The sequence below is a fragment of the Agrobacterium genomosp. 2 str. CFBP 5494 genome (assembly GCF_900013495.1).
GTDB classification, from domain to species: domain Bacteria; phylum Pseudomonadota; class Alphaproteobacteria; order Rhizobiales; family Rhizobiaceae; genus Agrobacterium; species Agrobacterium pusense.
This window is the reverse complement of the sequence record NZ_LT009718.1, coordinates 1808968-1864647: the sequence shown is the minus strand read 5'-3', so window position 1 is coordinate 1864647 and position 55680 is coordinate 1808968. Positions and strand designations below refer to the sequence as shown.

At 59.0% G+C, this 55680-nt stretch carries 56 protein-coding genes, 1 tRNA gene, 1 pseudogene and 1 riboswitch (2 of these 59 cut by a window edge); of the genes and pseudogenes, 26 read left to right on the top strand and 32 right to left on the bottom strand.

The features are described 5' to 3' along the window. A protein-coding gene (gene gcvT, locus AGR2A_RS09175) for a glycine cleavage system aminomethyltransferase GcvT (RefSeq protein WP_072494379.1) crosses the window boundary here: on the bottom strand, positions 1-391 show its 5' end (the start). The gene continues 749 nt to the left of window position 1, outside the view; 391 of the gene's 1140 nt are visible here — the first part of the coding sequence; it begins with the start codon at positions 389-391; its stop codon lies beyond the left edge, outside the window. Between the two features lie 150 nt (positions 392-541). Then, a riboswitch (glycine riboswitch) is annotated at positions 542-629 on the bottom strand. 167 nt (positions 630-796) lie between these two features. Further along, positions 797-982 (bottom strand): DUF3008 family protein, encoded by a 186-nt coding sequence (locus AGR2A_RS09170; protein WP_006697443.1) that lies wholly within the window; start codon positions 980-982, stop codon positions 797-799. A 171-nt stretch (positions 983-1153) separates the two neighbouring features. On the opposite strand from AGR2A_RS09170, the gene AGR2A_RS09165 reads away from it, so the two are divergent. Beyond that, positions 1154-1534 carry a hypothetical protein gene (locus AGR2A_RS09165; RefSeq protein ID WP_080823058.1) on the top strand — a complete coding sequence of 127 codons (381 nt, stop codon included), beginning with the start codon at positions 1154-1156 and terminating at the stop codon, positions 1532-1534. 89 nt (positions 1535-1623) lie between these two features. Next, positions 1624-2598 carry a copper chaperone PCu(A)C gene (locus tag AGR2A_RS09160; protein ID WP_072494378.1) on the top strand — a complete coding sequence of 325 codons (975 nt, stop codon included), beginning with the start codon at positions 1624-1626 and terminating at the stop codon, positions 2596-2598. A gap of 212 nt (positions 2599-2810) precedes the next feature. On the opposite strand, the gene AGR2A_RS09155 is transcribed toward AGR2A_RS09160, so the two are convergent. Continuing rightward, positions 2811-3140, bottom strand: coding sequence for a hypothetical protein (locus AGR2A_RS09155; protein ID WP_045534982.1), 330 nt, complete (start codon positions 3138-3140; stop codon positions 2811-2813). A gap of 200 nt (positions 3141-3340) precedes the next feature. Here AGR2A_RS09155 and crcB point away from each other — a divergent pair, with 200 nt between their 5' ends. The 6 genes from crcB (at position 3341) to AGR2A_RS09125 (ending at position 7429) form a co-directional block, all read left to right on the top strand. After that, positions 3341-3718 (top strand): fluoride efflux transporter CrcB, encoded by a 378-nt coding sequence (gene crcB, locus AGR2A_RS09150; RefSeq protein ID WP_006697447.1) that lies wholly within the window; start codon positions 3341-3343, stop codon positions 3716-3718. Positions 3719-3784: 66 nt separating this feature from the next. Next, positions 3785-4774, top strand: coding sequence for an RluA family pseudouridine synthase (locus AGR2A_RS09145; RefSeq protein ID WP_072494377.1), 990 nt, complete (start codon positions 3785-3787; stop codon positions 4772-4774). 6 nt (positions 4775-4780) lie between these two features. Next, entirely contained in the window at positions 4781-5446 is a 666-nt protein-coding gene (locus AGR2A_RS09140) for an HAD family hydrolase (protein WP_072494376.1), read from the top strand. 32 nt (positions 5447-5478) lie between these two features. Next, positions 5479-6273, top strand: coding sequence for an ATP12 family chaperone protein (locus AGR2A_RS09135; protein ID WP_022556166.1), 795 nt, complete (start codon positions 5479-5481; stop codon positions 6271-6273). 60 nt (positions 6274-6333) lie between these two features. Next, on the top strand, positions 6334-6822 hold the full coding sequence (locus AGR2A_RS09130) for a hypothetical protein (RefSeq protein ID WP_035208812.1): 489 nt from the start codon (positions 6334-6336) through the stop codon (positions 6820-6822). A gap of 217 nt (positions 6823-7039) precedes the next feature. Continuing rightward, complete coding sequence (locus AGR2A_RS09125; protein WP_004441786.1) at positions 7040-7429, top strand: RidA family protein; 390 nt, start codon at positions 7040-7042, stop codon at positions 7427-7429. Positions 7430-7487: 58 nt separating this feature from the next. Here the strand turns inward: AGR2A_RS09125 and fghA are convergent, their stop codons facing one another. The 3 genes from fghA to AGR2A_RS09110 are packed head-to-tail and all read right to left on the bottom strand — an operon-like array spanning position 7488 to position 9491. After that, a complete protein-coding gene (gene fghA / locus AGR2A_RS09120; RefSeq protein ID WP_037092782.1) occupies positions 7488-8321 on the bottom strand; it encodes an S-formylglutathione hydrolase in 834 nt (277 codons plus the stop codon). A 29-nt stretch (positions 8322-8350) separates the two neighbouring features. Then, positions 8351-9010, bottom strand: a complete 660-nt coding sequence (locus AGR2A_RS09115) for a DUF1345 domain-containing protein (protein ID WP_004441782.1) — start codon at positions 9008-9010, stop codon at positions 8351-8353. 25 nt (positions 9011-9035) lie between these two features. Further along, positions 9036-9491: a YaiI/YqxD family protein gene (locus AGR2A_RS09110; protein WP_037092779.1), complete on the bottom strand. Its 456-nt coding sequence runs from the start codon at positions 9489-9491 to the stop codon at positions 9036-9038. A gap of 162 nt (positions 9492-9653) precedes the next feature. Between AGR2A_RS09110 and AGR2A_RS09105 the strand changes: the two genes are divergently transcribed. Continuing rightward, on the top strand, positions 9654-10106 hold the full coding sequence (locus AGR2A_RS09105) for a DUF5680 domain-containing protein (protein ID WP_037092778.1): 453 nt from the start codon (positions 9654-9656) through the stop codon (positions 10104-10106). Positions 10107-10156: 50 nt separating this feature from the next. Here AGR2A_RS09105 and AGR2A_RS09100 read toward each other — a convergent pair whose 3' ends face one another. Beyond that, positions 10157-10813: a peroxiredoxin gene (locus tag AGR2A_RS09100; protein ID WP_037092776.1), complete on the bottom strand. Its 657-nt coding sequence runs from the start codon at positions 10811-10813 to the stop codon at positions 10157-10159. 218 nt (positions 10814-11031) lie between these two features. Here AGR2A_RS09100 and AGR2A_RS09095 point away from each other — a divergent pair, with 218 nt between their 5' ends. Continuing rightward, positions 11032-11679: a glutathione S-transferase family protein gene (locus AGR2A_RS09095; protein ID WP_072494375.1), complete on the top strand. Its 648-nt coding sequence runs from the start codon at positions 11032-11034 to the stop codon at positions 11677-11679. Positions 11680-11724: 45 nt separating this feature from the next. Here the strand turns inward: AGR2A_RS09095 and AGR2A_RS09090 are convergent, their stop codons facing one another. Then, the gene (locus AGR2A_RS09090) at positions 11725-12354 is read right to left on the bottom strand and encodes a DUF1062 domain-containing protein (RefSeq protein WP_072494374.1); all 630 of its coding nucleotides are present in this window, start codon (positions 12352-12354) and stop codon (positions 11725-11727) included. Between the two features lie 472 nt (positions 12355-12826). Here AGR2A_RS09090 and AGR2A_RS09085 point away from each other — a divergent pair, with 472 nt between their 5' ends. Continuing rightward, a complete protein-coding gene (locus AGR2A_RS09085; protein WP_045534945.1) occupies positions 12827-14002 on the top strand; it encodes a peptidase S41 in 1176 nt (391 codons plus the stop codon). Between the two features lie 286 nt (positions 14003-14288). Here the strand turns inward: AGR2A_RS09085 and AGR2A_RS09080 are convergent, their stop codons facing one another. The 8 genes from AGR2A_RS09080 to AGR2A_RS09045 form a co-directional block, all read right to left on the bottom strand. Beyond that, positions 14289-16070 (bottom strand): chloride channel protein, encoded by a 1782-nt coding sequence (locus AGR2A_RS09080; protein ID WP_004441767.1) that lies wholly within the window; start codon positions 16068-16070, stop codon positions 14289-14291. A gap of 21 nt (positions 16071-16091) precedes the next feature. After that, on the bottom strand, positions 16092-16922 hold the full coding sequence (locus AGR2A_RS09075; protein ID WP_072494373.1) for an MBL fold metallo-hydrolase: 831 nt from the start codon (positions 16920-16922) through the stop codon (positions 16092-16094). A gap of 2 nt (positions 16923-16924) precedes the next feature. Continuing rightward, positions 16925-17707, bottom strand: coding sequence for a TatD family hydrolase (locus AGR2A_RS09070; RefSeq protein ID WP_072494918.1), 783 nt, complete (start codon positions 17705-17707; stop codon positions 16925-16927). A gap of 11 nt (positions 17708-17718) precedes the next feature. Next, positions 17719-19269 (bottom strand): methionine--tRNA ligase, encoded by a 1551-nt coding sequence (gene metG, locus AGR2A_RS09065; RefSeq protein WP_072494372.1) that lies wholly within the window; start codon positions 19267-19269, stop codon positions 17719-17721. A gap of 250 nt (positions 19270-19519) precedes the next feature. Beyond that, on the bottom strand, positions 19520-20545 hold the full coding sequence (locus AGR2A_RS09060; protein WP_072494371.1) for a DNA polymerase III subunit delta': 1026 nt from the start codon (positions 20543-20545) through the stop codon (positions 19520-19522). Continuing rightward, complete coding sequence (gene tmk, locus AGR2A_RS09055) at positions 20538-21212, bottom strand: dTMP kinase (RefSeq protein WP_004441759.1); 675 nt, start codon at positions 21210-21212, stop codon at positions 20538-20540. The genes AGR2A_RS09060 and tmk overlap by 8 nt, the downstream gene beginning before the upstream one ends. A gap of 137 nt (positions 21213-21349) precedes the next feature. Continuing rightward, a complete protein-coding gene (locus AGR2A_RS09050) occupies positions 21350-22522 on the bottom strand; it encodes a D-alanyl-D-alanine carboxypeptidase family protein (protein WP_072494917.1) in 1173 nt (390 codons plus the stop codon). Between the two features lie 71 nt (positions 22523-22593). Further along, positions 22594-23682, bottom strand: a complete 1089-nt coding sequence (locus AGR2A_RS09045) for a septal ring lytic transglycosylase RlpA family protein (protein ID WP_006697463.1) — start codon at positions 23680-23682, stop codon at positions 22594-22596. Between the two features lie 315 nt (positions 23683-23997). On the opposite strand from AGR2A_RS09045, the gene AGR2A_RS09040 reads away from it, so the two are divergent. Continuing rightward, positions 23998-24336 (top strand): hypothetical protein, encoded by a 339-nt coding sequence (locus AGR2A_RS09040; RefSeq protein WP_004441749.1) that lies wholly within the window; start codon positions 23998-24000, stop codon positions 24334-24336. 123 nt (positions 24337-24459) lie between these two features. Here AGR2A_RS09040 and AGR2A_RS09035 read toward each other — a convergent pair. Further along, a tRNA-Ser gene (locus AGR2A_RS09035) sits at positions 24460-24549 on the bottom strand. Between AGR2A_RS09035 and AGR2A_RS29530 the strand changes: the two genes are divergently transcribed. After that, positions 24550-24852 carry a hypothetical protein gene (locus AGR2A_RS29530; RefSeq protein ID WP_162702017.1) on the top strand — a complete coding sequence of 101 codons (303 nt, stop codon included), beginning with the start codon at positions 24550-24552 and terminating at the stop codon, positions 24850-24852. It begins immediately after the preceding tRNA gene. 277 nt (positions 24853-25129) lie between these two features. On the opposite strand, the gene AGR2A_RS09025 is transcribed toward AGR2A_RS29530, so the two are convergent. Continuing rightward, a complete protein-coding gene (locus AGR2A_RS09025) occupies positions 25130-25357 on the bottom strand; it encodes a hypothetical protein (protein WP_022556128.1) in 228 nt (75 codons plus the stop codon). Positions 25358-25372: 15 nt separating this feature from the next. Next, the gene (locus AGR2A_RS30045; RefSeq protein WP_004441746.1) at positions 25373-25636 is read right to left on the bottom strand and encodes a hypothetical protein; all 264 of its coding nucleotides are present in this window, start codon (positions 25634-25636) and stop codon (positions 25373-25375) included. Between the two features lie 131 nt (positions 25637-25767). On the opposite strand from AGR2A_RS30045, the gene AGR2A_RS09015 reads away from it, so the two are divergent. The 3 genes from AGR2A_RS09015 to AGR2A_RS09005 all read left to right on the top strand — a co-directional run bounded on the left by AGR2A_RS09015 (position 25768) and on the right by AGR2A_RS09005 (position 28463). Continuing rightward, positions 25768-26487: a hypothetical protein gene (locus AGR2A_RS09015; protein WP_072494369.1), complete on the top strand. Its 720-nt coding sequence runs from the start codon at positions 25768-25770 to the stop codon at positions 26485-26487. Between the two features lie 139 nt (positions 26488-26626). Further along, a complete protein-coding gene (locus AGR2A_RS09010; protein WP_080822672.1) occupies positions 26627-28120 on the top strand; it encodes a D-alanyl-D-alanine carboxypeptidase in 1494 nt (497 codons plus the stop codon). An 82-nt stretch (positions 28121-28202) separates the two neighbouring features. Beyond that, positions 28203-28463 carry a hypothetical protein gene (locus tag AGR2A_RS09005; protein ID WP_004441743.1) on the top strand — a complete coding sequence of 87 codons (261 nt, stop codon included), beginning with the start codon at positions 28203-28205 and terminating at the stop codon, positions 28461-28463. A gap of 92 nt (positions 28464-28555) precedes the next feature. On the opposite strand, the gene gyrA is transcribed toward AGR2A_RS09005, so the two are convergent. Next, positions 28556-31348, bottom strand: a complete 2793-nt coding sequence (gene gyrA / locus AGR2A_RS09000; protein WP_004441736.1) for a DNA gyrase subunit A — start codon at positions 31346-31348, stop codon at positions 28556-28558. Between the two features lie 216 nt (positions 31349-31564). Between gyrA and AGR2A_RS08995 the strand changes: the two genes are divergently transcribed. Together AGR2A_RS08995 and AGR2A_RS08990 are read left to right on the top strand one after the other, a co-directional pair. Next, the gene (locus tag AGR2A_RS08995; protein ID WP_035208833.1) at positions 31565-32194 is read left to right on the top strand and encodes a MarC family protein; all 630 of its coding nucleotides are present in this window, start codon (positions 31565-31567) and stop codon (positions 32192-32194) included. A 127-nt stretch (positions 32195-32321) separates the two neighbouring features. Then, complete coding sequence (locus AGR2A_RS08990; RefSeq protein WP_072494368.1) at positions 32322-33470, top strand: CBS domain-containing protein; 1149 nt, start codon at positions 32322-32324, stop codon at positions 33468-33470. Positions 33471-33523: 53 nt separating this feature from the next. Here the strand turns inward: AGR2A_RS08990 and AGR2A_RS08985 are convergent, their stop codons facing one another. Together AGR2A_RS08985 and AGR2A_RS08980 are read right to left on the bottom strand one after the other, a co-directional pair. After that, complete coding sequence (locus AGR2A_RS08985; protein ID WP_234704074.1) at positions 33524-33787, bottom strand: hypothetical protein; 264 nt, start codon at positions 33785-33787, stop codon at positions 33524-33526. Between the two features lie 33 nt (positions 33788-33820). Continuing rightward, a complete protein-coding gene (locus AGR2A_RS08980; RefSeq protein WP_048902810.1) occupies positions 33821-34399 on the bottom strand; it encodes a single-stranded DNA-binding protein in 579 nt (192 codons plus the stop codon). Positions 34400-34663: 264 nt separating this feature from the next. Between AGR2A_RS08980 and uvrA the strand changes: the two are divergent. Both uvrA and AGR2A_RS08970 read left to right on the top strand, forming a co-directional pair. Continuing rightward, positions 34664-37584, top strand: a pseudogene (gene uvrA, locus AGR2A_RS08975) (excinuclease ABC subunit UvrA). Between the two features lie 56 nt (positions 37585-37640). Beyond that, positions 37641-38441 (top strand): DUF72 domain-containing protein, encoded by an 801-nt coding sequence (locus AGR2A_RS08970; RefSeq protein WP_072494367.1) that lies wholly within the window; start codon positions 37641-37643, stop codon positions 38439-38441. Between the two features lie 6 nt (positions 38442-38447). Here the strand turns inward: AGR2A_RS08970 and dusA are convergent, their stop codons facing one another. Continuing rightward, positions 38448-39458: a tRNA dihydrouridine(20/20a) synthase DusA gene (dusA, locus tag AGR2A_RS08965; protein WP_037089192.1), complete on the bottom strand. Its 1011-nt coding sequence runs from the start codon at positions 39456-39458 to the stop codon at positions 38448-38450. A gap of 137 nt (positions 39459-39595) precedes the next feature. Between dusA and AGR2A_RS08960 the strand changes: the two genes are divergently transcribed. Then, positions 39596-40285 (top strand): fumarylacetoacetate hydrolase family protein, encoded by a 690-nt coding sequence (locus AGR2A_RS08960; protein ID WP_072494366.1) that lies wholly within the window; start codon positions 39596-39598, stop codon positions 40283-40285. Between the two features lie 27 nt (positions 40286-40312). Then, entirely contained in the window at positions 40313-40846 is a 534-nt protein-coding gene (locus AGR2A_RS08955; RefSeq protein WP_072494365.1) for a gamma carbonic anhydrase family protein, read from the top strand. A gap of 39 nt (positions 40847-40885) precedes the next feature. On the opposite strand, the gene zur is transcribed toward AGR2A_RS08955, so the two are convergent. From zur to znuC, 3 genes are read right to left on the bottom strand one after another with little or no spacing between them, the layout of a single operon-like run. Next, a complete protein-coding gene (gene zur, locus AGR2A_RS08950; RefSeq protein ID WP_004441705.1) occupies positions 40886-41299 on the bottom strand; it encodes a zinc uptake transcriptional repressor Zur in 414 nt (137 codons plus the stop codon). Further along, complete coding sequence (gene znuB / locus AGR2A_RS08945) at positions 41296-42114, bottom strand: zinc ABC transporter permease subunit ZnuB (protein WP_004441703.1); 819 nt, start codon at positions 42112-42114, stop codon at positions 41296-41298. The genes zur and znuB overlap by 4 nt, the downstream gene beginning before the upstream one ends. Further along, entirely contained in the window at positions 42107-43054 is a 948-nt protein-coding gene (gene znuC / locus AGR2A_RS08940; protein ID WP_072494364.1) for a zinc ABC transporter ATP-binding protein ZnuC, read from the bottom strand. The genes znuB and znuC overlap by 8 nt, the downstream gene beginning before the upstream one ends. A gap of 105 nt (positions 43055-43159) precedes the next feature. Here znuC and znuA point away from each other — a divergent pair, with 105 nt between their 5' ends. Continuing rightward, on the top strand, positions 43160-44179 hold the full coding sequence (gene znuA / locus AGR2A_RS08935) for a zinc ABC transporter substrate-binding protein ZnuA (protein WP_004441699.1): 1020 nt from the start codon (positions 43160-43162) through the stop codon (positions 44177-44179). 60 nt (positions 44180-44239) lie between these two features. Here znuA and AGR2A_RS08930 read toward each other — a convergent pair whose 3' ends face one another. Beyond that, a complete protein-coding gene (locus AGR2A_RS08930; protein WP_034495714.1) occupies positions 44240-45292 on the bottom strand; it encodes a LacI family transcriptional regulator in 1053 nt (350 codons plus the stop codon). A 502-nt stretch (positions 45293-45794) separates the two neighbouring features. On the opposite strand from AGR2A_RS08930, the gene AGR2A_RS08925 reads away from it, so the two are divergent. From AGR2A_RS08925 to AGR2A_RS08915, 3 genes are all read left to right on the top strand, one after another. After that, positions 45795-48245 carry a beta-mannosidase gene (locus tag AGR2A_RS08925; RefSeq protein WP_376750294.1) on the top strand — a complete coding sequence of 817 codons (2451 nt, stop codon included), beginning with the start codon at positions 45795-45797 and terminating at the stop codon, positions 48243-48245. Positions 48246-48367: 122 nt separating this feature from the next. Then, positions 48368-49399: an L-glyceraldehyde 3-phosphate reductase gene (mgrA, locus tag AGR2A_RS08920; RefSeq protein WP_022556113.1), complete on the top strand. Its 1032-nt coding sequence runs from the start codon at positions 48368-48370 to the stop codon at positions 49397-49399. 179 nt (positions 49400-49578) lie between these two features. Continuing rightward, positions 49579-49902 carry an RcnB family protein gene (locus AGR2A_RS08915; RefSeq protein WP_004441687.1) on the top strand — a complete coding sequence of 108 codons (324 nt, stop codon included), beginning with the start codon at positions 49579-49581 and terminating at the stop codon, positions 49900-49902. 65 nt (positions 49903-49967) lie between these two features. On the opposite strand, the gene gndA is transcribed toward AGR2A_RS08915, so the two are convergent. The 5 genes from gndA to ccoG all read right to left on the bottom strand — a co-directional run. Then, complete coding sequence (gndA, locus tag AGR2A_RS08910; RefSeq protein WP_006697538.1) at positions 49968-51398, bottom strand: NADP-dependent phosphogluconate dehydrogenase; 1431 nt, start codon at positions 51396-51398, stop codon at positions 49968-49970. Positions 51399-51525: 127 nt separating this feature from the next. Beyond that, positions 51526-51699 carry a cbb3-type cytochrome oxidase assembly protein CcoS gene (ccoS, locus tag AGR2A_RS08905; RefSeq protein WP_072494362.1) on the bottom strand — a complete coding sequence of 58 codons (174 nt, stop codon included), beginning with the start codon at positions 51697-51699 and terminating at the stop codon, positions 51526-51528. After that, positions 51696-53987, bottom strand: a complete 2292-nt coding sequence (locus tag AGR2A_RS08900; RefSeq protein WP_080822670.1) for a cation-translocating P-type ATPase — start codon at positions 53985-53987, stop codon at positions 51696-51698. The genes ccoS and AGR2A_RS08900 overlap by 4 nt, the downstream gene beginning before the upstream one ends. After that, a complete protein-coding gene (locus AGR2A_RS08895; RefSeq protein WP_004441680.1) occupies positions 53984-54484 on the bottom strand; it encodes a FixH family protein in 501 nt (166 codons plus the stop codon). The genes AGR2A_RS08900 and AGR2A_RS08895 overlap by 4 nt, the downstream gene beginning before the upstream one ends. Next, positions 54481-55680: the 3' portion of a cytochrome c oxidase accessory protein CcoG gene (ccoG, locus tag AGR2A_RS08890; protein WP_072494360.1), read on the bottom strand. The gene runs 384 nt beyond the window's last position; only the last 1200 of its 1584 coding nucleotides appear in the window; its start codon lies off the right edge, out of view; it ends in the stop codon at positions 54481-54483. Before ccoG ends, AGR2A_RS08895 begins: the two co-directional genes overlap by 4 nt.

The following is a 55680-nucleotide window of genomic DNA, read 5'->3' as shown; positions in this document are numbered from 1 at the left end:
CGTCGGCATCCTTGCAGGCCGCGTTGACGACGACGAAAAGGTGATCGCCGCGATTGGTGATCATCAGATCATCAAGAATGCAGCCCTTGTCGTCGGTGAAGAAACCGTAGCGCTGGCGGCCTTCCTTGAGGCCGAGAATATCCACCGGCACCAGCTTTTCCAGTGCCTGTGCGGCATCGGCGTTGTTGCCGGACTTTGCCTTCACAATCACCTGCCCCATATGGGAGACGTCAAAGAGACCGGCTGAGGTGCGGGTTTGAAGATGCTCCTTCAAAACGCCGGCCGGATATTGCACGGGCATGTCGTAACCGGCGAATGGCACCATGCGGGCGCCAAGCGATAGGTGCAGGGAATGAAGCGGCGTGGTTTTCAGCGCGGCGGTATCGTCCAAGGACGCCTCCAGGGTTGCGCGAGCAATCGCGCGGGCTCAGGTCGTGGCGCAGATGCGCCGGTTCAAGAGCCCCCTCTGTCCTTGTCGCCTGAGATTGTTATCCCTTCGGCGAGCCGTCCTTATGAAAGGTGGCTTCTCTCCAGAGTTCCGTCGTCATCGCTGGTCCTTTTGCCTGAGAGTTTCCGGGGCGGTTGCTCCTTCGGCACCGCATTGAAGCGGTTTCTCCCAACGATGATGCGACGCTCATTATCTTCGAAGACCCGCTATTGGCAAGGACCAAATGACGCATCTGAACAGATTCTTGCTCCATCTGCGCCATCATCCCTCATCTCTCTCGCAACGACGTTTTGATATTGTCATTCCGTCATCATTCCAACGAATGGGAATGGCGGTGGAAAGACGCCGTCATTCCGATTTTTTTGCCGGCAGACCCTTGCGTTTCGTTGAGGCAAAATCCTCAAGTTCCTTTTCCGTCATGGACTTCTCCATGCTTTTTGAAGCACCTTTTAAACTGGATTTCTTCGTTTCGCCCCTTTTGGCGGCGAGTGCTGCACCCGCGGCTTTCTGCTGGGCTTTCGATTTGGCAGGCATGTCATGTCTCCCTTAAACGATCCGTGTTGCAGGAAAATGCCGCCTTGCGGCGATTGTTCCTCATACACGTCAAGCCTGCGGCAAAATTCCCCTTTGAAATCGAAGGGAAGCGCGATATCGCATGAGATCATGGGCGCACATCGAAAAAGACGGCTGACAGGGATCGAGAAAATGCTTCGCATTTTCTGTGCAATCCTGATGCTGTCGCTCGGTTTTGCCCATAGGCCGGCGCTTGCCGCAGCCCCCGCAGTCGCGCTCGATGAAAGCTACCGGCTGCCTGATGGTACCTTTGCGGAGATCTGCCTCGGCCATGGCGGCGGGGTGAATGCCTCGCATGCCAAGGAGGGGCCCGCCCATTCGGGCGACGCGATCCTGTTTTGCGAGGCCTGCCTGCTGGCCTCGTCCATTCTTCTTCCGGTCCCCGACAAGGAAAGCTGGCTGAAGACCGAATTTGCCTGGCTTGAGAACCGCCCGTCCACCGATTGGCGTTTCCACCCGGTCCCGACGATCCGCAAACCGTTCGCACGCGGCCCGCCAGCCTTGTCCGCCTGATTTTTCATCTTACAGGATCATCGCCGCCGAACCGGTGGCAAGAAACGGCTGCTTGAACCCGAAGGGCTGGCAGTCGCAGGGACAGACAAATGAAAACCACCAAGATCATCACATCGACCCTTTTTATCGCCGCGGTTTCCACCGCGCAGGCTTCTGCCCACGCCACCTTCGTTGACGGCTCGGCCGAACAGGAAAGCACTGTCGTCGCCGCTCTTCAGGTGCCGCACGGTTGCGAAGGCGGGCTTGCCACGACGGAAGTGCAGATCAAGCTGCCGGAGGGCTTCATTTCCGCCAAGCCGCAGCCGAAGGCCGGCTGGGAGCTGGAGGTCATCAAGGGCGATTACCAGAAGGCCTATAAAAATCACGGCACGGAGATCAAAAGCGGGCCCGTCGAAATTCGCTGGAAGGGCGGCAATCTGCCGGACGAATTCTACGATACCTTTGCCGTGCAGGGGAAGGTTTCCGGCGTCGAGGTGGGGCAGGAACTACCCTTCAAGGTGACACAGCTTTGCGGCGACAAGGGCAAGGTTTCCTGGGATGAAGTGGCTGCAGCTGGTGTCGATCCCCACTCGCTGAAAAATCCCGCGCCGACCATCAAGGTCACCGCCAAAGCCCATGCGGGCGGCCACGATCACGCGGGTATGAGCATGGATATGGATGTCGTGAAGGCTGGCAATCTCGAAGTATCTGGCGGCGCGACGAAGGCCATGTTGCCGGGCCAGCCCGTCGGTGGCGGTTATGTGACGATCAAGAATGGCGGCGATAGCGACGACAAGCTGATCGGTGTCGAATCGTCTGCCGCCGGACGCGCTGAAATCCATGAAATGGCCATGGTCAATGACGTGATGAAGATGCGCAAGCTGGACGAGGGCATCGTCATTCCCGCCGGTCAGACCGTGGAATTGAAACCCGGCGGCCTGCACATGATGTTCTTCGACGTGAAGAAGCCCTTTGCCGAAGGAGACAAAGTGCCGGTAACGCTGATCTTCGAAAAAGCCGGGAAGGTCGACGTCATACTGTCTGCGGGAGCTGCCAAGGGCGGCGGCGACCATCAACATAATTGACCAACGAAAAGCGGCTACCGGAACGCGTGACAGGTCCGGTAGCCGCAAGATTTCTCATTTGTCCGGTCTATTGTTTCGGCGCCGCGGCGGAAAACGGATGACGCTCGCTTTTGGTGATTTCCGGAAGCCGGGTGTAGATATCTAGAAACTCAACCTGACACCAAGCTGAATGCCACTCCCGCAACGACAGGGTTGAAATCTAACAAGCGACATCAGGATGTCTGTCTATCATCCTGATTCAAAAGAATATCATCTGATTTTTTGGGGAGGTTGTTTTCCTCGTATGCCTCCACGGCCTGCTCAAGCGTCGCCTGCGGTTCCTGATGCTGGCTGGCGACGGTCAGGAAATAGAGGGTGAGGGCTGGTGGCTTGATCACAGTCATCATGCCGCGAAGCTGGAAGTCGTCGCTGTTCTCGGCCTTGCGCGCGAGTTCGTGAATGGCCTCTTCGACCTCGCTCCGGCGCGGCACGCGCTGTGACGGTTTTACAGCCTCCAGCGCATAGGCTGCCGTGTTCGCAGAAACGGAAAGAACCTGTGTCATTCAACCTCCGGCCATCGTTGCCGACCTTCAAAAACCGCAGGTTAGCATCTGCGTGTTGTTGGAAGGCTAAATCGTGGAGGCGTAATTTAATCGTATTTTAACAGCTGGCAGTGCCCGGCCAAGGGTTTCGCAGGCGGTTTACGTGGTCTAAAAATCTAAGCGGACCGTGAGGTCCGGCCGTTCCCTCCGGAGATAAATGCATGATCAATATAGTCCTCGTCGCAGCGGGCGGCGCAATCGGTTCCGTCTTCCGTTATCTGGTCGGCGTCTGGAGCGTCCGGCTGGCGGGGGTGAATTTCCCCTGGGGAACGCTTACGGTCAACGTGGTGGGTTCTTTCCTGATCGGTCTCCTGGTGGAGCTCGTGGCGCGACGTCTGAATGCCTCGATGGAAATGCGTCTTTTTCTCGTGACCGGCGTGCTCGGCGGTTTCACGACGTTTTCATCTTTTTCGCTCGATGCTGTCTCGCTTTTTGAACGCGGCGCGCTCGGCCTTTCTGCCGTTTACGTTCTTGCGAGCCTTTCGGTTTCCATCGCCGCGGTTTTCGCCGGGCTGGCCTTGGGCCGCAACTTGTTCTAAAGGCTTGATCCAAACGGCGCGCCGAAGAAACGGCTGCGCGATCAGGACAGAGAGACTGGAAAATTTATGGCAGGTATCGAGCATATCAAGGTCGAGGCCGACGAGGCCGGTATGCGCCTCGATCGCTGGTTCAAGATTCACTATCCGGGGCTTGGGTTCGGCCAGTTGCAGAAGCTGCTGCGATCCGGCCAGGTGCGTGTGGATGGCGGCCGGGTGAAGACGGACGCGCGGGTGCAGCCGGGACAGATGGTGCGCGTGCCGCCGGTCGATTCCGATATGAAGACCAAAAGCGGTCCGATCGGCTCGAAGGACCTCAAACATTCCGCCGATGGCGAGCTGTTGGCACGAATGCTGCTGCATGAAGACGACAAGGTGTTCGTTTTCAATAAGCCTGCTGGCATCGCCGTTCAGGGCGGCTCGGGGGTGACCCGGCACATTGACGGCTTGCTGGAAGCCTGGACCAACCAGAAGGGCGAAAAGCCGCGTCTCGTGCACCGGCTGGATCGTGATACGTCGGGTGTGCTGGTGGTTGCCCGTACCAGAGGTGCCGCGCAAAAACTGACCGCCGCCTTCCGCGAACGCGACACCAAGAAAACCTATTGGGCGCTCGTCAAAGGCGTGCCGCGCAAGCACCAGGACAAGATTTCCACCTGGCTGGTCAAGGAACAGACGATCGACGGAGACCGCATGCGCATCGCCAAGCATGGCGAGGAGGGCGCCGATCACGCCGTGTCCTATTACCGCGTCATCGATACCGCCGCGCACAACCTCGCCTGGCTGGAAATGGAGCCCTATACCGGCCGCACCCATCAGCTTCGCGTGCACGCGCTGCATATGGGGCACCCGATCATCGGCGATCCCAAATATTACATCGACGATCCAAACTGGGATTTTCCCGGCGGCATCCAGAAGCGCCTGCATCTGCATGCGCGCCATATCGACATTCCGCATCCGAATGGCGGCCGGCTTCGGGTCAGCGCACCCCTGCCGCCGCATATGGTACAGACCTGGAACCTGCTCGGTCTCGACGTGGCCGATGGCGATAGGGAAGACTGACGGCAGATGAAACTGGTTCTTTTCGATTGCGACGGAACGCTGGTGGACAGCGCGGGCCTGATCCATGCGGTCATGGCCGATACGTTCGCCGATTTCGGCAAGCCGCGCCCCGATATCTCCGAAACCAAGGCGATCATCGGTCTGACGCTGGATATCGCCATCGCCCGCATGCTCGGCAAGGCTCATGTTGATGACGAGGTTCAGGCGATGACCCAGCGTTATAAGGAAATCTACCATCCGATCCGTGCACGTCCGGGGATGATCGAGCCGCTTTTCGAGGGCATCGCCCCGCTGATCGACACCCTTTCAAGGCGAGATGACGTGCTGATCGGTGCGGTGACGGGCAAGGGGAGGCGCGGGCTGACCCACATTCTCGAAACCCATGGATTTGCCAGGCACTTCATTGTCTCGCGCACGGCGGATGATTGCCCTTCCAAGCCGCATCCGGCCATGGTGACGGAATGCTGCCATGAAACCGGCATGGTTCCGGCCGATACTGTCGTTATCGGCGACGCGGTCTATGATATGCAGATGGCAAAAGCTGCGGGCGCAAAAGCGATCGGCGTCGCCTGGGGTTATGCGTCCATCGACGAACTCTGGACGGCGGGCGCCGATGCGGTCGTCAGCCACCCGCGTGAAATCCCGGTCTATGTTCCGACCGATAATCCCTAATTATCCTTTCTACCGACCGATGAGGATGTGCCATGCGTGATCTCCTGAACGACCTTTCGGAAGGCCTGAGCCACCCCGATCCGATCTTGCGCGCGCAGATCCAGATGCAGAAACCGCTGCCCAAGCGGTTCTACAAGGATGTGACGGTCGGCGAGGCGGCGGAGGAAGGCTTCACCATCCTTCTCGACGGTAAGCCGTTGCGCACCCCCGCCAAGAAGCCGTTGGTCGTGCCGTCGAGGTCGCTCGCGGAATTGCTTCGCGATGAATGGGACGCCCAGACCGAGGTCGTCAATCCGGTTGTCATGCCGGTGTCGCGCCACGTGAACACGGCCATCGACGGCGTCGCCAATGATACGCAGGCGGTTTTTGAGGATATATTGCGGTTTTCCTCCTCCGATCTCCTCTGCTACCGCGCTGGTGAACCGGAAGCGTTGGTCGCGCGCCAGACGGACCATTGGGATCCCGTGCTCGACTGGGCGGCCAATGTACTTGGCGCGCGCTTCATTCTGGTGGAGGGCGTAATGCATCGCGACCAGCCGCGGGAGGCCATCGCTGCCTTTGCAGTGACGCTGAAAAAATACGATACACCGATCGCGCTCGCGGCACTCCATACCATGACGTCGCTGACAGGGTCTGCCATTCTGGCGCTGGCGCTGGCGGAAGGAGAGCTGACGCTTGAGGAAGCCTGGGCGCTTGCCCATCTGGATGAAGACTGGACTGCGGAACAATGGGGTGAGGATGAGGAGGCGCTGGAGCGCCGGGCCGTCCGTCTCATCGACATGCGTGCCGCGGTCAATGTTCTGGAGTCTCTGACGAGCGCATCTTAACGCTTTTCTAACCCTGATCGACGATCATCAGGCTACCTCACGTAAGGGGAGCCGCAGATCATGACAACCATGCTGAAACGCCTTGGCATCATTGTGCTGGCGTGTTTCATGCTCATGTCTTTCAGGCTTGAACCGGAAGCGACCAGTGCCGATCGGCTGCTTTACGACGTGCGCGGCGCGTTTGTTGCAGCACGACCGGATGTGGCGCCGGCGCTGATGCAGTCCATTCATGCGCAGGTTCAGAATGCGATTAAGACCACAGCACGGGGAGAGACCCGACCGCGCGTGGTGCTGACCATCCGCCTTGCATCCGTCACACGCGGTCCCTTCCTTTTCGGTGAAAAGGCCTCCGCCAAGGTCATCGTGCGGGCCGCCGCCGTGGCCACGGGCGAGGTGATCGCCGAAGCCAAATTCACCGCCACCGTCGTAAGCTTCGATGACGAGGCTTTAGAACAGGAGCTTGCTTATGGCGTTGCCGAGCGGGTGATCCGCGAATTCAGATTGAACCGGCCGGGTCCGACCACGCTGGCGACAGCGCTGTTTCCATAGATTGGACCAAAGGCGTGAGCGGGACTGCGGCAGTCATCCGCGCGCCATCGCCGGAAACCATCTTCTGCTTTGACAAAGTGCGTCTCGATATTCACATACGTCACGTATCTCAATTGACATGCGTCGTGTAGGTTACTATCTCACATACGCAACGTATGTGAATTGGGCGTCCGGAGTTCTTCTTCCGACGCCACTCAGCCAAAAAGAGAGATGCAAGATGAGCAAACGCGAGGCAATTTTTCCCGCAGACCGGCACGCGCTTTACGAACAGCACGGTTACTCCGCGGCAATTCGGTCGGGTGACCTTCTTTTCGTTTCCGGCCAGGTCGGCAGCCGTGCCGACGGAACGCCCGAACCCGACTTTGAGCGTCAGGTTCGGCTTGCTTTCGAAAATCTCGCGGCCACGCTCAAGGCCGCGGGATGCACGTTCGACGATATTGTCGACGTGACGACGTTCCATACCGACCCGCAGAACCAGTTCGGGACGATCATGGCCGTTAAGCAGGAGATTTTCAGCAAACAGCCTTATCCGAACTGGACCGCCGTCGGCGTCAACTGGCTTGCGGGCTTCGATTTCGAGATCAAGGTGATCGCCCGCATCCCGTGAGATGCGGTCGGCCTGAAGGGGCGGCGTTCGCAGGCGCCGCCCGCTTTGTGTTTGCCGCTTATCCGAGCCGTTCGGCATGCCATTTCAGATGATCGTCCATGAAGGTGGAGATGAAATAATAGGAGTGATCGTAGCGGTCGTGCAGGCGCAGCGTCAGGCCGATATCCGTGCCTTTGATCGCCTCTTCGAACAGCCATGGCCGCAGGCCCTTTTCCAGGAAACTATCGGCCTTGCCCTGATCGATCAGGAATTCGGGAAAACGCGCACCGTCCTCCACCAGTGAGCAGGCGTCGTATTGACGCCATGCTGCCCGGTCCGGTCCCAGATATTTTTCCAGCGCCGGTTCCGACCAGTCAGCGGAGGAGGGAGCCACGATCGGCGCGAAAGCGGAGCAGCTTTTGAACCGTTCGGGGTTTTTCAGGGCGATTGTCATCGCGCCGTGGCCGCCCATGGAGTGGCCGAAAATGCCCTGACGGCTCATATCGGCGCGGAAATGCTGGCCGACCAGTGCAGGCAACTCCTCCGTCACATAGCTGTACATCCGGTAGTGCTCCGACCAGGGTTCCTCGGTCGCGTCGATATAAAATCCCGCGCCTTTGCCCATCTGCCAGTTGGTCAGTTCATCCGGTACGTCATTGCCGCGCGGACTGGTGTCGGGGCACACGATGATGAGACCAAGTTCGGAAGCCATGCGGCGATATTCGCCCTTCTCCATGACATTGGCGTGGGTGCAGGTGAGGCCGGAGAGATACCACAGGACGGGGCATGGCTCGTGGATTGCCTTCGGCGGTACGTAAACCGCAAAGGTCATCTCGCATTTCAGGGTCTCGGATACATGGGAAAATACGCCCTGCATGCCACCAAAGGCCGTATTTTGCGAAATAATGTTCATGAAGCCATTCCTTTGAAAAAAAATCCGGTTCAACCGGCAAGCGAGACTGCGGCATTGACGGCTGCCGCTACCAGAACCGTGTTGAAGAAGAAAGAGACGATGGAGTGCAGCAACGTGACCTTGCGCATGGCGGTCGTGGTCACACCCACGTCCGAGGTCTGCGCCGTCATGCCGATCACCACGGCGAAATAGAGAAAGTCGTAACCGCAGGGCTCTTTGGTCGCGGGGAAGTCCATGCCGCCGCGATGCTGGCGCTTGCCGTCGACCGTGTGCGGACGCCAGTAAAGATGCGCGTAGTGCAGGGCCGTCATGGTGTGGATAGTCAACCAGCCGAAAATCACCGAGGCGAAAGCGATGACCAGCGTCCAGACGGTTTCACCGGTATGGTTTAGCGCCTGAAAAAGGGACACCACGGCGACGGTCACTGCCAGCAGCGTCACGGCGATGATGGCAATTGCGGGGAGATCGTCGCTGTCGGCATGGGCTTTCAGATGCTGCGCCGTCAATTTGGAAAGACGAAAGGCAACCAGCGTCAGATAGGTCAGGAAGAAAGAAACTGCCGCGATTTCTATTGCCACGGAAGGCGCGAGAGCCAATGCAATACCGAGGCCGGAAGCCCCGACAAGAACGGCGATGAAAAAAGGTTGATGGCGGCGATAGGTATTGCTGTTGGAGCTGGCCGGGGTCATGGGTTGGGCCTTTCTGCTTGCGGCATCACTTTTTGACACGGCGGCAGAAACGGTCAAGGGTCTCCAGAAAAGCGGATCGATCGCGTGGCGAAAAAGCGGCATTATAGCCCTTGCTTTCACCGGTTTCGCGCAGATGTGCACCTAGGTCTCGCATCGCCGTAGCCATGCCGATATTCGACTGGTCGAAAACGCGGCCAGTCGGACCCGTCACCAGTGCGCCTTTGGCAACACAGCGTCCGGCCAGCGGCACATCGGCGGTAACGACGATATCGTTCTCGCCGGCATGATCGGCAATCCAGTCGTCCGCCGCGTCGAAACCGGCGGAAACAATGACATTTCTGATCATGGGGTCGCGGGACGGGCGCAGACCGGAATTGGCAACAAAGGTTACCTCCAGCCCATGCCGCTCCGCGACCCTGAGGATTTCCGGCTTCACTGGACAGGCATCGGCATCGACGTAAATTTGCGGATTTTGCTGCATGGACACTCTTTTGGATCGTTCTGCCACGCTTCTAAGCGCAAATGCTGCGATTACCAAGCCCGCGATTGGTAAATTGCGGGCGAGGCAAGGGCAGGGCGTGGCGCTTGCGAAGGATCCGGAAATGAATTATGTTCCCCTTATGTTCTTTCCCAAAAGGGTTCGATGCTGGAAGAGTTCATAGTGAGGGCCAAGTCCGCCACATATGTTGGCGGGGGCAACAAATCCGCCACGCCCACTCGCACGGGATCGCATGATCTTGGCTATCGCGACGGAGACTGGCACTATATCGACAGCTATTTCGGCGGAACCGATTTCATCGGTCAAGAGGTCGTCTGGCACCGGGGGACAGCCATGTGGGCGATGAACTATCACGGCCGCATCCTCCGGCCCGATATGATCGACGCCACAACGGCCGGCATGGTCATTCAACGTTCGCTTTCCACGCTCTATCGGGAAGGGCGGTTTCTGGGCGGCTTCACGCACTCGGTGGAGAATTTGGTCTATGTCGACACGAATGCAGGCGAATTTCAGTCGTTCACCGGCGTCGAGCGCATTTATCTCGGACATTTCGAGACGTACCGGCTCGACTATCATGGCGGGGTCATAAAGCCATGAAAATTGCGATGATGGGGCGATGATGTTTCGCCGCCCCATCAGGCTTCAAATCAGCCCGGCTGCTTCGTCTTGCGCAGATAGGGAAGAACCGTGTCATAGGAACCAAAACGCGCAATCGCATCCTCATTGGAGACGGCGGCGGTAATGATGACGTCTTCGCCTTGCTTCCAGTTGGCTGGCGTCGCCACTTGGTGTTTCGAGGTCAGCTGGATGGAATCGATGGCGCGGAGGATTTCCTCGAAGTTGCGGCCGGTGGTCATGGGGTAGGTGAGGACCAGCTTGATCTTCTTGTCAGGACCGATGACGAAGACCGAGCGTACGGTGGCGTTATCGGCCGGTGTGCGGCCTTCCGAGCTGTCGCCGGCGCCGGCCGGCAGCATGTCGTAAAGCTTCGCGACCTTCAGGTCCTTGTCGCCGATCAGTGGATAATCGACATTGAAGCCAGTGGCGGTGCGGATGTCGTTCTTCCATTTTTCATGGCTTTCGACGGGATCGACCGAGATACCGATGATCTTCACACCGCGCTTTTCGAATTCCGGCTGCAGGCCGCCCATGGCGCCGAGTTCGGTGGTGCAGACCGGCGTAAAATTCTTCGGATGCGAAAACAGGACCGCCCAGCCATCGCCAATCCAGTCGTGAAAGCTTATCGGACCATGGGTGGTCTCGGCGGTGAAGTCGGGCGCTATATCGTTGATACGCAGGCTCATCTGGTGCTTTCTCCCTAATCATTTGAACTGAAAACTGATGGTGCGGCAATCCGTCTCCAGCGCAGGAGCTTAGAGTTTTTGCGTGAAATGGCCAGCCCTTTAGCGTGTGCCGACAACACGATGCGTTGTTTTCGCTCATTCCGGCGCCTATTGTGACACCACGCCGGGCGACAGAATTGCGGGGGCAATTTTGCATGGGGGAGTGATGGAGAACAGCAATGACAATCACCATTACCGCCTTTGAACGCTCGCCCGATGGCGGCAAGGGTCTTGCCCGCGACATGCGTGTCCGCTGGGCACTGGAGGAAGTGGGGCAACCGTACGAGGTTCGCCTTCTTTCCTTCAAGGCGATGCGGGAGCAAGGGCATCTTGCACTTCAGCCCTTCGGGCAGATCCCGACCTATGAGCAGGGCGATCTCGTCCTGTTCGAATCCGGTGCGATAATATTCCACATAGCCGAGCGCCACGCCGGCCTGTTGCCGCGGCAAGCGAACGCGCGGGCGCGCGCGATCATGTGGATGTTTGCGGCGCTCAGCACCGTGGAACCACCGATAGTCGAGCATTTTGTCGCCGGTTTTGTCGAAAGGGACAAGAGCTGGCGTCGTGAACGCCTGGAAATCGTCGATGAACGTATTCGCAAGCGACTTGGCGAACTGTCCCAGCGACTGGGTGAGGGCGAGTGGCTCGACGGCGCGTTCAGCGCCGGCGACCTGTTGATGATATCGGTGCTGCAACGGATAAGAAGCTCTGGCATTCTCGATGAATATGCGAACCTTGCAGCTTATGTGGCGAGAGGCGAGGCGCGTCCCGCCTACCGACGCGCATTTGCCGATCAGTTGGCGGTTTTCAAAGCCGCATCGAACTAATTGATACGCATCGCGAGGGCCCGAACTTCAGGCCCTCGCTGTGCGCTAGCACTCCGCTGTAACAGATTTCCACAAACATGCCGGATCGAGGTCATCGCACCGCTCGATCACGATCCGCGTGCCGTTTTTCACCTGGCGTCGCCATGGATCGGAGGCGTCGCCGTGCGTGCGAATCCGGCCGCCGCGCTGAAGCCTTTGTAGAAGCGACCGCGAAAGCGCGAGCTCAGACGCCAGCAGGCGATCGAGGCGTATACCGGTCTGGAACGGAACGATGAGATCAATTTCCGCCACGGCCCAATCCGGAGGTTCATCCCGTATCTGTTTCACGATATCGAATTCGGAAAACACGTCGACGCGCGGCGATCTGCGTCTCAACGCCTCGAGATTGAACGTTTCCAACCTTATCCATTGCGGGTCATTGTTCTGCAGCGCCTCGAGAACAGAGGGGCTGATGTCGCGAATAGTCCGCCGCTCAAAGATCGGCCGGTTCCAGCTCCTGTCGCATATCCGGCATCTGTATATGAGCCAGGCATCCAGCTTGCGGCCATTGGCATTGAGGCGGATCTTGCCGCTCGGCTGAAATGGCCTCGCTTCTCCGCATCCGCTGCAGGCAATCCAGGGCTGCGGCGCGGTTCTGGGTGTAACGGTCCACTGGACCCGAAATATATTGCACATAGTCGGTTGGTCTTCCATTCGGAAGTCCACCAAGATGGTGCAGGAGAAAACCCATGCGGGAACGGCGTGGCGGTGTTCTGGAGTGGTGAAGAGCTGAAACAGCATAGCTGCGCAGGGCACATTGTAACGATGCCAGACCGGTCTCTTGCCACCACCCGATGAACATGATCATGCGGCGACAGCCGGTGGCTATCCGCACAGGGTGAAACTGGATTGAGACCGGTATTTACTTAGGCAAAGTCTACCTCGATGCGCCAATGCTCTTCTCTAGGAGCAATAACAGATAAACGGCGGCAGATGGAGTCCCTCATAGAAAAGACGACCAAGTTCTTATCTTTGAAAGATTTATAATAAATACAATGGCTTGTCTGCTAATATTAAACTCATACAAGAATTGCATTTTACGGGAAGAGGGAAGGTCTGGCTCAAGCCCAATCTGGACATCGACAGAGAGCTGTGCGCATCGTGAATCATGTCGCTGATGCAAGACCTCGAGAAAATTCTGGACATTGTCCTGCCAATCGATCCCAGCTTTCGGCGCATCGAACCGGCGATGATAGACCGCTGCATTTATGATACCCGACGATACGCTTTGGAGGGCTCCAAAGAGGCCTTTCTGTTTTCCGCGATGCGCCTGCTTGCGCTTCCCGACAACGGACACACACGGTTGATCCCGAACGATTCCATTTCGGTGCTCCCGCTGAGGTTTGTAAGCGTTGAAACGGGGGTGCAGTTAACTGACACGGCACTGGAAACAACTGTGCCAAGAGGGGATCTGATAGCAGTCAACGGCATACCCCTTGGCCAGATTGAAGCCGCCGCAGGGAAATTTCTGGCGGGAACGCGCCAGCGGAAACGGGTGATCGGACCGATTCTCCTCGCATGGCCATATGCATTGGCTCATCTCGGGTTTTCTTCAAAAGAGAGTAGCACTGAATATCGCCTGAAAGGCGAGAATGCGCAGATCACCGACCTGAAAGTGGAGAACCGGCTTACCGTTCCGGCATCGATGCTCTACCCGAGAAACGAGCATGGCAAGGCTGACCCGGCCTGGAAACCTCGGGCATTTGTGGAGATTGAGGACCGGCAGGAGTTTGGGCTTTCAATATTATTGCCGAGTTTCTTCGACCCAAGCGAAAGTGCGCTGCCGAAAGCCATCTCCGCTGCAGCGGAGCGCGTGAGAACCTGCGAGAACAACAAACTCTTGATTGATGTTCGCGGAAACACCGGTGGCGATTTTCTTCAAACTGTGCCCTTGATCGACGCCATCTCTGAAAACGAAGGCAGGCAGGTTGTTGTGCTTGTCGATAAGTTCACGTTTTCTGCAGCGATAGTATTTGTGGCCATTCTCAAACATCGTCTGGGACGTAGGCTCAAGCTCGTCGGGGAAGAAATGGGCGACGGCCTGACGTTTTTTGCCGAGGGAGGGTTGCTCGATTTGCCGACCAGTGGAGCGGTCGTTCGATACTCATCAGCCTTTCACGACTGGGAGAACGGAACCAGCGACGAAACCACACCGGCTGAGATCGCACAGCAAATTGTTCCTGCAGGAAAACTGCATCTCGATTTGGAATGGATCGAAGGGCCTGCCGCTGAGGTTTCACAAGAAGCGTTCCATCAGCGAGTTTTAAAGGTTCTGTGTGATTAGACGAGGGGCCATTTATGCCAGCGAGCGATCTGGCTTCTCTCATCCATGCCGGTATTGGGACAGGCGTGTTTCACTGACTGTGCCTTGCAGGAGACAACCCATAGGAACATTTGCAGGTTGACGTCATTCCCGAACCCGCCAGCACGCATACAATAATCGCATAAGATAGATTATGGAACTTTTTGTGCTTGATTACCGGGAATGCCGTAAGCTGTCAGATCGCAGCGCCGTTGCCCTCATCATTGAAAAGCGCCGCTTGTCGCATTGATAGCCATATCCAGGTCGATCATAACTCTCCTGATGCCTCTCGGCGTCGCAGATCGAGCTCTTCACTGTAGCGTCTCAGCGTGTGACTTTCGGTAAGCAGGCCAACGGGACGATTTTCGATCTTGTCGTTGACGACGACGAGTGCTTCGCTTTCTGCCGCGTCAAAGGCTGCCGCCGCCTGCCGTGCATTCATGGTCGGCAGCAATACGTCGTTCTTGTAGTGCAGATAGGTCTCGAGGCTGATCTTGCTTGGGTCGCGATCCATCGGATCGGCATAGATTTCCGGCACGAGAACGATCCCGGCATAACGCCCGTCATCGTGGGTCATGATGACCCGCTGCGTCGAACCGAGCGGGAACTTCTCCTTGAAGGCCGGAAGCCCCATGCTGACATTGGCCTTGCGGATGTCAGCGCGCATCATCTTGCCCACCGTCAGGTCGCGGATCCAGCCGATGTCATGGGCGCTGCGAATGCTCTCACCGCGCAGGTGAAAACGCCAGGTGGCGAAGGAGTAGCCGAATGTGGTGCGCACCACCAGCGATGTGGTGATGACGGCGGCAAGCACGAGCGCCGTAATCTGGAAGTCGCCGGTCAGTTCCAGCGCCAGAAATGTCATTGTCAGCGGACCACCGATGATGGCGGCGGCAAAGGCGCTCATGCCGATCACGGCGTAGACGATCGGGGCCGTCGAGCCATAGCCGATATAGGGCGCGCAGAGTGCGAAAATCTTGCCGAGCAGCGATCCCATGAACAGCGAGGCGAAAAACAGGCCGCCGCGGAAATTCGAACCTATCGAGATCGCGCTGGCCGCCGCCTTCAGCAGGAACAATCCTGCAAGCCCGTAGATCGTCAGGTCGGCATCGATGTTGAGATGCAAGGCTCCATGGCCGCTCGAGAGAACCTGCGGTGAAATCAACGCCAGCCCACCGACAACGATGCCGCCAAGCGTAGGACGCAGCCAGCCAGGAATAGCGCTTTTGCGCGCCGTCTCCTCAATGAAGGACACCGCCTGCATGAGCACGATACCGATTGCCGCGCACACAACCCCAAGGAAAATAGCCGGCACGTAATCGGCGGGCGTCACGCGGCTGGCATCGACGATATCGATGGAAAGGCCATGGCCGCCAATCAGGCCGATAACGGTTGTCGCCACCAGCGCCGAAACGATCAGCGGTGCGAGCGTGACGACTGTATAGGTGCCGATGATGAGTTCGATGGCGTAAAATGCGCCAGTCAGAGGCGCGTTGAAGGCGGCCGCGATGGCGCCCGCGGCGCCGCAGCCAACGAGGATGCGCATGTCCCCTCGCCTCAGTTTCAGCTTGATGCCGATCTTCGATGCGACGCCGCTGGCAATCTGCGTGTAGCCCGCCTCAAGCCCGACAGATGCGCCAAAACCGTTGGAAACGATGTTCTGCACGCAGACAATGATGCTGTCCGTGAGCGACAGGCGGCCACCATGCAGCGCATTTGCCTCGATGGGGTCGACCATCGGCTTTTTGCGGGTTTTGGAGAGGATGAAGATGATCAGCCCAAGCAGGACACCGCCCATGATCGGCCCCACCAGCACGATCTGTCCGGAAAGATCGCTGCTGCTTAGACGTTCGACGCCAAAGACGAGCACATGCAATGCCGTGCTCAAAGCGCCGATCAACGCCACCAGCAGGCCGGCTGCGATGCCGATGAGCACGGCAAGCGCGACGAGGCCGAGTTCGCCGCGTCGGAACATGGCGCGCAGGCGGCTGGCGCGCAGATTGTCGAAGAAGCTCGCCATACTCGGTGCACGGAAAGGCTTAGTCGACATGCTGTTCCTTTTCAGGCGGCGTCAGGCGGCTTCGAGATCGATCTCAATTTCGAAACGCATCTGATCATAAGCCGGTTCAACATGATCAGGCGTTTCCTGCATCACCGTCTCATAATCGAGCGGAATATGCATGTGGGTCAAGATCGCCCTTTTGGGTGCCAGTGTTTCGATCCACCCGAGCGCCTGTTCGAGTGATAGATGGCTGGGGTGATAGCGATATTGCAGGGCGTCGATGACGAGCACCTCAAGTCCGGCGAGTTTCGGCAGGCTTTCGGCCGGAAAATCGCTGACATCGGTGCAATAGGCCACATCACCAATGCGGAAACCCAAAGAATGGACGTCCCCATGCTGTTGCATATGCACCCCAAAGGCGATTGGTCCTCCTGCTCCATCAATAACAACCGGCTCGTTGATATCGGCAATCAGATAAGGCCGGACAATCGGTGGATAATTGCTGCCCGCCGGCGTCTCGAGACAATAGGCAAAACCATCGCGGATGCGCGCCATGGTAATGGGATCGGCATAGATCGGGACGCGGCTTTTCTGGAGTGCGAAATAGATGCGCAGATCGTCAATGCCATGCAGATGGTCGGCATGAGCATGGGTGTAGAGAACGGCATCGATAGCCTCCACCTTCGCGGCGATCATCTGCTCGCGAAAATCAGGACCAGTATCGATCACAACGGTCGTTTTGCCGCCATCAGGACCAATCTGTTCCACCATGAAGGCCGCACGCGTGCGCCGGTTCTTCGGATTGTCGGGGTCGCAGGCGCCCCAGTCGCCGTTAATGCGCGGCACGCCGGGTGACGAGGCGCATCCGAGAACCGTGAAGCGGCGACGGTAGATTGCCACGCCTACACCCTTGTCATCTTGGAAAAGCAGCGGAAGGCGTTTTCGGTGGTGATCTCGGCCATCCGCTCGAAGGAGATGCTATGCACCTCGGCCAGAACCTCCGCGGTATTGACGACGTAGGAAGGCTCGTTGCGTCTGCCACGCCAGCGCTTCGGCGCAAGATAGGGTGCGTCCGTTTCTACAAGCAGCCGGTCAAGAGGCACGGTTGCAGCGATATCGCGAATATCCTGCGACTTTGGGAAGGTCAGAATGCCCGAGAAAGACACATATCCGCCAAGCTCGACACCCGTTTTTGCGAGCTCGGGACCAGCGGAAAAGCAGTGCAGAATGAACGGAAACGCGCCCTTCCCGCTTTCGGAGCGCAGGATGGCGGCCATGTCGTCATCGGCACTGCGGCTGTGAATGACGAGCGGCAGCTTCGTTCGTCTCGCCGCCTCGATATGGCGAAGAAGGCCGGTCTTCTGGTCTTCGGGCTTCTGCGTGTCGTAGAAGTAATCCAGACCCGCCTCTCCGATCGCCACGATCTTCTCATGACTCTCGGCAAGCTGCACCAGCTCATCGGCGGAGATATCCAGTTCCTCATCGGCATTGTTCGGATGGGTGCCTACCGAGCAAAACACTGACGGATATTTTTCCGTGATCTTCAACAGCTCCGGCAGACGACGCACCCGGGTCGAGATCGTCACCATCTGGCTCACGCCGGAGGCATGGGCGCGAGCGATGATGTCGTCGCGCTCCGCCTCGAAATCAGGAAAATCCAGATGGCAATGGGTATCGATCAGCATCGTGGTCGCCTTCACGCTTCCGGCGCGACGTAACGCGGAAAGACTGGCTTCGGAGCTTCCAGTGGTGTCCCCGGCACCAGACGACCGGCTTCGCCCAACGCCGCGAAGTCGCGCTTGTCGGCTGGCGCCGCAACGAGATCGAGCAGCTTTTCGCAGGAACCCGGCATGATGGGCTGCAGGAGAATGCCGATCTGGCGCACAACTTCCGCCGTGACGTAAAGCACGGTGCCCATCCGCTCAGGGTCGGTCTTTTTCAGCGCCCAAGGCTCGTGAGAGGCGAAATAGCGGTCGGTCTCGGAAACGACGGCAATGATGGCGGCTACCGCGCGGTGGATGAGCTGCTTGCCCATCTCCTCACGGCAAATGGCAAGCAGACCGTCTGCAGACGCCAGCATCGCCTCGTCTTCGTCGGTGAACGGACCGGGTGTGGGGATATTGCCGTCGCAATTCTTGACGATCATCGACAGCGAACGGCTGGCGAGATTGCCGATGCCATTGGCAAGATCGGCATTGATGCGGGTGGCAATGCCCTCTTCGCTATAGCTGCCGTCCTGGCCGAAGGAGACTTCGCGCATGAAGAAATAGCGGACCTGATCAAGGCCGAAATGGTTCACCAGATTGGCGGGATCAACGACATTTCCGAGCGACTTCGACATCTTCTCGCCCTTGTTGAGCAGGAAGCCATGTGCATAAACGCGCTTGGGCAGCGGCAGCTTCGCGCTCATCAGGAAGGCTGGCCAGTAGACGGCGTGAAAACGAATGATGTCCTTGCCGATGATATGCACGTCGGCCGGCCAATACTTCGCCCGCGGACCGTTCCTGTCTTCGAGGTAACCCGTTGCGGTGATGTAGTTGGTCAGTGCATCGACCCAGACATACATCACGTGCTTCGGATCATTGGGAACCTTGATGCCCCAGTCGAAGGTGGTGCGGGAAATCGACAGGTCCTTCAGACCGGATTTCACGAAGGAGATGATTTCGTTACGGCGTTCCGCCGGACCGATGAAGTCGGGGTTTTCCTCATAGAGCTTCAGTAGCTTGTCCTGGTATTCGGAGAGCTTGAAGAAATAGCTTTCCTCCTCCACCCATTCCACCGGCGTGCCCTGCGGGCCGTAACGGACGCCATCGGCGCGCACTTCCGTCTCGTCCTCGGCGTAATAGGCCTCGTCACGAACGGAATACCAGCCGGCATAGCTATCCTTGTAGATGTCGCCGCTCTCGGCCATCAGGTTCCAGATATTGCGCGAGGTCTCGTGATGTCGTTCTTCCGTCGTGCGGATGAAATCGTCGTTCGAGGCGTTGAGCAGCTTGCCCATCTCGAGAAACTGATTGGAATTTCGCTCCGCGAGTTCTTCCGGCGAAACGCCTGCCGCACGTGCCGTCTGCTGCATCTTCTGGCCGTGTTCGTCGGTGCCCGTCAGGAAGAACACATCCATTCCGTCCAGGCGCTGAAAGCGTGCCATGGCGTCCGTTGCGATCAGTTCATAGGCATGGCCGATATGCGGCTTGCCGTTGGGATAGGAGATCGCGGTGGTGATGTAGAATGGTGTCTTGTCTGTCATGACGGTCTATCGACTTTACGCGCTGTTTTTTGGATAGACCGCTCTTAAACCATTGTTCGCAGCAGCGAAAGAAAAAGCTACCGAATTGGTACACTGATATCAATATTGCCGACTATTCGTCATCCTCGGGCTCGAGCCGAGTATCCATTAATTTCAGCGGGTTGTGGATTCCCGTGTCAATCCCGGGGGTAATGCGGCTTAGAGTGGGCCAATCCGAAAAGGCAACTTCGGTCCTCACGATTTTCCGGCCTTAGACGCCCCGGATATCCTCAAGAATGGAAATCACCATCTGTTTCTTGTCAAGATTATAGGCCTGCGCCACGGTGATGCGTTCCGAGAGCGCCGAAGAAAGCCGTGCCAGCCTTTCCGCAGCCGTGATATCGCCCGTCATGGCCGCCGCGCGCGCGCGCGCCATCAGATCTTCCGTCACATGTTCCATGAAAAAACCGAGGACGATGTCGCCATCCTTCTGGGCCAGGATCTCGGCGAGCTTGTGCATCTGTTTGCGGGCGCCTGGCCCGTCGGCATTCATGACTGCGGCAAGGGCCTCGACAATATCGGAGCCGCCGTAGTTCATCAGCTTCAGCGCCTGCGCAACGCTACCCTTGGAGGCGGCAAGCAGGGCATCGCGCTTTTCCTCCGAGAGATTTATGCCGAGATGATCGAGCGCCTGCACCATGGCCGAATCCGAAAGCGGTAGCAGCCTGAGCGGCATGCAGCGTGAGCGGATTGTCGGCAGCAATTTTCCCGGTGCGTGGGAGAGCACGAGAAACATCGCCCTTTTGGGCGGCTCTTCCAGTATTTTCAGGATCGCGTTCGCGGCATTGCGGTTGAGATCATCGGCGGGATCGATGATGACGATGCGCCAGTTGCCGGTGCCCGAGGTCTGCGAGAAAAAATGCCCTGCCCGTCGCACCTCGTCCACCGTGATGGCGGATTTCACGCGGCCGGTCTTTTCATCCACGGGCCGGGTGAGATGCAGCAGGTTATGCGAGGCGCCGGCGGTGATCTGCCGGCTGACCAGCGACTGCGGATCGGGGTCTGGCAGAAACTCCGGCGCCGACAAAGGATCGGGATGGTTCAGCACATGATTGGCGAAACGGAAAGCGAGCGTCGCCTTGCCGATGCCCTCCGGCCCTTCGATGAGAATGGCATGATGGCCTTTGCCAGAGCGATAGGACTGCGCGAGAAACGCCTCCGCCTCCTCATGGCCAAAAAGCCTCGTGTTCTGCTGCGGCGCGATTGCACCGTCGAGAACGCCCTGGACCTCACTCATGGGCCCTGCCCGCCTCGGTCCCCAGCTGTTCGAGCAAGGGCTCGACGAAGGACATGACATCCTCCGCAACTTTTTCTTCCGGCTGATCGGCATTGACGATGCGGCAGCGACGCGGCTCGGCAAGCGCGATGTCGAGATAGGCTTCCCGCCGCTTCTCGTGGGTTTCGATTTCCTCTTTCTCGAAGCGATCGGGCTTCGCGCCTTCATCCGCACGCTTTCTGGCGCGGGCAAGGCCTTTTTCGGCAGCGATATCGAAAATCAGTGTCAGCTCCGGAACGACGCCATCAATCGCGATGCGCTGCAGCGTCTCGATGAAATCCGGCTCCAGATTGCCGGTCGTGCCCTGATAGACGCGGGATGAATCGAGAAACCGGTCGCAGAGCACGATCTCGCCGCGCTCCAGCGCAGGGCGAATGACCTCTTCGACGTGATCGTTGCGCGCGGCGGCGAACAGGATGGCTTCCATCCGGACGCCAAACGGCTCCGCCGCACCGGAAAGGAGAACATGTCTTACGGCCTCCGCACCCGGCGAACCGCCGGGCTCACGCGTTACGACCACCTTGAAGCCACGATCGCGAAGCGCCTCGGCAAGCGTGCGAATCTGCGTCGATTTGCCGGCGCCTTCGCCGCCTTCGAAGCTGATGAACAATCCGGTCTTTTCGGCCAATGTCACGTCCTGCAAGGAATTCACGTCAATGTTGAAATGCCTGTTTACAGCATCGGACCGAAATGTGTGAAGCGCTTTTCAGAAAAACCGGTGCCTGAACAAAAGCATAGGAGAAAAGGCACGTGCTGAACCGCACTTCACAGCCAGAACAGCAGAAGTTCCTTCAATGCTCCTGCGGCATTCTGGGTGAGCGAACCCTTGTTCACCCGGCTCTTCGTATAGAGCGGCACTTCGCGCAATAGACGCTCGCCCGAGAATATCTTCAGCGTTCCGGCATTCGCCCCGACATCGAGCGGCGCGTTCAGCGGCCAGCGATAGACGATACGTCCGGAGAGGCGTTCCGGATTGTTGACGGGCACCAGGACGCTGATATCGTCCTTCGGAGAAAGGTCGACATAGGAGGCATCGCCGCCATACACGCTGACGGAGCCAACCACTTCATCCTTGCTGAACAGGCGGCGTTTTTCGAAGGCGGTCAGGCCCCAGTCCACCACTCTGCGCGCTTCCTCCTGCCGCGTCTTGTCGTCTGCGATGCCGGCAAGCGCCAGATAGATGCGGCGCCCTTCCCGCTCCGCCGAAACCACGGCGGCAAAACCGCTGCCTTCTGCAAAACCGAGGCCGAGACCGTCTATACCGCTTCCCGGCATCAGCAACGTGTTCTTGTTGCGCTGGAAAATCCGGTTCCATTCGAAGTCCGGCTTCGTAAACAACGAGTAGCGGTCTGGATAGGTGTCATGCAGATGCTGGGCAAGGCGCACCATGTCCCTGGCGGTCGTCTGGTTTCCGGAATCGGGAAGTCCGGTGGAATTGGCAAACGTGCTGCGGTTCATGCCAAGTTCGCCGGCCCGTGCCGTCATGCGCTTGGCAAAGGCAGCGTCCGATCCCGCCATGCCTTCGGCGATGATGATGCAGCCGTCATTGGCGTTCTGCACGATGATTCCGGTTAAAAGGTCATTGATGCCAACGGAGGATTTCAGGGCGGCGAACATGGTTGACGTTCGCGATGGGGCTCCGCCCGTGCGCCAGGCATATTCCGAAACGGGATAGGCCGTTTCCGACGCCAGCTGTCCTTTCGACAGCGCATCCAGCACCACCTCCACCGTCATCAGCTTGGCAAGCGATGCGGGCGGAAAGGACTGATCCTCATTTTGGGCAAGAAGCACCGTACCGGTTTCGGCATCGATCATATAGGCCTGCTCGGCCTTGGCGATGAAGGGCGCTGTCTGCGATTGCGCCGCGCCGGCGCTCAAAAATGCAAAAGCGGCCGCCGCGACGGCCGACAGATAGGAGCGATGAAAGGTCTTGCGCATGAAACCGCCCAGTGCTGTCTGCCACAACCGGCCGCCCGCCATGAGAACGGTGTGCCGGTGTCCTTAATCCGTCAGCGTGACTTCGCCTGCTGACGCTTCACATGGGCGAGGATCGACTCTTCGCTCAAGCCGTCACGATTGACGAGCACGGTGTCGAACACCTTTGCGGTTTTGGATACGGCGGCGGATTCTTCGGAATAGGCCGCTGCATATTTGGAAGACGGCGTGGGCACACGCAGATAATTGCCGCCTGGAGCTGCTGGTTCCCGCAGGAAGTTACCTTCGGGGCGCTCCGCCAGGATCGGGCCGATTTCCGGCAGGATCGCGAATTGTTCGAATGCGGGCTGTACACCGTTGACGAGTGGCATGGCCTGAAGCGCCGCATTCTTCTTGGAACCGACGAGCGCGGTCTGAGCCGAGCCGGCATAATTCGGGTTCGATGTCGGCGCCGGCACGAAATTCGGCGAGGCCGAAGCAACCATCACGCCGGTCGCGATCTGCCCTTCAGGCGCGACGCCCGGCGAACGCGAACCCTTCGGAATATAGGAAGCCATCAGGTAAGGCATGTCATGGCCGTCGAGTGGCGCACGGCCCGCATATTGAACCCGTACATTTGCCGTCCCCGTCGCCTTCATGTCCAGGAGATCTGCCGTCTTGCTGGAAACGTCGATCAGACGGCCCTCGTGGAACGGACCACGGTCGTTGACACGGACGAGCACCGACGCGCCATTATCCATATTGGTGATGCGCGCGTAGCTCGGCAGCGGAAATGTCGGATGTGCGGCAGAAAGATGTTCCTTGTCGTAAACCTCGCCATTGGCCGTGAGGCGTCCATGAAAGGCGGAGCCATACCAGGAAGCAAGGCCAACCTTGTTGTAGCCCGGCTCTTCTTTCGGGAAGTAACGGCGGCCCTTGACGGTATAGGCGTTACCCAGCAGCTCGCGTCCGCCACCCTTCGGGATGTTCTTTCCATCGGCAACGCGCGGGCTGGCCTTCACGCCATATTCGGATTCGGAGAAATATTCCTTGCTGCGCTTGGGCTTAGGCTTTGTCTCGGAGGTGGTGGAACACGACGCCGTTGCAGCGCAAAGCACGGAAATTGCAAGCCACTTCACGCCCGACCTGGCGCTGATGCCTGTTTTCTTGACCGTAGAATTCAAATCGTCTGCCCCACGCTGCTATTGGCTCGGAGAACCGCACCCTCACTTGCCTCGATATTGCCCCTGCCATCGAAGCACCTAACAGTCGCTTAATCTTGTGCATAACGTGGCGAAAATGCGAACGACTTTTGCAAATTCGATAAAATTGTAACGAACGTGGTTAATGATTTCTATCTTTTCGGCATGCCCCTCCACGGCGGAATCCGCCCGCCGTCAGTCCTCCCCTCGCAGCCTCGCAAGGAACAAAGCAGCGGTAACCGCGTTTTCTCCGCGCAAACAAACGAGCTTCCGCCGGTTTCGGCTGAGGGAGGAAACATGATAAATTTTATGAAAACCACAGGTCTGGCGATTGGCATCGCCCTGGTATCCTTCGCCGCACCTATGCCTGCCGGTGCCCAGGATATGGAGCTCAGAATCGGCCCGGATGGCGTCCGTCCCGTCATCCGCGACCGTGATCGGGACATGGACCGCCGGGGTCCTCCACGCATGCGTGGCTGCAGCGAACGCGAAGCCCGCGCCGCGGCCCGTGAAGCAGGCCTTCGTGATCCCGAAGTCGTGCGCGTCACGCCGGGCCGCGTTGTTGTCGAAGGCTTCACGCGCCGGGGACCGGACCGGATCACCTTCGCAAATGAACGAGGCTGTCCGGAAATCTGATCCACAACCGCTGCCTGGAACCCGCCGAAAGGCGGGTTTCTTATTCGTACGGAATGTACGCGATGCCCAAACGCTGCGGGAACACGCCTCGTCGCGACATTATTCGAATGATGTTGCGCTTGATGGCAGATGGGGTGGGATTCGAACCCACGGTACGCTCTCACGCACGCCGGTTTTCAAGACCGGTTCCTTAAACCACTCGGACACCCATCCATGGTGGTGAGGCTTTATAGCGGTTTGAAAAAGGGCGTCAATCCCGCTCCGACAAGCATCGTCTTCCTTCTCTCACAGTTGGCGGATCATTGCCCCGGGGTCGCTGCAGGCGGCAGCAGGGAGCCGTCACCTGAAGGTATCGAAGGGACCTGCTGCGCTGTATCGAACAGCGTAAGGCTCAAAACGATTGCAACAAGCACCAACAAAAGCGCCACAAAGAGGATTCCGGATTTATCCATGCGTCTGCTCATGTCACGTTACGTTAAAGGAGAATATGTGCAATTCGAGGCGAGCAAAGAATAAAGCGAAAGCCTGTCAAGTTGTCTTACAGATCCGTCAAATTCATCGTTCAAAAATCTGCGGATTAAGTGAAATTTGTGCATCGGCGTACTGTTTGGGACGGAAGTGGCCTATCGCGTCCGCACCATTGTCTCTTATATCCCACTCATCGCTCCCGGGCATTGCCCAACTTTCCCCGAGCGATCAACCTGCCCCGCCTCTTTGCGGGGCTTTTTTCTTTTATGGTCATGACATGATGTGCGGCCGGAGGATGGGCGACCCTTTACGGCGGGCGTCTCACTCAAACGCCGATGCTGGGCCCGCCATGGCCGTGCCGGCCTTCCCCCTGGAGAAGGTCCTCGAAGAGGTTCAGCAGCGCCGGCGGCAAGGTATCGGACAACTCGGCGATGATTTCGTTGGCGCGGTTATAGGAATAGATCGCGCAGAGCGTGAGCACCAGCAGAACGATCCAGGGCCAGATTGGTTTGCGCCTTTGCGGCGCTCCGTTGGGCTGTTGCGGTAAAGTCATGCCGGCACCTTCCGTTCAGGCCTTGACGCGCGGCTCGCCTCCCGGCGCATAGGCGGTTTTCTGCAGGAAGCGGAATATGTTGCCGCATTGGGCGCAGCGGATCATGAAGTCGGTTGGGTCGCCCGAAGGGCGTTCTGCGCGAAATCCCCGGGGCATTTCGTCAATGCGGAAATCGACGTCCCGGCGGGTTTTGTCATCCGACTCGGACGCCTCGGCAAAACCCTGATGGCCACATTTGGAACATTCGAGTTTCCGGGAATATCTGTCACGCGCTGCCATATGCCGTCCTTTGCTTGCGCTTATCAGGTAGCAGCGGCAAAACATCATTTCAATGGCGATCGCCGCGGGTTAAAGCTTTGCCTGTTATTTCCGCGCCGAAAACCCGGCGGACAGAGCGAGTTTGAAAGCTCATGCATAGCGACACAGGCTTCCTTTCCTCTTCCCTCATAAGACGCGTCATCGTCATATGCGGAGCCCTTGCCGCCCTTCTCACTGCGCTCAATTTCGGCATGAAATGGTATGGCGACAGAATTATTCAGGCGGGACACACCACGTCGACCGACGAAGTGGAGATGACCATCGGCAACGACCGGCTGAAACTGGCAAAAAACACCCTTCGGAATCCGTCTGATCGTGACAGTGGTGCACATGAGCGCGCCGACCTCTACCTCACCTGGCCCGACCTTGCGGGGTATCGAGATTCGAATCGTGCCCTTTTCGACGATCCGAAAAATGCAGTCGGGCTGATTTTCGTTCAGCTGTCGCAGAGCACCATGTCGCAGGACATGTCAGGACGTTTCGAGCCGATTTATACCAGACTTATAGAAGGTGAGCCGACGCCCCTGAAGCACGGACTGCTGCTCCATCGGCTGCGCGCTGATTCCGGTTATGGCAGGGAAGTCATATTGACCGGCCGACGCGACGGCGAAAGCGTCTATGTGGTGCGCTGCCTGCTGCCGCAGACGCCTCAGGAAACACCGGGTAGCGATTGTCAGAGAGATATCCACGTCGGCCAGGACCTGAGCCTGTTCTACCGATTCTCGGCCAACCTGCTGCCGCAATGGCAGGCGCTAGACGCGGCCGTGACAGCCTATGTCGAGAAACGCCTCGTAAAAGACGAAAACCCGTGACACGGCACGAGACAGATCGCGTGTGAAAAGTCGCATTTTATGGAAGGCGGATACCTTTCATAAACCACTTGGTAACGCCATCCCGATAAAGTTTCTACCCGGAGCATTCGGGCGGGGCGTGTCCGAGCGGAACATAAATATGCGATTGAAGAGTTCAGCAGTGTTGAAAAGTCTATCTTGGGCACATTCGCGCAAAGCGGGTACAGGGTCTTTTGTAAGGTTTGTGGCGTTGACACTTGCGGCGGCGTTCATGACCGCAACATCCGTCCAGACCGCAAAGGCCGATCCGAAATATGCGGGCATCGTCATCGATGCGAAGACCGGCAAGGTGCTTTACGGCGAGGATCCCGACGGGCTGCGTTACCCGGCTTCGCTCACAAAGATGATGACGCTTTATCTGACGTTCGAAGCCCTCAGTGCCGGACGTATCTCTCTTGATTCCAAGGTGCCGGTTTCGGCGAATGCAGCCAAGGAGCCGCCGTCCAAACTCGGTGTGCGCGCTGGCGGCAGCATTACGGTCGAGCAGGCGATCCTTGCTCTCGTCACCCGGTCGGCCAACGACATGGCGACGGCGCTCGGTGAATATCTCGGCGGCTCAGAAGACCGTTTCGCCAGAATGATGACCGCAAAGGCCCGTGCCCTCGGCATGACGCGCACGACCTACCGCAATGCCAACGGGTTGCCCAATACAGCCCAGATGACCACGGCGCGCGACCAAGCCCGCCTCGGCATCGCGCTTCGCCAGCATTTTCCGCAATATTACGGTTACTTCTCCACCCGCACTTTTAATTTCGGCAAGCAGGTAATCGGCAATCACAATCGCCTCGTCGGAACCGTGAAGGGCGTCGACGGTATCAAAACGGGTTACACGCGTGCAGCCGGCAGCAATCTTGCCACCTCCGCGCAGCTCGACGGGCGCTCCATTGTCGCCGTCGTTCTCGGCGGTCGCTCCAGCGCTGCCCGTGACGCCACCATGCGCAAACTGGTTGCAACCTATCTGCCGCAGGCGTCGCGTGGCGGCAACAGCAACCTGATTGCACAGACGCGTTCCGCCCCGGTCGAAGAGCCGGTCGCTGTGGCCGCCGCCGTTCCCTCTGTCGCCGTCGCCGCGACGGATGCCGGCCTGCCCAATGCCGGACCCGTTCCGCAGACGCGTTACGAGGATGCGCCGGTTACCGCCTTTGCTGGCTCCTCTTCCAATGCAGCCGTCAAGGCAATGGAAGCGGCTACCTGGCAGAAGGGTAAAGACCCCATCCGTCAGGCGCCCTCCGCGCCCGATCGCAGGCTGATAACCAATTCCACCAAGGTCGATAATATCGTCACGGCTTCCACCTCGGCTTCCGCAGCCTCCGCACCTTCCGTTGCGGCAAGGTCTGACGCGCCGCAGGGCGGCTGGGTCATCCAGATTGGCGCATCGCCGGACGAAAATTCCGCGCGCGGCCTGCTGCAGAGCGCCCAGGAAAAAGGCGGTGCGGCGCTGCGTTCCGCCAAGCCCTTCACGGTGGCCTACAGCAAGGACGGCTCCCAGATATACCGCGCCCGTTTCGGCGGCTTCGATGGCCAGAACGCCGCGGTGAATGCATGCAATGCATTGAAAAAGAAAGGCGTCAGCTGCTGGGCATCCCTTCAGTGAAGACGTTCCCGCAGGCGGTGCTCTCTGTTTCGAACATCGCCTGTCTCCTCGAATTGTGTAATGAGTAGCGAGGCTTTCCAAGATGGCAGTCAACGAGAATTATTCGGACATTGCGTCTGGCAACGGGCATGGCAGCCTGTCGGTTCTGCATCCCATTCATGAGGCGGCGATGCGTATCGCCGATCTCGGTCTCAACCGTTCCAAGGCAAAAACGCGTGATCTCGTGGCGTTGCTGCTCTCGCATGGCGCCCGTGCCTGGCGCGCCAACCAGCCGGAAGCCAGCATTCACCTGCACGTCGCCCGTCGGTCGGGGCGCTCACCGGTTCATATACGTATTCGCTGACAGACCGCACCAGACGGAAACCCAAAGAAAAACCCCGCGGCGCACAGGCACCGCGGGGTTTTTGTTGACCCTGATGTGAAAAACGAGGCGGCTTACGCCTCGCTTTCCGGTGCCTCCGGCGTGGTCGGCAGATTGTCATCTGCCTCCTCGCCATTGCCATTTTCAGCCTCGTCGTCGCCTTCAGGCTCGTTGATGCGCTCCACGGAAACCACCTTCTCATCCTTCGCGGTCGAGAAGATTGTCACACCCTTGGTCGCGCGGCTGGCGATGCGGATGCCGTTGACAGGCACGCGGATGAGCTGTCCGCCATCGGATACCAGCATGATCTGGTCGCCTTCTTCCACCGGGAAGGCAGCGACAAGTTCACCGATCTCCGACGTCTTCGCGGTATCGGTGGCGCGGATGCCCTTGCCGCCGCGGCCTGAAGTGCGGAAATCGTAAGACGATGAACGCTTGCCGAAGCCCTTCACGGAAACCGTCAGCACGAATTCTTCGCGCGCCTTCAGTTCCTGGTAGCGCTCCTCACTGAGTTCGCCCTCTTCCGTTACTTCCTCACCGACGAGCGCGATATCGTCCTCATCCACGCCTGCGGCACGCCGTTCGGCAGCCGAGCGCTTGAGGTAAGCCGCACGCTCCCACGGCTCCGCTTCCACATGGCCCACAATGGTCATGGAGATGATGCGGTCGCCTTCGGCCAGGTTGATGCCGCGTACGCCGACGGAATTGCGGCCGGCAAAGACGCGTACATCGTCCACGGGGAAGCGGATGCACTGGCCGAGCGCGGTCGTCAGCAGCACATCGTCGCGGTCCGTACAGGTTTCGACGGAGAGGATTTCATCGCCCTCCTCGTCCAGCTTCATGGCGATCTTGCCGTTGCGGTTGACCTGTACGAAATCGCCGAGCTTGTTGCGGCGAACCGTGCCGCGCGTCGTCGAGAACATCACGTCAAGCGTTTCCCAGGTCGTTTCGTCCTCGGGCAACGGCATGATGGTGGTGATGCGCTCGCCGGGTTCCAGCGGCAACATGTTGATAAGGGCCTTGCCCTTGGACTGCGGCGTGCCGATCGGCAGACGCCAGACCTTTTCCTTGTAGACGATGCCACGCGAGGAGAAGAACAGGACTGGCGTGTGGGTGTTGGCGACGAACAGACGGTTGACGAAATCTTCATCGCGCGTTGCCATGCCGGAGCGACCCTTGCCGCCGCGACGCTGTGCACGATACGTCGTCAGCGGCACGCGCTTGATGTAACCGAGATGCGAAACGGTCACGACCATGTCTTCGCGGGCGATGAGGTCTTCATCGTCCATATCGGGACCGCCCTCGACGATCTCGGATCGGCGTGGCGTGCCGAATTCGTCGCGGACGGCGGAAAGCTCGTCCTTGACGATCTGCATGATGCGCAGGCGCGATGACAGGATTTCCAGATACTCGCTGATCTCAGCGCCGATCTTGTTCAGCTCGTCGCCAATTTCATCGCGGCCGAGCGCTGTAAGACGTGCGAGGCGCAATTCGAGAATGGCGCGGGCCTGTTCCTCGGAAAGGTTGTAAGTCCCGTCTTCGTTGATGCGGTGGCGCGGATCATCGATGAGGCGGATCAGGCTTTCCACATCCTGTGCAGGCCAGCGACGCGTCATCAATTCTTCTCGGGCCGAAGCCGGATCGGGAGCATGCCGGATGACGCGGATGACCTCATCGATATTGGCGACGGAAATCGCCAGACCGACCAACACATGCGCCCGCTCGCGCGCCTTGCGCAGCAGGTATTTCGTGCGACGGCTGACGACATCTTCGCGGAAGGACACGAAAGCACGCAACATGTCGAGCAGCGTCATCTGCTCGGGCTTGCCGCCGTTCAGCGCCACCATGTTGCAGCCAAACGAGGTCTGCAACGGTGTGTAGCGGTAAAGCTGGTTCAGGATGACGTCTGCATTGGCGTCGCGCTTCAATTCGATGACGACGCGATAACCCTGGCGGTCGGATTCGTCGCGCAGGTCGGAAATGCCCTCGATGCGCTTTTCCTTGACCAGCTCAGCCATTTTTTCGATCATAGACGCCTTGTTCACCTGATAGGGAACTTCGGTGATGATGATCTGCTCGCGGTCGCCACGCATCGGCTCGATAGTGGCGCGGCCACGCATGATGACCGATCCGCGGCCCGTTTCGTAAGCCGAGCGGATGCCGGAACGGCCCATGATCAGCGCACCGGTCGGGAAATCAGGGCCCGGAATGATCTGCATCAGTTCCGGCAGCTCGATCGCCGGATTGTCGATCAGGGCGATACAGCCATCGATAACCTCTGACAGGTTATGCGGCGGGATGTTCGTGGCCATGCCGACCGCGATGCCGCCTGCCCCGTTGACCAGCAGGTTCGGGAACTTGGCCGGAATGACGACCGGCTCCTGCAAGGTGCCGTCATAGTTGTCACGGAAATCGACCGTTTCCTTGTCGAGATCGTCAAGCAGCGAATGCGCGGCCTTATCCAGACGGCATTCGGTATAACGTTCAGCGGCCGGCGGATCACCGTCGATGGAGCCGAAGTTGCCCTGGCCGTCGATCAGCGGCAGGCGGAGCGACCAGTCCTGCGCCATACGCGCCAGCGCATCATAGATTGCCGAGTTGCCGTGCGGATGGAATTTACCCATCACGTCCCCGGTTACGCGGGCGCATTTAACGTATTTCTTGTTCCAGTCGATGCCGAGTTCGGACATGCCGTACAGAATACGGCGATGAACCGGCTTCAGGCCGTCTCGCACATCGGGAAGCGCGCGGGACACGATAACGCTCATGGCGTAATCGAGATACGACCGCTGCATTTCCTCCATGATGGAAATCGGTTCAATGCCTGGCGGAAGCTTTCCGCCGCCGGGGGGGCTCTGGTCAGTCAAAACGGATCACATTCTCTGTTAAGAATCGGATGGATTTTTATAGCGGAAACAGCCACGTTAAGCCAATTTCCCGGCGAGTTTTGAACAGGCTTTTGCGTCATTTGCAAGACGAACGCCGCTTTTCACGATTTAGCCGCCCAAATGCGTGGCGCTCTCTTTCAAAGTGCCCGCGACTTGCGTAGGCTCCGGCCTAAAAACAAAACCAACGGGGAAAGAATGGCCAGCAGCGAAACGCTCATCAATGCGCTTACCACACTTCTGGTCACACTCGATCCGCCTGGGCTTGCGCCCGTCTTTCTGGCGCTGACTGCCGGAATGACCCGTGACCAGCGCAGCCAGGTGGCGTTGCGCGGCTCCATCATCGCTTTCGGTATCCTTGCCGTCTTTGCCCTCTTCGGCCTCGCAATCCTCAATCTGCTCGGTATTTCGCTGGGCGCCTTCCGCATCGCCGGCGGCCTTCTGCTGTTCTGGATCGCCTTTGAAATGATTTTCGAAAAGCGCCAGGAGCGCAAGGAAAAGACCTCGGAAATCGCCATTACCAAGGACCATCTCCACAATCTCGCGGTCTTCCCGCTGGCCCTGCCGTTGATTGCCGGGCCGGGTGCTATTTCCGCCACCGTTCTGCTTGCCGGCTCAATGAAGACCACGGTCGAGATGGTGGTGCTCATCCTTATCCTCGCTTTCGCGATGGCTCTCGTTTACGCGGCCTTGATCGTCTCGGAACGGATGGACCGCTTTCTCGGCAATACCGGCCGCGCCATCCTTACCCGGCTTCTCGGCGTGCTGCTGGCTGCACTGTCGGTGCAATTCGTGGTCGACGGGATCAAATCCGCATTCGCTTTCTGAGCCGTCCCTGCGCGACACCAGCGCAATAAATTCCTGCCACCGCTGAAATGCCGGAAAATCCTCCCTTAAATTCAGCTGGCGCTTCGGCTAAAAGACGCGTGTCATTTCGGATTCGAAAGTTATCTCCATGCGTTCCACGCTGCGCCGCATCATTCCCGATGCCGCACCCGTCAGCAACAGGGAAAGGCTCCGCTCCGCCACAGGCGCCTTCGTCGGCATACTGCTGACTGGCATTCTCGCCAGTTTCGCTCTTCGTTTCGATCCCACGCTGCCCGCCATGATCGCGCCAATGGGGGCTTCGGCCGTCCTGTTGTTCGCCGTACCCTCCAGCCCGCTGGCGCAGCCCTGGTCGATCCTGTGCGGGAATTTCGTCTCGGCTTTTATCGGGGTGACGGTGGCGCTGCTGGTTCCGGATCCGTTCCTCGCAAGCGCGCTCGCCATCAGCCTGGCCATCGCCGCCATGATGGCGCTGCGCTGCCTGCATCCGCCGAGCGGTGCGGTGGCGCTGACGGCCGTTCTGGGCGGCCCTGCCATACATGGCCTCGGCTATGGTTTCCTGCTATGGCCGGTCGCCGGAAATTCGCTGATCCTTCTTGCCCTGGCCGTCGCTTACAACAATGCCACTGGCCGCGCCTATCCACACGGTCTGAAGCTTGGCAAGGCCACGCACGGGACAGCCGATCCGACACCCATTCAGAAAATCGGCTTTTCCTCCACCGATCTCGACGACGTGCTGAAGGAATATGACGAGTTCATCGATATCGACCGCGACGCGCTGGAAACCATCCTGCGGAAGACAGAGTTGCGCTCCTACCGGCGTCGCGCGCTGCATCTCGATTGCGAAAGTGTCATGTCGCGGGATGTGGTCGGCGTCGCCCCTGATGACAGCCTGCGCCACGCGCATGCCCTGATGCAAAGCCATCATTTCAAGGCGTTGCCCGTCACCAATGACAGCGCCGAAATCGTCGGCATCGTCACCCAGACAGACTTTCTGGAAAAGGCGAGCTGGAGAAACGGTCGTCCCTCGATCGGTTTCCTGCAGCGGCTTCGCCTCATCCTGTCAGGCGCAAGTGCCCCCAACGATACGGTCAAGGACATCATGACATCGCCCGTTAAAACCGTGCGGCCGGAAACCCCAATCGAGGAAGCAATCATCCGCTTTGCGGAGGAAGGATTGCATTATCTGCCTGTCATCGACGCCAGGGGTAAGATGGTCGGCATCGTCTCGCAATCCGATGTCATGGTGGCGATGCTGGCCGATAAAGTCGCGGCATAGATTGCGCCGGGCGTCGAAGTGTTCTTCTCTTAAAAAAACGGCAAAGCCCGATGTCAGCGTCTCGCCTTCAAAAGGCGCTGCCACAGTGTGCCACCGAAGAACCGCCCGAGCACGACAAAATAGGCAATGATCAGCGCAAAGGCGATAAAGGCGGGCGCACCGTTGAGGGCGAAACCTTCGGGCGTTCGCCCTCCCGCTACCGTCGCGACCAGAAATCCGGCGGCGAAAAACGCCGTCCAGAAGTCGAGAAAAAAAGCGAGGATGATGCGCCAGGTGGCGGGCTGTTTTGGCTGCAGGGTTTCGTCAGTCAAGCTCACCTCCTGTCACACGTTTCTTCGTCCCCGGTCCGATCAGAACGGGATATCGTCATCCATGTCGTTGGAGAATCCGCCCGAAGGCTGGTTGCCACCACGGGAAGAACCGCCGCGCGAGGAGGACTGCTGGTCGTAACCGCCGCCATAGCTGGAGCCGCCGCCGCTGCCATAATCATTACCGCCGCCGAAGTCGCCGCCGCCGCTGCGGCCGCCGCCCTCACCGCGACCATCGAGCATGGTCAGCGTGGAGTTGAAGCCCTGCAGCACGATTTCGGTGGAGTAACGGTCGTTACCGGTCTGGTCCTGCCATTTGCGGGTCTGCAACTGGCCTTCGATATAGAGCTTGGCGCCCTTCTTCACATATTGCTCGACGACCTTGCACAGGCCTTCGTTAAAGACGACGACCGTGTGCCACTCGGTCTTTTCCTTGCGCTCGCCGCTGTTGCGGTCCCGCCAGGTCTCCGAGGTGGCGATGCGCAGGTTGGCAATGGGTCGGCCATCCTGCGTCCGGCGGATTTCGGGATCAGCGCCCACGTTTCCGATCAGAATTACCTTGTTTACGCTACCAGCCATCTCGTCATCCTGTCCGCCGGCCATCATGACCGGCAATTGCATTTCAAAAAATTCGGCACACAATAGCTGCCGCGGCCCGCAAAGGGCACCGCAAGGATGGAACTATCCACAAAGAATAATCTTAAGCTGTGGGGGCAGACATTCGCGCTTGCAATTCGTTCCTTTTTTGTTCTATTGAATTGCAGATTTCGAGTCAAGCATCGTGAAAAGCTGCGACCGATAGGGAATAGACCTCGACACGTCCGGCTGCGTCACTACATAAGGACGCGCCGCCATCCAGCCTGTTATTTTTGTCCGAGCCTTGTCATGAGTGAACTGAAGACGATTTCCATCCGTGGTGCCCGTGAACACAATCTCAAGGGTATCGATCTCGATCTGCCACGTAATAAGCTGATCGTCATGACCGGGCTTTCCGGTTCAGGCAAGTCGTCGCTCGCCTTCGATACGATCTACGCCGAAGGCCAACGCCGTTATGTCGAAAGCCTCTCGGCCTATGCGCGCCAGTTCCTGGAAATGATGCAGAAGCCGGATGTCGACCAGATCGAGGGCCTGTCGCCGGCAATCTCCATCGAACAGAAGACCACCTCGCGCAACCCGCGCTCCACGGTCGGCACGGTCACCGAGATCTACGACTATATGCGCCTTCTCTTCGCGCGTGTCGGTGTCCCCTATTCGCCGGCCACGGGCCTGCCGATTGAAAGCCAGACGGTCAGCCAGATGGTCGACCGCATCCTCGCTTTCGAGGAAGGCACGCGTCTTTACATCCTCGCGCCGATCGTGCGCGGCCGCAAAGGCGAGTACAAGAAAGAACTTGCCGAGCTGATGAAGAAGGGCTTCCAGCGCGTCAAGGTGGACGGCCAGTTCTACGAGATCGCCGACGTTCCTGCTCTCGACAAGAAGTACAAACACGACATTGACGTGGTGGTTGACCGCGCCGTCGTGCGCCCGGATATGGCCGCGCGTCTTGCCGACAGTCTCGAGACCTGCCTCAAGCTTGCCGATGGTCTGGCAATTGCCGAATTTGCCGACAGGCCCCTGCCGCCCGAAGAGACAGCCGCCGGTGGTTCCGCCAACAAGTCTCTCAACGAGACCCATGAGCGGGTGCTGTTTTCGGAAAAATTCGCCTGCCCCGTTTCCGGCTTCACCATTCCGGAAATCGAACCGCGTCTCTTCTCCTTCAACAACCCCTTCGGCGCCTGCCCCAGCTGCGATGGCCTTGGCTCGCAGCAGAAGGTGGATGAGAACCTGATCGTGCCGGAGCCGGCCCGTACCCTGCGTGACGGGGCCATTGCTCCCTGGGCAAAATCATCGTCGCCCTATTACAACCAGACGCTGGAAGCGCTCGGCAAAGCCTTCGGATTCAAGCTTTCGAGCAAGTGGTCCGATCTTTCGAAGGAGGCGCAGCACGCCATTCTTCAGGGCACTGACGACAAGATCGAGTTCAATTACCAGGACGGCGCCCGCTCCTACAAGACAGTCAAGAACTTCGAAGGCATCGTGCCCAATCTGGAGCGGCGCTGGAAAGAGACAGACAGCGCCTGGGCGCGCGAGGAAATCGAGCGCTATATGTCGGCAGCCCCCTGCCCGGCCTGCGCCGGTTACCGCCTGAAGCCGGAGGCGCTGGCGGTCAAGATCAACAAGCTGCATATCGGTGAAGTCACCGAAATGTCTATCCGGACGGCGCGCGACTGGTTCGAGGTGCTGCCGGAAAGCCTGAACGCGAAGCAGAATGAAATTGCCGTCCGTATTCTCAAGGAAATCCGCGAACGCCTGCGATTCCTCAACGATGTAGGGCTGGATTATCTCAGCCTGTCGCGCAATTCGGGCACGCTGTCGGGCGGGGAGAGCCAGCGTATCCGTCTGGCCTCGCAGATCGGCTCTGGCCTCACCGGCGTTCTCTACGTTCTCGATGAGCCCTCGATCGGCCTGCACCAGCGCGACAATGCGCGCCTGCTGGATACGCTCAAACATCTGCGCGATATCGGCAACACCGTCATCGTGGTCGAACATGATGAGGACGCCATTCTGACGGCGGATTATGTGGTCGATATCGGCCCGGCGGCCGGTATTCACGGCGGCCAGGTGATTGCCGAAGGATCCCCGCAGGAAGTGATGGCCAATCCGAAATCGCTGACCGGCAAATATCTCTCCGGTGAACTCGGCGTTGCCGTGCCGGCTGAGCGCCGCAAACCCAAGAAGGGCCGCGAGATCAAGGTTTTCGGCGCACGCGGCAACAACCTGAAGAATGTCACGGCCGCTGTGCCGCTCGGTGTTTTCACGGCCGTAACCGGGGTTTCGGGTGGCGGCAAATCCACCTTCCTGATTGAGACGCTCTATAAATCGGCGGCGCGCAGGGTCATGGGCGCGCGTGAAATCCCGGCCGAGCACGACCGCATCGATGGTTTCGAATTCATCGACAAGGTGATCGATATCGACCAGTCGCCGATCGGACGCACGCCGCGTTCCAACCCGGCCACCTATACCGGCGCCTTTACGCCGATCCGTGACTGGTTCGCCGGCCTGCCGGAAGCCAAGGCTCGTGGTTACGCGCCCGGCCGCTTCTCCTTCAACGTCAAGGGTGGCCGCTGCGAGGCCTGCCAGGGCACGGGGTGATCAAGATCGAGATGCACTTCCTGCCTGACGTCTACGTCACCTGCGACGTCTGCCACGGCAAGCGTTATAACCGCGAGACGCTGGACGTCACCTTCAAGGGCAAATCCATCGCCGACGTGCTGGATATGACGGTTGAGGAAGGCGTCGAATTTTTCGCCGCCGTTCCCGCCGTGCGCGACAAGCTGCAATCGCTCTTCGATGTCGGCCTCGGTTACATCAAGGTCGGACAGCAGGCCAATACGCTTTCAGGCGGCGAGGCGCAGCGCGTCAAGCTCGCCAAGGAACTGTCGAAGCGCTCGACGGGCCGCACGCTCTATATTCTCGACGAGCCGACGACGGGCCTGCATTTCCACGACGTCAACAAGCTGCTCGAAATGCTGCATGCGCTGGTGGAACAGGGCAATTCCGTGGTGGTGATCGAGCATAATCTCGAAGTCATCAAGACGGCGGACTGGATCATCGATATCGGGCCTGAAGGCGGCACGGGCGGCGGCGAAGTGGTGGCCACGGGCACGCCGGAAGACATCGTCAAGGTGGAGCGTTCCTATACCGGCCACTTCCTGAAGGAGCTTCTGGAGCGCCGGCCGGCCGGAAAACGGGAGGCTGCGGAGTAAGCCGCAGCTTTCGTCGCAAAGGTTCGAAAGGCCGAAGGCCGGAGGAGGAACTAGATATGTCGACATCAGGCACGATCCGCACCGGTATCGGCGGCTGGACCTTCGAGCCCTGGGAAGGCACTTTTTATCCCGAAAAACTGCCGAAAAAACGCCAGCTGGAACACGCCAGCCGGCAGCTCACGGCAATCGAGGTGAACGGCACCTATTACAGCAGCCAGAAACCGGAGACCTTTGCGAAATGGGCATCCGAAGTGCCCGAGGATTTCGTGTTTTCGCTAAAGGCAAGCCGCTTTGTCACCAACCGCAGGGTTCTGGCCGAGGCAGGTGAGTCGATGACGAAGTTCCTGACGCAGGGGTTGACGGAACTCGGGTCCCATCTCGGTCCCATCCTCTGGCAGTTTGCGCCCACGAAAAAATTCGACGCGGAGGATTTCGGTGCATTTCTGGCGCTGCTGCCCGAAAAGCAGGACGGGCTCACTCTTCGCCATGTCGTGGAGGTGCGCAACCCGACATTCCAGGTTCCGGAATTCATCGAACTTCTTGCCAGGCACAAGGTCGCCGTCGTCTGCGCTGACCATCACGATTATCCGATGCTGCCTGACGTAACGGCCGATTTCGTTTATTGCCGCCTGCAGAAGGGCGAGGACGACATCGAGACCTGCTATCCGAAAAAAGAGATCACGCACTGGGCTGAGCGGGTAAAGACCTATGCGAGGGGCGGTGTGCCGGACGATCTGCCGCTGATCGCGCCGGATCGGAAGGTTGAGAAGACCCCGCGCGATGTTTTCGCTTTCTTCATTACCGGCGGCAAGGTCAATGCGCCTAATGGTGCGCAGGAACTGCAAAGGGCGGTCTGAGCGCTTTCAGCCCGCCATGTCTTTCGTGGCGCTGACATCGATGCTGGCGAAAGCGGCCTCGATGACCTCCGGCCCTGCCCCGGGCCTCGTGGCATCGCTGGAGAGGATTTGCCGGAAACGGCGCGCGCCGGGCATGCCCTGAAACAGTCCGACCATATGGCGGGTGACGTGGTTGAGACGTCCGCCCGCGGCGATATAATCGGCGGCATAGGCCATCATCGCGTCACGCAGCGCCATCCAGTCCGGGTGGCGGGCCTCCTCGCCATAGATGCGATGGTCGACGTCGGCAAGGATGGAGGTGTTGTGATAGGCGGCCCGGCCGAGCATCACGCCATCCATATGCTGGAGATGTCCGCTCGCCTGATCGAGATCGGCGATACCGCCGTTGATGCCGATAAAGACGTCAGGATTTTCCCGCTTCATGCGATAGACGAGGTCATAATCGAGCGGCGGCACTTCGCGGTTTTCCTTTGGCGAAAGCCCTTGCAGCCAGGCTTTGCGCGCGTGAACCCAGACCGCGTCCGCACCCGCCGCAACAACCCTCTTCAGAAAATCAGGCAGAACCGCTTCCGGTTCCTGCTCATCCACCCCGATCCGGCATTTCACGGTAACCGGCACACTGGCGGCAGCCTTCATTGCGGCCACACATTGCGCCACCACATCAGGCTCGCGCATCAGGCAAGCGCCGAAGGTGCCGGATTGCACCCGATCCGAGGGACAGCCAACATTCAGATTGATTTCATCATAACCGTAGTCCCCGGCGATCCGCACCGCTTCGGCAAGCTTGGCCGGATCAGACCCGCCGAGCTGCAACGCGACGGGGTGTTCTTGAGGGTGATAACCGAGCAGCCTGTCACGCTGGCCATGGATGATGGCGTCGGCAACGATCATTTCGGTGTAAAGCAGCGCACGCTTCGACAATTGCCGGTGCAGAAACCTGCACCTCGTATCCGTCCAGTCGATCATGGGGGCCACGGCGAAGATTTTTTCGCCGCTTGCAAGCGCTTGTCTGTACATGGATTAACCTCTTTGCGCCGGCTTCTACAGCAAAGGACCGTAAAAAGCCAGTTTTGCAGGCGAGGCAATTTTGAACTGGAAATCGCGCCGGAATCGCGGGACAAGAATTGCACCCTAAAAGACGACAGGAAATCCACATGGCCGCTACCGTCATCCCTGCCCCGAAGCCCGTTCTCCTGCCCGTCGAAGGCACGAGCGATCTGTTCCCTGTACGGCGGGTCTATTGTGTCGGCCGCAATTATGCCGATCACGCCATTGAGATGGGCCACGACCCCTCGCGCGAGCCGCCTTTTTATTTCCAGAAGAACCCGGACAACCTGCTGCCCGCAGGACAGGATTTTCCCTATCCGTCCCTCTCATCGAATGTGCATTACGAAGTTGAGTGCGTCGTGGTGCTGAAAAGCGGCGGAGCGGATATTCCGGCGTCGGAAGCGCTGAACCATGTCTGGGGTTACGCCGTCGGTATCGACATGACACGCCGCGACCTGCAGGACGGGCTGAAGAAGATGGGACGTTCCTGGGAGGGCGCGAAGGCCTTCGAATATTCCGCGCCGGTGTCCCCCATCGTCCCAGCGGACAGGATCGGGCATCCCGCAACCGGCGCGATCTGGCTCGACGTCAATGGCGAACGCAAGCAGACGGGCGATCTCGCCCAGATGATCTGGAAGGTGCCGGAAGTGATTGCCGAGCTTTCCAAGCTGTTCACCCTTGCCGCTGGCGACGTCATCATGACCGGCACGCCGGCTGGCGTTGGTCCAATCGTTCGCGGTGACCGCATAGAATGCGGCGTCGAGGGTGTCGGCACACTGTCGGTGACGGTCGTCTGACGCACGAACATAAGAGAGGACATCGACATGCCGCTTTACCGCCTTGCCGACCGTGTGCCGCAAACGCCTGCAGCGGATCGCTACTGGATCGCTCCCGACGCCAATGTCATTGGCTCAGTCACGCTCGGCGAAGACGTCGGCATCTGGTTCGGTGCAACGCTGCGTGGAGACAATGAGCCGATCATCGTCGGGCGCGGCACCAATATTCAGGAAGGCGTGATGGTTCACAGCGATCCCGGCTTTGCCGCAACGATCGGCGAAATGTGCACCATTGGCCACCACGCTATCGTGCATGGCTGTACCATCGGCGATAATTCGTTGATCGGCATGGGCGCGACGATCCTGAACGGCGCAGAGATCGGCCGAAACTGCCTCGTCGGCGCCAATGCTCTGGTGACGGAGGGGAAGGAATTTCCGGATAATTCCCTGATCGTCGGCTCGCCCGCGCGCGCTATCCGCACGCTTGATGACGACGCCGTGGCGGGGATTCGTCGCTCAGCGGAAAAATACGTCGAAAACTGGAAGCGTTTCTCGCAGGATCTGGCGATCATCGAAAGGTGATCGGGAGCGGGCAACAATACCCATTCCATCCATCGTCCGTCAGGCCGAGCAGGCGGCGCAAAGACCGCGGATTTCGATGGTGGTCTTTTCCGCTTTGAACTTGCTGTCCTTCACCCAGCGCTCCAGCCGGTGATCGATCTCGTGATCGTGGAATTCCGTGACCTGCCCGCAGGACTCGCAGATGGCGAAGGCGACGGTGCCATGGTGACTGGAGCAGCACTCCGCCTGGGTATGGGTGCAGGCGACGAAGGCGTTAAGGCTCTCCAGCCGGTGCACAAGGCCATATTCCACCAGTTTTTCCAGCGCCCGATAGACCTGCAGCGGCGCGCGGAAACCATCATCGCGCAACTTGTCGAGGATCATATAGGCGCTGAGCGGCTGATGCGCGTTTGAAAGGGCGTTCATGACCAGCGACTGGTTCTTGGTGAGGTTCTGCTGGGTCTGCGCATTCATGACTTGCCTCCTTCATCCGCGGAGCGGGACAAACCCGGCGCCGGCAACAGGCTTATAACGAAGAGGATCACCGCGGCAACCACGATGGATGGACCGGACGGTGTATCATAGGTGAGCGATCCGAAGAGGCCGCCAACAACGGCAACCGCACCGATCAGCGAGGCCACCACCGCCATTACCTCCGGTGTAGCGGAGAAACGTCTGGCGGTCGCAGCCGGTATGATGAGCAGCGATGTGATGAGCATGATACCGACCACCTTCATCGCGATGGCGATCACCAGCGCCATCAGCAGCGTGAAGATCAATTTCGCCCGTTCCGGTTTCAGCCCCTCGGCTTCCGCCAGCTCGGTATTGACGGTGGAGGCAAGCAGCGATCGCCACAGGAACACCATGGAGACGATGACAACCAGTCCTCCGCCCCAGATCAGTGCAATATCGCTGCGGGTGACGGCGAGAATGTCGCCGAACAGGAACGAGACGAGATCGATGCGGACCCAGCTCATGAAGGCAACAATGACAAGGCCGATCGCCAATGCGGAGTGGGACAGGATGCCCAGCAGCGCATCGGCGGACAGCGCCTGCCGCCGTTGCAGGAAAATCAAAAGGAGCGACACGGCCGACGCGACCAGAAACACGCTGACAATGAGGTTCAGCTGCAGCAGCAGAGACAGGGCAACACCCAGAAGCGCCGAATGGGCCATGGTATCGCCAAAATAGGCCATGCGCCGCCAGACGACAAAGCAGCCAAGCGGACCGGCTGTCAACGCAACCCCAATGCCGGCGACCATGGCGCGGACGAAGAAATCGTCAAACATGGCGTTCTCCCTGCCGCTGGTTCAGGTTGGCGTCGTCGTCATGTTCATGGCCGCAGCCGCATTCTCCATGATCATCGTGGCGGTGGCCGTGGTCATGATGGTCATGCCCGTGGTCATGATGAAGATCATGCCCGTGATGGTGACCATCCTCGGGGTGGCAATGGTCCGTCACCGTGCCATCCGCATGTTGCACCCGGCCGTCCGGCAAATGGGTGTGATCATGATGGTGACTGTAGACGGCAAGCCCCTTCGCCGCCGCGCCGCCGAACAGGCGCATATATTCCGGACTCTGGCTCACCGCCTGCGGTGTGCCGCGGCAGCAGACATGGCCGTTGAGGCATATCACCGTATCGGTTTCCGCCATCACTACATGCAGATCATGCGAGATTAACAGAATTCCGCAATTATTTGAATTCCTGATATTTTTTATCAGATCATAAAGCGCGATCTCGCCGGAGAAGTCCACCCCCTGCACGGGTTCGTCAAGAACCAGAAGGTCTGGCTTGCGGGCAATGGCGCGGGCAAGAAGCGCGCGTTGGAACTCGCCACCGGACAGATGCTGCACCTCGGCATTGGCAAGATGCGCGATACCGGTCGCATTCAGCGCGGCGTCGATTTCGCGGGCGGCGAGCGGTCCCGTCAGTGTCATCAGTCGGCGCACCGAAAGCGGCATTGTCCAGTCGACCGAAAGCTTCTGCGGCACATAACCCACTTTCAGACCAGCCTTGCGGGTAACCACCCCCTCGGTTGGTTTGACGACACCAATCGCCATTTTCGCGCTCGTGGACTTGCCTGATCCGTTCGGCCCGATCAGTGTGACGATCTCGCCCTTGCTGACGGAAAACTCCACGCCGCGCACCAGCCAGCGGCCGTTGCGCTGGACGCCGGCATTGGCAAGGGAGACCAGTATCTCGTTACCCGGATGGGCAGAATGAAGCATGGGATTGTCCCTTTTGGCGATGTTGCTTACCGCTATCGCATACGTTATAGAGTTACGCAATAAATGTAATAACATAACTAACGTTCTTCAAGTGGAGTGCATTTCATGAAATCGATCCTGATCCCGCTCGCGGCGTCCATGGCAATCGCGGTCGCCGCTTCGGGCGCCACCGCTGCACCCGAGGTCGTGGTGTCGATCAAGCCCGTGCACTCCCTCGTTGCAGCCATCATGCAAGGTGTCGGGGAACCACAGCTCATCGTCGATGGCGCGGCCTCGCCGCATACCTATAATCTCCGTCCGTCGAATGCACGCAAGCTCGAAACGGCGGATGTGGTTTTCTGGGTGGGTCCCGGACTGGAAGCATTTCTGGAGAAGCCGCTGGAAGCGCTGGCCGCCAAGGCGACTGTTGTGGAACTGGAAGATGCCAAGGGGCTGGAGAAGCTGCCCTTCCGTGAAGGGGGGCCCTTTGAAGCGCATGATCATGGTGAAGAAGGCCATGAGGCGAATGACGGTCATGCCGAAAAGCCGGACGCGCACGAGCATGGTCACGAGCATGACGGAGGCGGTCACGCCGGTCACGACGGTGAGAGCCACGATGACCATGAGCATGGCACCTATGACACACATCTCTGGCTTGACCCCGCCAATGCCAAGGCCATGGCCCAGGCAATCGAAACCGCGCTGATCGCGGCCGATCCCGGCAATGCCGCGATCTATCAGTCCAACACAAAGAAACTGATCGATGATCTCGATACACTTGACGCCGAACTGGCCAAAACGGTTCAGCCGGTGAAGGACAAGCCGTTCATTGTCTTCCACGACGCCTACCAATATTTCGAACATCGCTATGGCGTGAAGACGGCGGGGTCGATCACCGTCAGCCCCGAAACCCTGCCGGGCGCGGATCGCGTCAAACAGATGCAAGAAAAGGTTCGTCAGCTCGGCGCGACATGCGTTTTTGCCGAACCGCAATTCGAGCCTAAGCTGGTCTCGGTCATCACCGAAGGCACGGCAGCGAAATCGGCCACGCTTGATCCGGAAGCGGCAACGCTGGAGCCAGGCCCGGAGCTTTACTTCAAGCTGATGCGCGGTATCGCCGGGTCGCTGAAGAATTGTTTGTCCTGATGGGCACTCATCAAGCCCGGCATGGCCAACGCGCCATGCCGGCTCGGTCTTGCGTGTGCCTTAAGGCTTCGGCGCCATGGAGGACCAGACCGGGCGGCTGATACTCTGCAGAGTTTCCGCGGGCGCGCCGTTGATGCGGGCCAAAAGGGCTTTCGCAAGCTCCCTGCCCGCCAGTTTGATATCTTCATTGACGGTATGGATCTGCGGCTTGATCCAGTTCAGGAATTCGGCGGACTGTTTCGAGACGATGTCAATGTCCTTTCCGATTTTCACGCCCGCGGCCTCGAACCCGGCCACCAGCGCGATGGTGCTACTGCCACTGATCGAAACGATGCCATCGGGACGATCATCGGACTGCATGAGCCTCTGGCCAAAATCCCGGATTTTTTCCAGCGGCGTTTCGATTGTAACGGTGTCCAACGGAAATTCGGTAAGGCCGAAATCCCTGATTGCCCGATTAAACCCTTTGCGAGCGTGGTCGTGAAACGAAAAACGTGACGGCGGCACGATGACGGCGATCTTCCTGCGTCCGCATTGAGCCAATCGCTCGACCGCTTCGTAGGCATAGGCCTCATTGTCAAAATCATGAAAGGCATGGTCGATGCCCATGTCCGAACGTCCATGGGTGACGAAGGGCATCTTGCGCTCCGTCATGAAACGGACTCGCGGATCGTTGGGTTCGATCTTAGAAATGATGACGCCATCCGCGGATCCCGTTTCGAGAATGTAGCGGATCGGCACCATGGAATCCTTGGCGTGGATATGGGGCGTTACGACCAGATGATATTGGGTCGAGGACAGAACCTCGGTGATGCCGAACACCATCTGGCTGGTAAAACCCATCAGCTCTTCATCGACGCTGAGAACGAGGGCAATCACATTGGTCTTGCCGGTGCGAAGGCGCACGCCGGCGCGGTTTGGCTGATAGCCGATCTGGCGGGCAATCAGCCGCACGCGCTCCTTGGTCTCCGCGCCGATATCAGGCGCATCCTTGAGAGCGCGCGAAACGGTGGTGATGCCGAGGCCCGTCATGTAAGCGATGGTCTTCAGGGTCGGGCGCTCGCCCGTCGTCACGGGCGCTTCGCTCCCGCCGGATTTACCAGTATCGTTCATGTCATTTCGCCATGCTTGACCGAACGGTGATCATAGATAGCTTTTACGTCGTTGCAAAGGCAAAGGTCCTCAACCGGGATCCGCTTTCCGCGCGGGAGCCCTCGTTCGGGCTATAACGATGTAGCTCGAAAAAATGTCCGGTTCTTACTGCGCTTTTCTCTCGCCCGCCCGTGATGGCTGCGTAGCCAATACATGATTTAATCATAAACATTGAAAAATAATAATAACTTATTGATATAAAATAGAAAAATAAAATAACACTTAGAACGATCCATCCGGCCGCAATTGATGCGCCGTTCCAGAAATTTTTCCTGACATATGTTGTACCTGAAAGACATGACGGAATGGAGGTTTTACGGTAACGTTGCCGAAGGGAGGGTATCATGAGACCGAGCAAGCGGGCGTTTAGCCACTTGCGGCGTCCATCCTCCCCAGATTCTGACACAAGCCTGCATCACAATGCCGGCTTCCTTATTTGAATTCATAAATGCAGGGTCCCGTCATGATTTCTTCCTCCACGCCCGAAACCGTCATCGATCTGGCAGGGCTCTGGCGCCTGACATCAGTGGACAGAGATCATACGACCGAGCTTACCGTCCCTGGGGATATCCATACGGCACTCAAAGATGCGGGCATCATTCCAGATCCCTACCACGGAGCCAATGAAAAGGCCGTGCAATGGGTGGCCCAACAGGACTGGGTTCTTGAGCGAACGTTCATCCTCGATGAGGCGGACGCAAGCTGGTATCTCGACATCGACTATCTCGACACCGTCGCGATTGTCTTCGTGAACGACGTTCCGGTGCTCAGCGCGGACAATTGCTTCCGTCGCTACCGCCCTGACATTTCCCGTGCAGTGCGCCCCGGTGAAAACACCATTCGCATCCATTTCCACTCCAATATAACCGCCGGGGCGGAGCGGCAGGCGCGCCAGCCGTTTTATATACCCTATCATCCGGGGAATTCGCCTATCGCCAATGGCAATATGCTGCGCAAGCCGCAATGCCATTTCGGCTGGGACTGGAACATCGCGATTGCGCCGCTCGGGCTTTACGGCAAAATCCTGCTGAAACGGCTCGATACGGCCCGGATCGAGCATGTCGTTACCTCACAGCGCCATATCGACGGCGGCGTCGAGCTGCATGTGGCCGTCACCCTCTTTGCCGAGGGACCGGCAAGCCTCCCGGTTTATCTGTCTCTCAACGATGAAGGGCTGAGGCTCGATTGCGGCGTCGGCGCAGGCGAAACCGTGGTGCGTCACGTCTTCTTCGTGGAAAATCCGGAGCTCTGGTGGCCGGCCGGCAGTGGCGAGCAGACGCTCTACACGCTGATGGTGGAGCTGCCCGATGAGACTGTGACCCGGCAGATCGGCTTCAGGACCATCGAGCTTCTGACCGATAAGGATGAGGCTGGCAGCCGCTTCGCGTTCCGCATCAACGGCCGGGAAATCTTCTGCCGCGGTGCCAACTGGATTCCCGCAGATGCGCTCCATTCGCTCACCAGCCGGGAAAAGACCGAAGACCTCCTCTGCTCCGCGGTCGAGGCTAACATGAACATGATCCGGGTCTGGGGCGGCGGATTTTACGAGGAAGACTGGTTCTACGATCTCTGCGACCGTCTTGGCCTGCTGGTGTGGCAGGACTTCATGTTCGCCTGCAATCTTTATCCCTGCAGCGAGGATTTTCTCGACAATGTCGAACATGAGGTTGATTATCAGGTGAAACGCCTCTCCTCGCATCCTTCCATCGCGCTCTGGTGCGGCGATAACGAGCTGGTGGGTGCACTGACCTGGTTCGATGAGTCCCGCAACAATCGCGACCGATATCTTGTGGCTTATGACCGACTGAACCGCACCATTGAAAAGGCCCTGAAAAAGGCCGCTCCCGAAGCACTGTGGTGGCCATCAAGCCCCGCCTCCGGTTATCTCGATTATGGCGATGCCTGGCACGCGGATGGTTCCGGCGACATGCATTACTGGTCCGTGTGGCACGAGAACAAGTCATTCGACAATTACCGTTCGGTGAAGCCGCGTTTCTGCTCGGAATTCGGTTTCCAGTCCTACACTTCCATGCCGGTCATCCGCACCTATGCGGAAGACAAGGATATGAACATCGCCTCCCCCGTCATCGAACTGCACCAGAAAAATGCCGGCGGCAACGAGCGGATCGCCGGTACGATGTTCCGCTACTTCCGCTTCCCAAAGGACTTCGAGAATTTCGTCTATCTGAGCCAGGTCCAGCAGGCATTGGCTATCCGCACGGCCGTCGATTACTGGCGCTCGCTGAAGCCGCATTGCATGGGAACGCTATACTGGCAGCTGAACGACACCTGGCCGGTCGCCTCGTGGTCAAGCCTCGATTATGGCGGCGGCTGGAAGGCGCTGCATTATGCCGCCCGCCGCTTCTTCCAGCCTGTCACGGTTTCGGCTATTCCCGCGGAAGATGGACGCCGAATAAACTTCTCCATGGTGAACGACACGACGGAAGACGTCGAGATCGACATGAATATCGTTGCTTTGACCATGGACGGCAACCGAGTGCCGTTGAAATCCGCCAACGGCACCTGCACGACCGACAGGGCGGCTACGCTGACCGACATCGACATGAGCAGCCTGCCTGACGGCGCCATCCTTGCCTGGAGCTTCATCGCCTCCAACGGCATGACCGGCGAAGGCCACCATGTGCGCGACACCTATAAAGCGCTGGAACTTCTGCCCGCCGGTCTGACATTCACCACCAGCTCGCTGAAAAACGGGCAGTTCGAAATAGATGTCACCGCAAGCGGGCTTGCGCTCTTCGTCATGCTGGAGGCAGATCAGCCCGGGCGTTATTCCGACAACCTTTTCGATCTCGCCGCCGGCGAAACGCGGCGTATCATCTTCACCCCGAAAGCGGGCGGCGGACAGCCGCACTTCCGTGTCTTCGATCTTCATGGCTGCCAGTCCCCGCATTGAAACGATGCGGAGAAAGGCATAACCATCCTGTTCGGGAAGACAGGCTTCGCGGCCTGCCCTCATCAGTTCAAATGGTTGCCGGGTTCTTCGGCAGCCGATCATCAGCAAGTGGAGGAAGACCCATGGTTTGGCAACCGGCCGAAAACCGTTACACGTCCATGAAATATAATCATTGCGGAAAGACCGGACTGAAACTGCCGGCGATCTCGCTGGGACTCTGGCATAATTTCGGCAACGATACGCCGCATCAGACGAAACAGGCCATCTGCCGCCGTGCCTTCGATCTCGGCATTACCCATTTCGACCTCGCCAACAATTATGGCCCGCCGCCCGGCAGCGCCGAGACCGCCTTCGGCGAAATCCTGAGGACGGATTTCCGGGGTTATCGTGACGAGATGATCATCTCCTCCAAGGCGGGTTACAACATGTGGCCTGGTCCTTACGGCGAATGGGGCAGCCGCAAATATCTTATCGCCTCCTGCGACCAGAGCCTGAAACGCATGGGGCTGGATTACGTCGATATATTCTATTCTCACCGTTTCGATCCCAACACGCCGCTTGAGGAAACCTGTGGTGCGCTCGATCAGATCGTGCGTTCGGGCAAGGCGCTTTATGTCGGCATCTCTTCCTACAATTCGAAGCGCACCCGCGAGGCAGCTGCCATCCTGAAGGACCTCGGCACGCCCTGCATCATCCACCAGCCGAGCTATTCGATGATCAACCGCTGGATTGAAGAAGATGGTCTCGTTGATACGCTGGAGGAACTAGGCATTGGCTCCATCGTCTTCTCGCCGCTGGCGCAGGGCATGCTGACGACGAAATATCTCGGCGGCGTACCTGATGGCAGCCGCGCATCGCAGAGCAAGTCGCTCAACCCGGCTTTCCTCAATGAACGTAATGTCGAGAACATCCGGGCGCTGAACGGCATTGCCGAGCGGCGTGGCCAGACACTGGCGCAGATGGCCATCGCCTGGGTGCTGCGCGGCGGTCGCATCACCTCGGCGCTGATCGGCGCCAGCCGCGTCGAGCAGGTTGAAGACTGTGTGAAAGCGCTGGACAAACCGGATTTCACGACCGAAGAACTCGCTGAAATCGACCGCTACGCCAAGGACGCTGATATCAACCTCTGGGCGAAATCTGCCGAACGCGTCTGACCGAGGAGAGACCGCCCGGTTATTCCGGGCGGTCCCACCGCGTCAAGAAACTTCAAAACAAAAGATTAACTTTCGCCTCTAAGCCTTAACAACCATTACATAATTGTAATTTTAAATTCAGTTTCCGTTCATTCGTTTATTCGTAAGTTCTTCTCATTGAAACACGAGAGGAAACTTCCATGAAAAAGTTCGTCACCATTCTTCTGGCTGCAACCGTTCTCGCGGCCCCGATGGCTCAGGCGCAGGGCCGTCACGATGATCGCCACCGCGGCGTCACCGTTGAGCGTCATGTCACGAAAAAGGTCATCGTCAAGAAGCACCGCTGGGATCGTGGTCAGCGCCTTTCGCCAGCAGAGCGTCGTCATTTCGTCGATCGTCGCGATTATCGCCGTTACCGCCTGGCCGAACCGCGCCGCGACCAGCGCTGGGTGCGCGTTGACAACCAGTTCCTGCTCATCAATGCCGTCAGCGGCCTGATCGTCGGCCTTGCCGCCGCTCGCTAATTCCAAGCACCGGTGAAATGAAAAAGGCCCGCTTGCGCGGGCCTTTATCTTTATCCAATGGCCGATCAGAAAATATCGGCGCCGCTGCCCCACGGGCCATGCGGCTTGTCCACGCCGTCGGTGCGTTCGAAACCATGCGCGCCGAAGAAGTCGCGCTGCGCCTGGATGAGATTGGCGCTGCCGCGGCCGCGACGATAGGCGTCGAAATAGCCGAGTGCAGAGGCCAGCGCCGAAACCGGCAGGCCCGACAGGGCAGCGTAAGAAACGACGCGGCGCAGCGGCGCATCGGTTTCCTTGACGATGGCGGAGAAAGCCGGCGTCACGATGAGGTTGGCCACATGCGGATCCTTGGTAAAGGCCGAGGTGATCTCATCGAGGAACTCCGAGCGGATGATGCACCCGGCGCGCCAGATGCGGGCAATCGTCGGCATCGGCAGGTTCCAGTTGAACTCCTTCGAAGCGGCCGACATGATGGCGAAGCCCTGCGCATAGGCACCGACCTTGGCGGCCAGAAGCGCGCTTTCCAGATCGGCGATGAAGGCCTTCCTGTCGGCCGGTGCGGCTGCAAGGGCCGGAAGGCCGAAGATCTTCTCGGCAGCTTCGCGCTCATCCTTCTGCGAGGAGAGAATACGGGCAGCCACGGCCGCTTCGATGGCGGTTGCGGCGACGCCCATGTTCTGCGCCTCGATGACGGACCACTTGCCCGTGCCCTTCTGGCCGGCCTTGTCGAGGATCAGATCGACCATCGGTTTGCCGGTGATCGGATCGGCGGCGCGCAGAACCTTTTCGGTGATTTCGATCAGGTAGGAATTAAGACGGCCCTTGTTCCATTCACCGAACACATCGGCGATTTCGGCAGCGCTCATCTTCAGACCGTCACGCAGGATGCCGTAGATTTCCGCGATCATCTGCATGTCGGCATATTCGATACCATTATGGATGGTCTTGACGAAGTGGCCAGCACCATCATTGCCGAGCCATGCCACGCACGGATCGTCATTATATTTGGCGGAGATGGAGGTGAGCACTTTCTCGACGCGCTTCCAACTGTCCTCGGTGCCGCCAACCATGATGGACGGTCCATGACGCGCGCCCTCTTCGCCACCCGAAACGCCCATGCCGATAAAGGTGAGGCCGCTGTCCTTCAGATTGTCGAAACGGCGGATCGTGTCGCGGAAATTCGCATTGCCCGCGTCGATCATGATGTCGCCGTTCGAAAGGTGCGGCTTCAGGATTTCCATCTGCTGGTCGACCGGATCGCCAGCCTTGATCATGATGATGATCGGGCGCGGAGGACGAATGGCGGCAACGAATTCCTCGATTGTTTCGCAAGGGATCAATTGTCCCTGCAACTCGCCGGCTTCAGCGTAGAATTTTCTCGTCGCTTCAGGGGTTCGGTTGAATACGGCGATCTTGTTGCCCTTTTCGGCGATGTTGAGCGCCAGGTTAGAGCCCATGACGCCGAGACCGATCAAACCGATTTCTGCCTGTTCCACGGATGTGCCTCCATCTTGCTTTTTGGTGGTCGTGTTGTGGCACTGTAATCACCAAACGGCAAGGCTGGGCTTGACTGAAACGATTAAATTTTGATGACGCAAATCAGCTTTGCATATTTGAGGCAGGTCACGGCCTATTCGAAATCGAGGTTCGCGGCCGGTTATCACCATCGTCCAGCGCCCGCCAGGCGGCCCCATCCATGTCCTCATACTGGCCCGAACGCACCGACCAGAGGAAGGCAAAAAGTCCGAGTGCGCCTAATAGCAGCGCAACGGGAATGAGATAGATCAGCATGTTCATGCCAGTTGCGCCCCCTCGCCCGCAAACCCGGTCTCTGGTTCATTCCGACGACCGGCGGATTCAACCGATCCGGCGAGGCGCAATGCGTTGGCGACGACGATCAGCGACGATGTCGACATGGCGATGGCCGCGATCATCGGCGTCGCATAACCAGCAATCGCGATCGGCACGGCAATGATATTATAGCCGATGGCAAGCGCGAAGTTCTGCCGGATGAGCTTTCCGGCCTGCTGCGATGTCTCGATCGCGAAAGGCACGGCATCGAGGTCCTCCTGCATAAAAACAAAATCGGCGGCCTGCCGGCCGATATCGGCCGCGGTGGCGGGCGCCATCGAAACATGTGCGGCGGCGAGCGCCGGCGCATCGTTGATACCGTCTCCCACCATCAGGACTTTGTGCCCTTCCCCGGTAAGCGAGGCGCAACGCGCCGCCTTGTCCTTCGGCGACAGGTCCGCGCTCCAGTTGGCGATCCCCAGCCGGTCGGCCATGGCGCTGACAGCTGCTGCCCGGTCACCCGAAACGATTTCCTGAGCCAAACCCCGCACCGACAGGCTACGCAATGCCGCAGCCGCACCGGCGCGCGGATTGTCATCGAAACCGAAGCTCGCCAGAAGGCGGCCATCGAGTGACAACACCACCTCCGACCGCGCATTGCCGTTGTCGGCACCCTCATCATCCGGGCACGCGAAACGGCGGTTACCGAGCCGATAGGTTCCCACATCAGTCTTCGCCTCGACGCCCGAACCCGGGATTTCATGCACCGTCTCATACGCCGGCAAAGGGCCACTGTAGGCGGCATGCAGAGCTTTTGAGAGGGGGTGGCGGGAATGGGCAGCAAGTCCTGCCGCAATTGCCATGGTGGCGGGCTTTACCTCGCCCGTCTCGACCAGTCGCGGCCTGCCGATGGTCAATGTGCCGGTCTTGTCGAACAGTACGGTATCGATCTCCGCCAGTCGCTCCATGGCCGACCCTTCCTTGACCATGATCCCGTGCCGGAAAAGCCTTCCCGCGGCCACCACCTGCACGACGGGAACGGCAAGGCCGAGCGCGCAGGGGCAGGTGATGATGAGAACCGCGATGGCGATCAGCATCGCCTGCTTCCAGTCGCCACCGAAGAAACCCCATCCGAGAAACGACACCAGCGCCAGAAGATGGACGACGGGCGAATAATAGCTTGCGGCCCGGTCGGCAATACGGCGGTAACGCGCTCGCCCACCTTCGGCCGCCTCCATCAGACTGATGACCTCCGACAGGAATGAATCCCTGGCCGAGGCGGTCACCCGGGCCACCAGCGAACCGGTAAGGTTCAGCGTACCCGCCTGCAGGCTGTCACCCACCGCAACACGCCGTGGCGCGCTTTCACCATTGACGATCGACATGTCGAGATCGCTGCTGCCACTCTCGACCACCGCGTCGACCGCCACACGGTCTCCTGCCGCTATCGCAATCGACATTCCCGGCTCGATATCGGCAAGCGGGCGGTATTCGCGTGTTCCGTTCTCACCGAGGACGGTCGCGCCCCATGGCGAGAGCCGGGCGAGCCCGGCAATCGCCGAACGAGCCTTGTCCCGCATGATATGATCGAGCGTGCGGCCGATCAGCAAGAAGAACAGCAGCGACACCGTCGCATCGAACCAGGCATGTTCACCGTGGTGGATCGTCTCCCACAGCGAAACGGCATAGGACAGCGTGATGGCCAGTGCGATCGGCACGTCCATGTTGGTGCGGCCGTGTTTCAGCGCGCTCCAGGCCGACTGATAAAAGAAACGCCCACCGTAGATCAGCGCCGGGGCGGCGATCATCGCCGAAATCCAGTGAAACATGTCGCGCGTCGCCGCATCCGCGCCTGACCAGACGGACACGGACAAAAGCATGATATTGGCCGAGGCAAAGCCGCATAGCGCAACCGCCCTGATCAGCTGCGAACGCAACGCGTCGGAAGCGTCCTGACCACTGGCGAAAAGATGCGTGCGGTATCCCGTCGCCAGAATGGCGCGGGCAAGGTCGGCGGGATCGGTCCTGACACCCTCGACCTCTTCTCTCCAGACAATCGCAACACGCTTGGACGAAAGGTTCAACCGCGCCCGCTCCACCTGCGGCAAGCGGCAGAGCGCGCGCTCCACGGTGGTGATGCAGGCGCCGCAATAAACATCCGGCACGCTGAGATCGGTCTGGCGGAGACCCTGCCCCAGATCACGGCTTGCCAGCATCAGCTCCTCTGACGACGGTGGATTGACCGGATCGGCAAGCTGCAGCGATCCTTCTGTCCCCGGTGCACAACAGCTCATTGGCGCCCCCTGACAACGGCGATCCGCGTGCCCTCGTGCACGATGATCCGGCCGTTCTTGACGGCTGTAATTTCTACGATCCACTGACCCGGCAGCATGTCATGCGGGCCGGTAAAGACCCCTTTGGCAACCGGGGTCAGCTCCATGTCGAAATTCTGGCGTTCCCCAACGGGCCGGCGAAAATGCGCGATCACCTGATCGGTATCGACCGGGCCGGTATCGGGATGAAAGACCTCGTAGCGGACCGTCCTTTCGTCCACCGCAAGTTTACCCTTTATGCCGGTCGCCGCTCTCGCCTTGGCTGCTTCCGCCTTCGCGTTGAACTGCTGGCTGGCCACATAGGTATTCGGCACGACAAGCCCGCTCCAGCTGTTGACCGCGTTCCAGGCCATCACCATGTTGACGGTGATGACGGTGCCGAAAAACAGCAGCATGACGCCCAGCATATGCCAGCCGGTGAAAGTGAAACCGGACGTGTGACGATTGTTCACGGTCATTTTGTCGCTCCCGGAGCGTTGAAAACAGCGTCATAGCGGGCCGTCTCATGGCCGCCCGTATCGCTGACGATAAACTCGAAATTTTCCGCGGCCCGAGCGACGCGCCCGCCCGGCCGGGTGACGAAGACCTTCAGCGTCGTCGCTTCATCCGGCTCCACCGTCACCTCAAAGGCACGCGCGGCCGCATCGGGCATACCGTTTATCTTCATCACCGCATCAGGAAGGCCATTGATGGTCAGGCTCATCGTGCGCGGCTGCGGCACCATGTTGAGGATGCGCACGGTGTAGCCGTTGCGGATGGATCCGTTCGATTCCAGCACGTATTGCGGATTGCGGTCGTGCAGAACATTGAGCGCCAGCCGCTCGCGCGTCACCAGCGCAAACAGCATGCCGATGCCGACAGCCGCCCAGATGGCAGTATAAAGCAGCGTGCGCGGACGGAAGATGATGCGCCAGTTGAAGTGGCGCACGCGCTTGCTGAACTTGCCGTCTTCCTCACGCACGTTGGCTGGGCGGATTGCGTGCTGACCGTTGCCGGTCGCGAGCGCCATGTTGGATTGATACTCGGCAAGCGTGGCATAGGTGATCAGGCCACGCGGCTTGCCGATCTTGTCCATCACCCCGTCGCAGGCATCGATGCAGAGCGCGCAGGTGATGCATTCCAGCTGCTGCCCGTCCCTGATGTCGATGCCCATGGGACAGACCGCGACGCAAGCGTTGCAATCGACGCAATCGCCGACGCTCTCCCCCGCTGCGGCGGCCTTTTTGGCGTGCCGTGAGCGTGGCTCGCCGCGCCAGTCGTTATAGGTGACGACAAGCGAATTCTCATCCAGCATCGCCGCCTGAATGCGTGGCCAAGGGCACATGTAGGTGCAGACCTGTTCCCGCATCAACCCGCCAAAGACATAGGTCGTGGCGGTTAGGATGGCGACGGTCGAATAGGCAATCATGGGCGCCTGGCCGGTGACGAATTCCCGCGCCAGCGTCGGCGCATCGGCGAAGTAGAAAATCCAGGCGCCGCCGGTCAGGGCGCCAATCACCAGCCAGATCGCGTGCTTCAACACTCGCTTGCGGAATTTGCCGACTGTAAGGGGCGCGGCGTCCAGCTTCATGCGTGCATTTCGGTCACCCTCGATCGCCCGTTCGACGACGAGAAACAGGTCCACCCACACTGTCTGGGGACAGGTGTAACCGCA

Coding starts and splice junctions, on each gene's coding strand:
- AGR2A_RS09170 (WP_006697443.1), bottom strand. CDS start 982: ATGCCTGCCAAATCGAAAGCCCAGCAGAAAGCCGCGGGTGCAGCACTC.
- AGR2A_RS09165 (WP_080823058.1), top strand. CDS start 1,154: ATGCTTCGCATTTTCTGTGCAATCCTGATGCTGTCGCTCGGTTTTGCC.
- AGR2A_RS09160 (WP_072494378.1), top strand. CDS start 1,624: ATGAAAACCACCAAGATCATCACATCGACCCTTTTTATCGCCGCGGTT.
- AGR2A_RS09155 (WP_045534982.1), bottom strand. CDS start 3,140: ATGACACAGGTTCTTTCCGTTTCTGCGAACACGGCAGCCTATGCGCTG.
- crcB (WP_006697447.1), top strand. CDS start 3,341: ATGATCAATATAGTCCTCGTCGCAGCGGGCGGCGCAATCGGTTCCGTC.
- AGR2A_RS09145 (WP_072494377.1), top strand. CDS start 3,785: ATGGCAGGTATCGAGCATATCAAGGTCGAGGCCGACGAGGCCGGTATG.
- AGR2A_RS09140 (WP_072494376.1), top strand. CDS start 4,781: ATGAAACTGGTTCTTTTCGATTGCGACGGAACGCTGGTGGACAGCGCG.
- AGR2A_RS09135 (WP_022556166.1), top strand. CDS start 5,479: ATGCGTGATCTCCTGAACGACCTTTCGGAAGGCCTGAGCCACCCCGAT.
- AGR2A_RS09130 (WP_035208812.1), top strand. CDS start 6,334: ATGACAACCATGCTGAAACGCCTTGGCATCATTGTGCTGGCGTGTTTC.
- AGR2A_RS09125 (WP_004441786.1), top strand. CDS start 7,040: ATGAGCAAACGCGAGGCAATTTTTCCCGCAGACCGGCACGCGCTTTAC.
- fghA (WP_037092782.1), bottom strand. CDS start 8,321: ATGAACATTATTTCGCAAAATACGGCCTTTGGTGGCATGCAGGGCGTA.
- AGR2A_RS09115 (WP_004441782.1), bottom strand. CDS start 9,010: ATGACCCCGGCCAGCTCCAACAGCAATACCTATCGCCGCCATCAACCT.
- AGR2A_RS09110 (WP_037092779.1), bottom strand. CDS start 9,491: ATGCAGCAAAATCCGCAAATTTACGTCGATGCCGATGCCTGTCCAGTG.
- AGR2A_RS09105 (WP_037092778.1), top strand. CDS start 9,654: ATGCTGGAAGAGTTCATAGTGAGGGCCAAGTCCGCCACATATGTTGGC.
- AGR2A_RS09100 (WP_037092776.1), bottom strand. CDS start 10,813: ATGAGCCTGCGTATCAACGATATAGCGCCCGACTTCACCGCCGAGACC.
- AGR2A_RS09095 (WP_072494375.1), top strand. CDS start 11,032: ATGACAATCACCATTACCGCCTTTGAACGCTCGCCCGATGGCGGCAAG.
- AGR2A_RS09090 (WP_072494374.1), bottom strand. CDS start 12,354: ATGTGCAATATATTTCGGGTCCAGTGGACCGTTACACCCAGAACCGCG.
- AGR2A_RS09085 (WP_045534945.1), top strand. CDS start 12,827: ATGTCGCTGATGCAAGACCTCGAGAAAATTCTGGACATTGTCCTGCCA.
- AGR2A_RS09080 (WP_004441767.1), bottom strand. CDS start 16,070: ATGTCGACTAAGCCTTTCCGTGCACCGAGTATGGCGAGCTTCTTCGAC.
- AGR2A_RS09070 (WP_072494918.1), bottom strand. CDS start 17,707: ATGCTGATCGATACCCATTGCCATCTGGATTTTCCTGATTTCGAGGCG.
- metG (WP_072494372.1), bottom strand. CDS start 19,269: ATGACAGACAAGACACCATTCTACATCACCACCGCGATCTCCTATCCC.
- AGR2A_RS09060 (WP_072494371.1), bottom strand. CDS start 20,545: ATGAGTGAGGTCCAGGGCGTTCTCGACGGTGCAATCGCGCCGCAGCAG.
- AGR2A_RS09050 (WP_072494917.1), bottom strand. CDS start 22,522: ATGCGCAAGACCTTTCATCGCTCCTATCTGTCGGCCGTCGCGGCGGCC.
- AGR2A_RS09040 (WP_004441749.1), top strand. CDS start 23,998: ATGATAAATTTTATGAAAACCACAGGTCTGGCGATTGGCATCGCCCTG.
- AGR2A_RS29530 (WP_162702017.1), top strand. CDS start 24,550: ATGGTGGTGAGGCTTTATAGCGGTTTGAAAAAGGGCGTCAATCCCGCT.
- AGR2A_RS09025 (WP_022556128.1), bottom strand. CDS start 25,357: ATGACTTTACCGCAACAGCCCAACGGAGCGCCGCAAAGGCGCAAACCA.
- AGR2A_RS30045 (WP_004441746.1), bottom strand. CDS start 25,636: ATGGCAGCGCGTGACAGATATTCCCGGAAACTCGAATGTTCCAAATGT.
- AGR2A_RS09015 (WP_072494369.1), top strand. CDS start 25,768: ATGCATAGCGACACAGGCTTCCTTTCCTCTTCCCTCATAAGACGCGTC.
- AGR2A_RS09010 (WP_080822672.1), top strand. CDS start 26,627: ATGCGATTGAAGAGTTCAGCAGTGTTGAAAAGTCTATCTTGGGCACAT.
- AGR2A_RS09005 (WP_004441743.1), top strand. CDS start 28,203: ATGGCAGTCAACGAGAATTATTCGGACATTGCGTCTGGCAACGGGCAT.
- AGR2A_RS08995 (WP_035208833.1), top strand. CDS start 31,565: ATGGCCAGCAGCGAAACGCTCATCAATGCGCTTACCACACTTCTGGTC.
- AGR2A_RS08990 (WP_072494368.1), top strand. CDS start 32,322: ATGCGTTCCACGCTGCGCCGCATCATTCCCGATGCCGCACCCGTCAGC.
- AGR2A_RS08980 (WP_048902810.1), bottom strand. CDS start 34,399: ATGCAATTGCCGGTCATGATGGCCGGCGGACAGGATGACGAGATGGCT.
- AGR2A_RS08970 (WP_072494367.1), top strand. CDS start 37,641: ATGTCGACATCAGGCACGATCCGCACCGGTATCGGCGGCTGGACCTTC.
- dusA (WP_037089192.1), bottom strand. CDS start 39,458: ATGTACAGACAAGCGCTTGCAAGCGGCGAAAAAATCTTCGCCGTGGCC.
- AGR2A_RS08960 (WP_072494366.1), top strand. CDS start 39,596: ATGGCCGCTACCGTCATCCCTGCCCCGAAGCCCGTTCTCCTGCCCGTC.
- AGR2A_RS08955 (WP_072494365.1), top strand. CDS start 40,313: ATGCCGCTTTACCGCCTTGCCGACCGTGTGCCGCAAACGCCTGCAGCG.
- zur (WP_004441705.1), bottom strand. CDS start 41,299: ATGAATGCGCAGACCCAGCAGAACCTCACCAAGAACCAGTCGCTGGTC.
- znuB (WP_004441703.1), bottom strand. CDS start 42,114: ATGTTTGACGATTTCTTCGTCCGCGCCATGGTCGCCGGCATTGGGGTT.
- znuC (WP_072494364.1), bottom strand. CDS start 43,054: ATGCTTCATTCTGCCCATCCGGGTAACGAGATACTGGTCTCCCTTGCC.
- znuA (WP_004441699.1), top strand. CDS start 43,160: ATGAAATCGATCCTGATCCCGCTCGCGGCGTCCATGGCAATCGCGGTC.
- AGR2A_RS08930 (WP_034495714.1), bottom strand. CDS start 45,292: ATGAACGATACTGGTAAATCCGGCGGGAGCGAAGCGCCCGTGACGACG.
- AGR2A_RS08925 (WP_376750294.1), top strand. CDS start 45,795: ATGATTTCTTCCTCCACGCCCGAAACCGTCATCGATCTGGCAGGGCTC.
- mgrA (WP_022556113.1), top strand. CDS start 48,368: ATGGTTTGGCAACCGGCCGAAAACCGTTACACGTCCATGAAATATAAT.
- AGR2A_RS08915 (WP_004441687.1), top strand. CDS start 49,579: ATGAAAAAGTTCGTCACCATTCTTCTGGCTGCAACCGTTCTCGCGGCC.
- ccoS (WP_072494362.1), bottom strand. CDS start 51,699: ATGAACATGCTGATCTATCTCATTCCCGTTGCGCTGCTATTAGGCGCA.
- AGR2A_RS08900 (WP_080822670.1), bottom strand. CDS start 53,987: ATGAGCTGTTGTGCACCGGGGACAGAAGGATCGCTGCAGCTTGCCGAT.
- AGR2A_RS08895 (WP_004441680.1), bottom strand. CDS start 54,484: ATGACCGTGAACAATCGTCACACGTCCGGTTTCACTTTCACCGGCTGG.